Origin of the sequence: Promicromonospora sp. NPDC050249, assembly GCF_040656015.1 — a bacterium.
GTDB lineage: Bacteria > Actinomycetota > Actinomycetes > Actinomycetales > Cellulomonadaceae > Promicromonospora.
Window position 1 is genome coordinate 56597 of the sequence record NZ_JBFAKY010000003.1, and the last position, 55850, is coordinate 112446.

Annotated in this window: 54 protein-coding genes (1 of these 54 cut by a window edge); 21 read left to right on the plus strand and 33 right to left on the minus strand. The window is 71.6% G+C overall.

Annotated elements, in window-relative coordinates:
* Positions 1–12 precede the first annotated feature (12 nt).
* The 11 genes from AB0I32_RS03210 to AB0I32_RS03260 all read right to left on the minus strand — a co-directional run bounded on the left by AB0I32_RS03210 (position 13) and on the right by AB0I32_RS03260 (position 9773).
* Positions 13–696 (minus strand): PAS and ANTAR domain-containing protein, encoded by a 684-nt coding sequence (locus tag AB0I32_RS03210; protein WP_357502804.1) that lies wholly within the window; start codon positions 694–696, stop codon positions 13–15.
* Between the two features lie 184 nt (positions 697–880).
* On the minus strand, positions 881–1786 hold the full coding sequence (locus AB0I32_RS03215; protein WP_357502806.1) for an arginase family protein: 906 nt from the start codon (positions 1784–1786) through the stop codon (positions 881–883).
* A gap of 21 nt (positions 1787–1807) precedes the next feature.
* Positions 1808–2194, minus strand: coding sequence for a VOC family protein (locus tag AB0I32_RS03220; protein WP_357502808.1), 387 nt, complete (start codon positions 2192–2194; stop codon positions 1808–1810).
* A 205-nt stretch (positions 2195–2399) separates the two neighbouring features.
* Positions 2400–3224: an alpha/beta hydrolase gene (locus AB0I32_RS03225; protein ID WP_357502810.1), complete on the minus strand. Its 825-nt coding sequence runs from the start codon at positions 3222–3224 to the stop codon at positions 2400–2402.
* Positions 3225–3365: 141 nt separating this feature from the next.
* Positions 3366–4232: an amidohydrolase family protein gene (locus AB0I32_RS03230; protein ID WP_357503137.1), complete on the minus strand. Its 867-nt coding sequence runs from the start codon at positions 4230–4232 to the stop codon at positions 3366–3368.
* Positions 4232–4684, minus strand: coding sequence for a VOC family protein (locus tag AB0I32_RS03235; RefSeq protein ID WP_357502812.1), 453 nt, complete (start codon positions 4682–4684; stop codon positions 4232–4234). Before AB0I32_RS03235 ends, AB0I32_RS03230 begins: the two co-directional genes overlap by 1 nt.
* Positions 4681–5754 (minus strand): Gfo/Idh/MocA family oxidoreductase, encoded by a 1074-nt coding sequence (locus AB0I32_RS03240; protein ID WP_357502814.1) that lies wholly within the window; start codon positions 5752–5754, stop codon positions 4681–4683. The genes AB0I32_RS03235 and AB0I32_RS03240 overlap by 4 nt, the downstream gene beginning before the upstream one ends.
* 52 nt (positions 5755–5806) lie before the next feature.
* Entirely contained in the window at positions 5807–6571 is a 765-nt protein-coding gene (locus tag AB0I32_RS03245) for an SDR family oxidoreductase (RefSeq protein ID WP_357502816.1), read from the minus strand.
* The gene (locus AB0I32_RS03250) at positions 6568–7356 is read right to left on the minus strand and encodes a carbohydrate ABC transporter permease (RefSeq protein ID WP_357502818.1); all 789 of its coding nucleotides are present in this window, start codon (positions 7354–7356) and stop codon (positions 6568–6570) included. The genes AB0I32_RS03245 and AB0I32_RS03250 overlap by 4 nt, the downstream gene beginning before the upstream one ends.
* Positions 7357–7358: 2 nt before the next feature.
* Positions 7359–8306: a sugar ABC transporter permease gene (locus AB0I32_RS03255; protein ID WP_357502820.1), complete on the minus strand. Its 948-nt coding sequence runs from the start codon at positions 8304–8306 to the stop codon at positions 7359–7361.
* 84 nt (positions 8307–8390) lie between these two features.
* Complete coding sequence (locus AB0I32_RS03260; RefSeq protein ID WP_357502822.1) at positions 8391–9773, minus strand: ABC transporter substrate-binding protein; 1383 nt, start codon at positions 9771–9773, stop codon at positions 8391–8393.
* Positions 9774–9925: 152 nt separating this feature from the next.
* Between AB0I32_RS03260 and AB0I32_RS03265 the strand changes: the two genes are divergently transcribed.
* Positions 9926–10981, plus strand: coding sequence for a LacI family DNA-binding transcriptional regulator (locus tag AB0I32_RS03265; protein ID WP_357502824.1), 1056 nt, complete (start codon positions 9926–9928; stop codon positions 10979–10981).
* Between the two features lie 34 nt (positions 10982–11015).
* The gene (locus AB0I32_RS03270) at positions 11016–12308 is read left to right on the plus strand and encodes an endo-1,4-beta-xylanase (RefSeq protein WP_357502826.1); all 1293 of its coding nucleotides are present in this window, start codon (positions 11016–11018) and stop codon (positions 12306–12308) included.
* Between the two features lie 118 nt (positions 12309–12426).
* Here the strand turns inward: AB0I32_RS03270 and AB0I32_RS03275 are convergent, their stop codons facing one another.
* The 9 genes from AB0I32_RS03275 to AB0I32_RS03315 form a co-directional block, all read right to left on the minus strand.
* Positions 12427–12657: a hypothetical protein gene (locus AB0I32_RS03275; protein WP_357502828.1), complete on the minus strand. Its 231-nt coding sequence runs from the start codon at positions 12655–12657 to the stop codon at positions 12427–12429.
* A 204-nt stretch (positions 12658–12861) separates the two neighbouring features.
* The gene (locus AB0I32_RS03280) at positions 12862–13566 is read right to left on the minus strand and encodes a methyltransferase domain-containing protein (protein WP_357502830.1); all 705 of its coding nucleotides are present in this window, start codon (positions 13564–13566) and stop codon (positions 12862–12864) included.
* 177 nt (positions 13567–13743) lie between these two features.
* Positions 13744–15084, minus strand: a complete 1341-nt coding sequence (locus AB0I32_RS03285) for an FAD-binding oxidoreductase (RefSeq protein ID WP_357502832.1) — start codon at positions 15082–15084, stop codon at positions 13744–13746.
* Between the two features lie 126 nt (positions 15085–15210).
* Positions 15211–16038, minus strand: coding sequence for a helix-turn-helix transcriptional regulator (locus AB0I32_RS03290; RefSeq protein ID WP_357502834.1), 828 nt, complete (start codon positions 16036–16038; stop codon positions 15211–15213).
* Complete coding sequence (locus AB0I32_RS03295) at positions 16016–17023, minus strand: SDR family oxidoreductase (protein ID WP_357502836.1); 1008 nt, start codon at positions 17021–17023, stop codon at positions 16016–16018. The genes AB0I32_RS03290 and AB0I32_RS03295 overlap by 23 nt, the downstream gene beginning before the upstream one ends.
* Before the next feature lie 99 nt (positions 17024–17122).
* The gene (locus AB0I32_RS03300) at positions 17123–17884 is read right to left on the minus strand and encodes a DUF427 domain-containing protein (protein WP_357502838.1); all 762 of its coding nucleotides are present in this window, start codon (positions 17882–17884) and stop codon (positions 17123–17125) included.
* 116 nt (positions 17885–18000) lie between these two features.
* Entirely contained in the window at positions 18001–18786 is a 786-nt protein-coding gene (locus AB0I32_RS03305) for an SDR family oxidoreductase (RefSeq protein WP_357502840.1), read from the minus strand.
* A gap of 47 nt (positions 18787–18833) precedes the next feature.
* Positions 18834–19811 carry an alpha/beta hydrolase gene (locus tag AB0I32_RS03310; protein ID WP_357502842.1) on the minus strand — a complete coding sequence of 326 codons (978 nt, stop codon included), beginning with the start codon at positions 19809–19811 and terminating at the stop codon, positions 18834–18836.
* Between the two features lie 68 nt (positions 19812–19879).
* Complete coding sequence (locus AB0I32_RS03315; RefSeq protein WP_357502844.1) at positions 19880–20185, minus strand: antibiotic biosynthesis monooxygenase; 306 nt, start codon at positions 20183–20185, stop codon at positions 19880–19882.
* A gap of 157 nt (positions 20186–20342) precedes the next feature.
* Between AB0I32_RS03315 and AB0I32_RS03320 the strand changes: the two genes are divergently transcribed.
* Together AB0I32_RS03320 and AB0I32_RS03325 are read left to right on the plus strand one after the other, a co-directional pair.
* Entirely contained in the window at positions 20343–21260 is a 918-nt protein-coding gene (locus AB0I32_RS03320; RefSeq protein WP_357502846.1) for an AraC family transcriptional regulator, read from the plus strand.
* A gap of 141 nt (positions 21261–21401) precedes the next feature.
* The gene (locus tag AB0I32_RS03325) at positions 21402–23201 is read left to right on the plus strand and encodes a discoidin domain-containing protein (protein WP_357502848.1); all 1800 of its coding nucleotides are present in this window, start codon (positions 21402–21404) and stop codon (positions 23199–23201) included.
* Positions 23202–23206: 5 nt separating this feature from the next.
* Here the strand turns inward: AB0I32_RS03325 and AB0I32_RS03330 are convergent, their stop codons facing one another.
* The 4 genes from AB0I32_RS03330 to AB0I32_RS03345 form a co-directional block, all read right to left on the minus strand.
* Positions 23207–23773: a hypothetical protein gene (locus tag AB0I32_RS03330; protein WP_357502850.1), complete on the minus strand. Its 567-nt coding sequence runs from the start codon at positions 23771–23773 to the stop codon at positions 23207–23209.
* 41 nt (positions 23774–23814) lie between these two features.
* Positions 23815–24168 (minus strand): metalloregulator ArsR/SmtB family transcription factor, encoded by a 354-nt coding sequence (locus tag AB0I32_RS03335; protein ID WP_357502852.1) that lies wholly within the window; start codon positions 24166–24168, stop codon positions 23815–23817.
* On the minus strand, positions 24168–24614 hold the full coding sequence (locus tag AB0I32_RS03340) for an SRPBCC domain-containing protein (protein WP_357502854.1): 447 nt from the start codon (positions 24612–24614) through the stop codon (positions 24168–24170). The genes AB0I32_RS03335 and AB0I32_RS03340 overlap by 1 nt, the downstream gene beginning before the upstream one ends.
* Positions 24615–25028: 414 nt before the next feature.
* A complete protein-coding gene (locus AB0I32_RS03345) occupies positions 25029–26084 on the minus strand; it encodes a hypothetical protein (RefSeq protein WP_357502856.1) in 1056 nt (351 codons plus the stop codon).
* A gap of 904 nt (positions 26085–26988) precedes the next feature.
* Between AB0I32_RS03345 and AB0I32_RS03350 the strand changes: the two genes are divergently transcribed.
* Complete coding sequence (locus AB0I32_RS03350; RefSeq protein WP_357502858.1) at positions 26989–27681, plus strand: hypothetical protein; 693 nt, start codon at positions 26989–26991, stop codon at positions 27679–27681.
* Between the two features lie 327 nt (positions 27682–28008).
* Positions 28009–28149, plus strand: a complete 141-nt coding sequence (locus AB0I32_RS03355) for a hypothetical protein (RefSeq protein WP_357502860.1) — start codon at positions 28009–28011, stop codon at positions 28147–28149.
* Positions 28150–28187: 38 nt separating this feature from the next.
* Here the strand turns inward: AB0I32_RS03355 and AB0I32_RS03360 are convergent, their stop codons facing one another.
* Together AB0I32_RS03360 and AB0I32_RS03365 are read right to left on the minus strand one after the other, a co-directional pair.
* Positions 28188–28454, minus strand: a complete 267-nt coding sequence (locus AB0I32_RS03360; RefSeq protein ID WP_357502861.1) for a hypothetical protein — start codon at positions 28452–28454, stop codon at positions 28188–28190.
* Positions 28455–28687: 233 nt separating this feature from the next.
* Entirely contained in the window at positions 28688–29194 is a 507-nt protein-coding gene (locus AB0I32_RS03365; protein WP_357502862.1) for a hypothetical protein, read from the minus strand.
* Between the two features lie 424 nt (positions 29195–29618).
* Between AB0I32_RS03365 and AB0I32_RS03370 the strand changes: the two genes are divergently transcribed.
* Complete coding sequence (locus AB0I32_RS03370) at positions 29619–31931, plus strand: LuxR C-terminal-related transcriptional regulator (protein ID WP_357502864.1); 2313 nt, start codon at positions 29619–29621, stop codon at positions 31929–31931.
* A 34-nt stretch (positions 31932–31965) separates the two neighbouring features.
* On the opposite strand, the gene AB0I32_RS03375 is transcribed toward AB0I32_RS03370, so the two are convergent.
* The 3 genes from AB0I32_RS03375 to AB0I32_RS03385 are packed head-to-tail and all read right to left on the minus strand — an operon-like array spanning position 31966 to position 34693.
* Entirely contained in the window at positions 31966–33072 is a 1107-nt protein-coding gene (locus tag AB0I32_RS03375; protein WP_357502866.1) for an NAD(P)/FAD-dependent oxidoreductase, read from the minus strand.
* Complete coding sequence (locus AB0I32_RS03380; RefSeq protein WP_357502868.1) at positions 33069–33602, minus strand: isoprenylcysteine carboxyl methyltransferase family protein; 534 nt, start codon at positions 33600–33602, stop codon at positions 33069–33071. The genes AB0I32_RS03375 and AB0I32_RS03380 overlap by 4 nt, the downstream gene beginning before the upstream one ends.
* Positions 33602–34693, minus strand: coding sequence for a 3-oxoacyl-[acyl-carrier-protein] synthase III C-terminal domain-containing protein (locus AB0I32_RS03385; protein WP_357502870.1), 1092 nt, complete (start codon positions 34691–34693; stop codon positions 33602–33604). The genes AB0I32_RS03380 and AB0I32_RS03385 overlap by 1 nt, the downstream gene beginning before the upstream one ends.
* A gap of 70 nt (positions 34694–34763) precedes the next feature.
* Here AB0I32_RS03385 and AB0I32_RS03390 point away from each other — a divergent pair, with 70 nt between their 5' ends.
* Together AB0I32_RS03390 and AB0I32_RS03395 are read left to right on the plus strand one after the other, a co-directional pair.
* Positions 34764–35681 carry a UbiA family prenyltransferase gene (locus AB0I32_RS03390; RefSeq protein WP_357502872.1) on the plus strand — a complete coding sequence of 306 codons (918 nt, stop codon included), beginning with the start codon at positions 34764–34766 and terminating at the stop codon, positions 35679–35681.
* A gap of 71 nt (positions 35682–35752) precedes the next feature.
* Positions 35753–37219: a family 43 glycosylhydrolase gene (locus tag AB0I32_RS03395; RefSeq protein ID WP_357502874.1), complete on the plus strand. Its 1467-nt coding sequence runs from the start codon at positions 35753–35755 to the stop codon at positions 37217–37219.
* A gap of 29 nt (positions 37220–37248) precedes the next feature.
* Here the strand turns inward: AB0I32_RS03395 and lnt are convergent, their stop codons facing one another.
* Positions 37249–38895, minus strand: a complete 1647-nt coding sequence (gene lnt / locus AB0I32_RS03400) for an apolipoprotein N-acyltransferase (RefSeq protein WP_357502876.1) — start codon at positions 38893–38895, stop codon at positions 37249–37251.
* Positions 38896–38967: 72 nt separating this feature from the next.
* On the opposite strand from lnt, the gene AB0I32_RS03405 reads away from it, so the two are divergent.
* Positions 38968–39225, plus strand: a complete 258-nt coding sequence (locus AB0I32_RS03405) for a hypothetical protein (protein WP_357502878.1) — start codon at positions 38968–38970, stop codon at positions 39223–39225.
* Positions 39226–39245: 20 nt separating this feature from the next.
* Here the strand turns inward: AB0I32_RS03405 and AB0I32_RS03410 are convergent, their stop codons facing one another.
* The gene (locus tag AB0I32_RS03410) at positions 39246–40184 is read right to left on the minus strand and encodes an NADP-dependent oxidoreductase (protein WP_357502880.1); all 939 of its coding nucleotides are present in this window, start codon (positions 40182–40184) and stop codon (positions 39246–39248) included.
* A gap of 111 nt (positions 40185–40295) precedes the next feature.
* Here AB0I32_RS03410 and AB0I32_RS03415 point away from each other — a divergent pair, with 111 nt between their 5' ends.
* The 10 genes from AB0I32_RS03415 to rbsD all read left to right on the plus strand — a co-directional run bounded on the left by AB0I32_RS03415 (position 40296) and on the right by rbsD (position 51901).
* Positions 40296–40796, plus strand: coding sequence for a MarR family transcriptional regulator (locus AB0I32_RS03415; RefSeq protein ID WP_357502882.1), 501 nt, complete (start codon positions 40296–40298; stop codon positions 40794–40796).
* A gap of 88 nt (positions 40797–40884) precedes the next feature.
* Positions 40885–42348: a family 43 glycosylhydrolase gene (locus AB0I32_RS03420; RefSeq protein ID WP_357502884.1), complete on the plus strand. Its 1464-nt coding sequence runs from the start codon at positions 40885–40887 to the stop codon at positions 42346–42348.
* A 59-nt stretch (positions 42349–42407) separates the two neighbouring features.
* On the plus strand, positions 42408–42842 hold the full coding sequence (locus AB0I32_RS03425) for a hypothetical protein (RefSeq protein WP_357502886.1): 435 nt from the start codon (positions 42408–42410) through the stop codon (positions 42840–42842).
* Between the two features lie 85 nt (positions 42843–42927).
* Positions 42928–45822: a sugar-binding domain-containing protein gene (locus AB0I32_RS03430; RefSeq protein ID WP_357502888.1), complete on the plus strand. Its 2895-nt coding sequence runs from the start codon at positions 42928–42930 to the stop codon at positions 45820–45822.
* 207 nt (positions 45823–46029) lie between these two features.
* Positions 46030–47067 carry a LacI family DNA-binding transcriptional regulator gene (locus AB0I32_RS03435; protein ID WP_357502890.1) on the plus strand — a complete coding sequence of 346 codons (1038 nt, stop codon included), beginning with the start codon at positions 46030–46032 and terminating at the stop codon, positions 47065–47067.
* Positions 47067–48614, plus strand: a complete 1548-nt coding sequence (locus AB0I32_RS03440) for a sugar ABC transporter ATP-binding protein (protein ID WP_357502893.1) — start codon at positions 47067–47069, stop codon at positions 48612–48614. The genes AB0I32_RS03435 and AB0I32_RS03440 overlap by 1 nt, the downstream gene beginning before the upstream one ends.
* Complete coding sequence (locus AB0I32_RS03445; RefSeq protein WP_357502895.1) at positions 48611–49591, plus strand: ABC transporter permease; 981 nt, start codon at positions 48611–48613, stop codon at positions 49589–49591. Before AB0I32_RS03440 ends, AB0I32_RS03445 begins: the two co-directional genes overlap by 4 nt.
* Before the next feature lie 68 nt (positions 49592–49659).
* On the plus strand, positions 49660–50604 hold the full coding sequence (locus AB0I32_RS03450; RefSeq protein WP_357502897.1) for a substrate-binding domain-containing protein: 945 nt from the start codon (positions 49660–49662) through the stop codon (positions 50602–50604).
* Positions 50601–51518: a ribokinase gene (locus tag AB0I32_RS03455; RefSeq protein ID WP_357502899.1), complete on the plus strand. Its 918-nt coding sequence runs from the start codon at positions 50601–50603 to the stop codon at positions 51516–51518. The genes AB0I32_RS03450 and AB0I32_RS03455 overlap by 4 nt, the downstream gene beginning before the upstream one ends.
* Positions 51515–51901, plus strand: a complete 387-nt coding sequence (gene rbsD / locus AB0I32_RS03460; protein WP_357502901.1) for a D-ribose pyranase — start codon at positions 51515–51517, stop codon at positions 51899–51901. The genes AB0I32_RS03455 and rbsD overlap by 4 nt, the downstream gene beginning before the upstream one ends.
* Before the next feature lie 31 nt (positions 51902–51932).
* On the opposite strand, the gene AB0I32_RS03465 is transcribed toward rbsD, so the two are convergent.
* Positions 51933–54143: an alpha-galactosidase gene (locus AB0I32_RS03465; RefSeq protein WP_357502903.1), complete on the minus strand. Its 2211-nt coding sequence runs from the start codon at positions 54141–54143 to the stop codon at positions 51933–51935.
* 192 nt (positions 54144–54335) lie between these two features.
* On the opposite strand from AB0I32_RS03465, the gene AB0I32_RS03470 reads away from it, so the two are divergent.
* Positions 54336–55487 (plus strand): ROK family transcriptional regulator, encoded by a 1152-nt coding sequence (locus tag AB0I32_RS03470; protein WP_357502905.1) that lies wholly within the window; start codon positions 54336–54338, stop codon positions 55485–55487.
* Positions 55488–55504: 17 nt separating this feature from the next.
* Here AB0I32_RS03470 and AB0I32_RS03475 read toward each other — a convergent pair whose 3' ends face one another.
* A protein-coding gene (locus AB0I32_RS03475) for a glyoxalase (RefSeq protein ID WP_357502907.1) crosses the window boundary here: on the minus strand, positions 55505–55850 show its 3' end. It continues 440 nt past the right edge of the window; 346 of the gene's 786 nt are visible here — the last part of the coding sequence; its start codon lies off the right edge, out of view; it ends in the stop codon at positions 55505–55507.

Genomic DNA, 55850 nt, shown 5'->3' on the forward strand with positions numbered 1-55850 from the left:
GTGGGGGTGAGATCAGTCGTCCAGCTGGGGCTGGGGATCGGCCAGGAACTTCTCGATCGCCTCGCGGGTCGGGACGTCCGTGACCTCCGCCCCGAAGAACAGGTTCACGAGCGTGGTCGCGATGTCCCGCACCGCGATGTTGGACCGGTTGGACGCCTCCCGCAGCAGCTCGAACGCCGCCGTCTCCTCGATGGCATAGACCACCATGAGCACACCCTTGGCCTGCTCGATCACGGCCCGCCGCTCGTCCGAGGCCTTGATCGAGGCGGTCGCGTCCCGCGCCGCCGCCGCACGGTGGGAGTCGGTGACGTCGATGAAGTAGCCGAACAGCTCGGTCACCCGGCCCGTCGCGGGGTCCCGCTTGCCCTGGCCGGTGACCGCCAGTGTCCGGGTCTTGCCCTTGGCGTCGAGGATGCGGTGCACCGAGCTGAACGTCTGCCCGGTCTCGGCCGCACGCCGCAGGACGCCGTCCACCCGTCCGCGGTCGTCGGGGTGCTTGTGCGACAGCATCAGCGGCGTCGTCGGCACGATCTCGCCCGGCTCGAAGCCGTGCATCCGGTACACCTCGTCGGACCACGCCCACTCGCCGGTCGCGAGGTCGAGGCGGTAGCGACCCACTGGCGGCCGGTCACCACCGTCCAGCGCCTGCTCGATCTTGCCGAGCGCGACGTCGCCGGGAATCTGTGCAGAGCTCACGGGGCACCTTCCAGGGACGAACCACCGAACCGATGCTTCGAACGATAGCGCTACTCGGACGCGTGGGCTCCCGGCCCGTCCACAGGTCTTCTGCGGTGGCCATGGCGGCTGTCCTTCCGGTCCTCGGGGGTGCGCCGCACCTGCCGATGGGACGGAGCCGCCACGCCGATCCCGACGTCAGAGCTCACCGGTGCGCCCGGATCGTCTCGCGGACCAGCTCGACGGTCGCTGCGGCGTCGGAGCCGTCGGGGTCCTGGTCCGGGTCGTAGATCGCCACGCTCAGGCCCGCGCAGCCGCCCCCACCGATCGCCTCGGTGGTCACGGCGGTGAGCTGGGCGAGGTCCAGGCCGTCGGGCTCGTCCGGATAGTCGGGCAGTCCCTGGGCACCGAACACCTCGGGGTCGAGGACGTCCAGGTCGACGTGCAGCCACCACCGGTCCGTGTTCGCTCGAAGGTAGGCAGTGGCGGCACGCGCGGCCGCGACCGGGTCGTGACGCATCTGGTCCAGGGGGCGGGACCAGACACCGAGCCCGGACACCGAGCCGACGTTGAACCGGCGCCGCCGCTGGTCGTCGCGCTGACCGAGCATGGTGAGCCCGCTGACCTCCAGGGCGGGCAGCCGCTCGGCGAGAGGTCCGGTGAGCAACCGCCCGGTCACACCGAGGAGCAGCCCGATCTCGCAGTTCGCGGCCTCGCCGTCCTCGACGACGTCCAGGGGCGTCGTGTCCTCGTGGCCGTCGAGGAACAGCAGGCCGGGCCGCTCGACCGCATCACGCAGCGCGGTGACCACGCCCAGCAACAGTGCACAGTCCCCGCCGACGACCACGGGGAAGACCCCGTCGGAGACAGCGGCGACGACACGCTCGTTCAGCTGCTCGACCATCGCCAGCAGCGCGGGCTCGTTGAGGAGCCCTGTCTGCGGGCCACGCCCCGTCTCGAACGTCGGCAGGTTCAGCGCGTCGCCGTCCTGGACCGTGTGCGGCGCCAGTGCGTCGACCAGCCCGGCGTCGCGCAGTGCCGAGGCGGCTCGCGCCTGGTGCCCGTCCCGGCCGAAGCCGTCGAAGGGCACGTCGATCAGCTCGATCTTCATCGGACCCCCCGACCCGGTAGCTCAGTCCTCGATGAGCGCTATGACATTGCCCGCCGGGTCCGCGATCCAGCCGATCGTGGGGCCCTGGGACGGGTCGGTGCTCCGGGCGATCCCGCGTTCGTCCTGGCTGAAGTCGGGGTAGCGGATCAGGCTCACCCCTGCCGCCTCCAGCTCCGTCACCGCCTCGTCGATGTTCGGCACCACCAGGTTGAGCACCGTGTACGACGCCGGCGCGTGGGCCTCCCCCTTGGCGTAGACGAACACGGACGACCCCTCGGTGAGGTCGAGTTCGAGCGCGCCCATGGCGTTGTCCCGCACGGGCAGGCCGAGGGTGTCGCGGTAGAAGCGGCGGGCGGCATCGAGATCGTCGACCGAAAAGCCGCTGAAGCTGCGGAGCGTGGTGACCATGGTGGGTTCCTTTCGTCGGACCAGTCCTATGGCGGACGACGGTGCGAGGCGGAAGTCATCGGTCGTCATGGATCGCGCCGGGCCGACAGCGACGCGTCCGTCCGGTCCGGCGGTGTCGGTCACGGGTGCTCTGCCAGGCCGCCCTGACAGTCGAAGAGCGTTGCCCGCTCGTCTCGTTGCCGCCCTGCGGCGGGACCGCGAAGGGTCAGGACCTGATGAAGTCCAGCAGGTCCGCATTGATGACGTCGGCGTGCGTGGTAGGCATGCCGTGCGGGAAGCCCGGGTAGGTCTTCAGCGTGCCGTTCTGCAGCAGCTCGGCGGACAACGGCGCAGAGTCCGCGTACGGCACGATCTGGTCGTCGTCGCCGTGCATGACCAGCACCGGAACCGTGATCTCGCGCAGGTCCTCGGTGAAGTCGGTCTCTGAGAACGCCTTGATCCCGTCGTAGTGCGCCTTGGCACCACCCGTCATGCCCTGCCGCCACCAGTTGCGCACCAGCGGCTCACGCATCTCCACGCCCGGTCGGTTGAACCCGTAGAACGGGCCAGAGGCCAGCGCCGTGTAGAACTCCGAACGGTTCGCCGCGAGCTGCGCCCGCAGGTCGTCGAACACGCTGAGCGGCAGGCCGCCCGGGTTCGCCTCGGTCTGCAGCATGAGCGGGGGCACGGCCGACAGGATCGCGGCCTTGGCCACCCGCTCCTCGCCGTGCCGCGCGATGTAGTGGATCACCTCACCACCACCGGTGGAGTGTCCGATGTGCACGGCGTCACGAAGGTCGAGGTGCGCCGTGACCGCGGCCAGGTCGTCCGCGTAGTGGTCCATGTCGTGACCGTCACCGACCTGGGTCGACCGGCCGTGGCCACGCCGGTCGTGGGCGATCACGCGGTAGCCCTGCTGCACGAAGAACAGCATCTGGGTGTCCCAGTCGTCCCCGGACAGCGGCCAGCCGTGGCTGAACACGATCGGCTGCCCGCTCCCCCAGTCCTTGTAGAAGATCTCGATACCGTCGTCCGTGACTACCGTGGGCATGCTTCCGTCTCCGTCCGCTGTACGAGGAGCCGCTTCGACGAGGGGCTCCGCCGGGCCCGCACGGCCCGCCTGCCTTCCAGCATCCGCCGCCGTGGCGGGGACCGCAGGCCGGGATGGTCAGTTCACCCGGTCGCGTGCTGGCTAGATCCCGAAGACGCGTTCCGCCGTGCCCGCCATGACCGCATGCCGCTCGCCGGCAGTCAGGTCCGCGGTCGCGTACCGGAACGCCTCGACCACATCGGTATAGCTGGAGTACAGCCGCTCCACCGGCCAGTTCGACCCGAAGAAGACCCGGTCGGTGCCGAACGCCTCGATCGGTGCCAGCACCCACGGGCGCCGGGACACCGGCGTCCAGCCCGGCTCGGCCATGCCGAGCGACGAGACCTTGCAGGACGTGTTGGGCTCCGCCGCGAGTGCCCGCAGCATGGTCCGCCACGCCTCGAACGTCTCCGGGCGGCGGTCCGGCGGCATGCCGGCCTGGTCGAGCACGAAGCCCGTCTCGGGGTGGGCGCGCACGAGGTCGAGCGCTGCCGAGGAGTCCTCAAGACCGACGGTGTGGAAGAACATGCCGCCCACCCGGCCGAGCTCGGCGTACCCGCGCCGGAACGCGGGATCCGCGAACCGGGCAGCCGGCCCCATCTCCCGCACGCCCCGGAAGACGCGGTGGGCGCGGTGCCGGTCGAGCTGCGCGGCGGCGTCGGGCGCCGCGAGGTCGCAGGTGACGACGGCGGCGTCGGGCCAGCCGGTCTCGTCGGCGAGCCGCTGGAGCCAGGCCGTCTCGGTGACCGGGTCGCGGGCACCGAAGGCCGCGTTCATGTGCACCACCTTGGTGAGCCCGGCGAGCCGCCCCTCCGCCCGCAGCTCGGGTACGGAGAAGCGAGCGGTGCGGACGGCGACGAGGTCCCCGAAGGGGAAGTCGTCGCCGTCCAGCCACCCGTACCCGAGGTCCTGCTCGCGCCGGTCCCACAGGTGCACGTGGGTGTCGACGAACGGGGTGCCTGCGACCATCACGCGTGCGGCTTGATGTTGAGGTTGACCCCCAGTGCGGCCTCGGTGTCCAGGACCGTCCAGGAGCCGCCCGGGTAGTAGGCCTCGACGCGTGTGGCGAAGCCGGCCGTCTCCAGGCCTGCGACGACGGCGTCGCGGGCGTCACCGACCGCGAACCCGAGGTGGTGGACGCCCTCGCCGTGCGCCGTGAGGAACTCGCGGAAGGTCGACGGGTTGGCGTCGGGCTCGTTGAGCTCGATGACCACCTGGCTGCCGGGGACCGTGATGACGGCGAGCCGCAGCCGGTAGCCGGCGGGCTGCCCGCGGTACGTCTCGTCGGGGTTGGGCTCCAGCGTGACGACCTCGGGCCGCTCGATGTCGAACAGGGCGCACCACCGGTCGAGCGAGGCCTCGATGTCCTCGACCGCAAGCGCCACCTGGATCAGCCCGCCGACGGGCACGGGGGCGCTCATGCCCACGGCTCGTCCGCGACGACGACGTCCCGGTGGGTGCGCGCCGACTCCTCGATGGCGAGGCCGAGGGCGTGGTCCTGGCAGGCCGAAGCGAGCGAGTAGGGCCCCTCGGCCTCCCCGCGGGCCCACGCGCCGACGGCGACCAGGTTGTCGGCGACCGCAAGGTCGTCCTCGGACAGCCGGGTACCCACCCAGGCGTTGCGCCACACGACCTTGCCGTTGAAGGAGGCGTGGACCACGTCGTTGCCCTCGAGGTTCATGTCGACGCCCGTGCGGCGGTACTCGATGCGGGAGGTGACCGGGTCGTGGCCGTCCCAGGAGGTCACGGTGTCGTCGACCAGCTCGCCGAGCGTGCCGCGCACCACGACGCGCCGCGCCAGGAGCGGGTTCCACCACTGCATGTTCATGAAGTCGTAGACGCCGACCCGGCCGTCGCCGAAGTCGAGCGTCGCGTAGGTCGACGTCTGCACCTCGGGCTGCGGGTCGGTGTTCCACCCGTCGAAGCCGAGGGGCAGCGCCATCCGGGTCTCGAAGCTGCGCCCGGACACGACCGCGCGGTCGGTGCCGACGTCGAGGTACGCGCGGATGAGCGACGTCGCGTGGTAGAGGTGCGTCGAGGCGACCTCGACCGCCTGCGGCGTGCCGATGACGCCGTCGGCGATCACCGCCAGGCGGGCGGCGTGGCCCGGCATGAGGACGTACTGCTCGGCCACCTGGACCAGTGCCTCGTCCTTGATGGTGGTCCACAGGTCGCGCAGGCCGGCCAGGTCCGGCGCGGGCGGGGTCTCGGCGAGCACGCGGACGCCGCGGGCGGTCAGCTCCTTGAGGATGCCGGGCATGGCGGGCCACGACACGTCGGCGACCACGAAGTCGGGCTCGTGGGCGAGGAGCTCGTCGAGCGAGGTGACGCCCGGAACGCCGTGCCGGGCCTGGATCGCGTCGGCCTTGGCCTGGTCACGTGCCAGCACGGCGACCGCCTCGAGCCGGGCGGGGTCGGCGGCGGCGACACGCAGGTGGAACTGCGCGCGCCACCCCGTGCCGATGACGGCGAAACGTGCGGGGTTGCTCATGGGTGCTGTCCTCTCGGTCATACGTCAGTACTTACTTTCGGGTCGGACGGAGTCAGACCTGGCTCATGCCGCCGTCGACGGTGAGCTCGATCCCGGCGACGTAGCTGGACTCGTCGCTCGCGAGGAAGCACACGGCGGCGGCGACCTCCTCGGGGAGCCCGACGCGGCCCAGCGGGATCTGCGCGACGACGGCCGCCTCGACGTCGGCCGAGCCGCCGGTGAACGCGTCGAACCCGGCGGTACGGGTGGGGCCGGGGCTCACCGCGTTCGCGCGGATCCCCCGGTGGCCGAGCTCGGCCGTGAGGGTGCGCGCCAGGGAGCGCACCGCGGCCTTGCTCGCGTTGTAGACGGCGTGGCCGGGACCGCCGTTGGTGCCGGCGATCGACGACGTGAGCACGATCGACGCGCCGTCCGCCAGGTGCGTGGCCAGCGCCTGCACCGTCAGGACGGTGCCGCGGAACGTCAGCCCGGCGACGGCGTCGAACTTCTCGGGCGTCAGCGAGCTCACCGGCGTCGCCTCGACGTCGCGGCCCGCGTTGACGTGCAGCACGTCGATCTTGCGGCCCAGCCGGGCGACGGCGTCCGCCAGCCGGGCGAGGTCCGCGACGTCCGACGCGTCGCCGACGACACCGACCGCCCGCGGCCCGAGCCGCGCGACAGCGGCGTCGACCGAGGCGGCCGAACGCGACGTGACGACGACCGTCGCACCCTCGGCGACGAACCGGGTGGCGACCGCCAGGCCGATGCCCGCGGTCCCCGCCGTGACCACGGCGAGCCTTCCTTCGAGCATGCCCACAGGGCTCTCCTGGGTGATCACTTGAGCGCTCCCGCCGCGAGGCCGCGCTCGAAGTACTTCTGCAGCGCGAGGTAGGCGACGAGCATGGGGACGGCGGCGATGACGGCCGCGGCGAGCACCCCGGTCTGGTCGTTCGTGTACTGGCTGACGAAGTACGACGGGAGCAGGGTCAGGACCTGCCGGCCCGGGTCGTTGAGCATGAGCATCGGCAGCAGGTACGCGTTCCACGCCGCGATGAGCGTGAGCACCACGATGGCGGCCGCGATGGGCCGGGTGAGCGGCAGGACCACACGCCAGAAGACCTGCCAGATGTTGGCGCCGTCGACGCGGGCGGCGTCCATGATCTCCGACGGGATGCCGTCGTAGAAGTTGCGGGCCAGCAGCGTCGTGAACGGGATCTGCAGCGCCGCGACGGGCAGGATGACCGCGACGAGCTGGTTGTACATGTCGAAGGTCGAGGCCGTGACGAACAGCGGGGTGAGCAGCACCGCCTCGGGCATGGTCAGCGCGAGCAGCAGCGCCCAGAACCAGAGCTCCTTGCCCGCGATGCGCAGCTTGGAGAACCCGAACGCCGCGAGCATCGTGCAGGCGTACACGATCAGGATCGCGAACACCGAGATCAGCACCGAGTTGAGCAGGTAGGTGGGCAGCACCCCGGTCTGCCACACCTTGACGTAGTTGCCGAGGCCCCGGCCGCCGAGCGAACCCTGGACCATCGCCACCAGCGGCAGCAGGAAGGGCAGCGCCATCAGCGTGACGACGAGCTGGATGACGATCTTCGAGCCGAGCGAGCGTGTCACCAGCATGATCAGGCCTTTCCCTCGTGGCGGTTGCGCAGCGACATGAAGACGCCGCAGGCGAGCGCGAGCACCAGGAGCGCGACGGAGATCGCGGCGGCGTAGCCGAACCGCTTCTCGGACAGCATCGTGTGGTAGATGTACGTGCCCAGGAACTCGGTCGCGTAGTTGGGGCCGCCCTTGGTGATGAGGTACGGCCAGTCGAACGTCTTGAGCGCCCCGATCAGACCGAGGGTCGCGAGGGCCACGGTGGTGCCCTTGCACATGGGCCACACGACCGACCACAGGGTGCGCAGGTTCCCGGAGCCGTCCATGCGGGCCGCCTCGAGGATCTCGGTGTCGATCTGGCTCATGGCGGCGTAGAAGAGGATGAAGGTCAGGCCGGTCCACTGCCAGATCGTGGCGAGCATGACCACGCCCATCGCGGTCGTGCCGCCGGCCAGCCACGTCTGCGCGAGGCCGTCGAGCCCCACCGCCCGCAGGAGGGTGTTGAGCTGGCCGTCCGCGTCGAAGATCTGGCGGAAGACGGGCGCCATGGTGGCGGGGGCCAGGACGGTCGGCACGAAGACGACGACCTTGTACACCCCGCGCAGGTAGACCTGGGAGTGCATGAGCGCCGCGAACGTGAAGCCGAGCGCGGTCTGCACGGTGAAGGTGACGACATAGAAGACGGCGGTGTGCGTCAGCGCCTTCCAGAAGACGGGGTCGCCGAACATCTCGGCGAAGTTCGCCAGGCCTAGGAACGTGGGCTCGGTGAGGATGAAGCCGTTCCAGTCGAGGGTGGAGACGTAACCGGTGTAGCCGATCGAGAAGTAGATCAGGCCGACCACGACGACGATCGCGGGCAGGATCCACGGCAGGCCGTTCGCCGCCGGTCTCAGCCCCCGGCGGCGCGGCGCCACCGCGCGCGCACCTCCGGTGGGTGTCACGGCGTCAGGCAGCGTTGCGCTGATGCTCATTGCTTGTCCTTCGGGTCTTGGGTGGCTCGTGCCTGATGAAGGGGTGGACCGGCCGCAAGGGGTCGGCCGGCCCACCCCGGTCCGTCACTCCGCGGCGGCGACGCCCTGGAGGGTCTTGAGGGCGTCCGGGATCGACATGTCCCCTCCGGCGACGCCGACGAGCGCGTCACGGAAGGCGGTGTTGAGCTCGGCGCTGACGGTGGCGAAGCGCGGCTGCGTCGAGGCAGCCGCCGCTTCGGTGTACGCGGACAGGACGTCGGCCTGCGCCTGCGGGTCCACGAGGTCGATCTGGTCCCAGTCGGGCGTGATGCCCGCCAGGGCGGGGATGTTGTTCAGCGTGTCCGCGACCGACTGCTGGCCGGCCTGCGACGTCGCGAGCCAGGTGACGAACGTGGTCGCCGCCGCCTGGTTGTCCGAGCGGCCGGAGACGGCGAGGCCGTAGTCCGCGTCGCCGAACATGTTGCCCACATTGCCGGTGCCGGCAAGGTCGGGGAAGTCGACGGGGACGAGGGTGATCGGCTCCGGGTCCGACACGCCCGCCGCCTCCATGGCCGTGACCATCGAGTCCTTGACGGCGTACTGCGTGTACCAGGAGCCCATCATGATCATGGCGTACTTGCCCTGCATGAACTCGTTGTTCGCGTCGGGGTACTGCTGCAGGCCGACGGCGCCCTCCTGCATGATCCCCTCGTCGAACAGCGACTTCCAGGTCTCCATCGCCTGCGTGAACTTCTGGCCGGAGTCGCCCTCGGTGAACGACGCCTCCCCCACCGTCGCCTTCTGGTAGAGCCCTGGCTCGATGTTCTCGACGATGGCCTCGAAGGTGTCCATGTCGAAGGCCCACTGGCCGGCGCCCTGGACGAAGCAGCCCTCGCCCGCTGCCTCGAGCGTGTCGCACACCTGCTTCCAGGAGGCGAGGTCCGTCGGGGGCTCGAGGTCGTACTTCTCGAAGATGCCCTGGTTGATCCAGAGGTTCCCGGAGTAGACGGCGCCTGCGGAGAGCCCGACCAGCTTGTCGTCGACGGTGAGGCCGCTGACGCCCAGCTCGGAGACCTTGCTGGACCAGTCCGGCCCGAGCGCCTCCTCGACCGCGGGGGTCAGGTCGATCGCGCCCGGCCCGAAGGTGTCGACGCCGCCGTTCGCGGAGCCCGGAGCGACGTTGAACACGTCCGGCCCGTCGGACGACGTGATGGCCGGCGAGAGCACCGAGTCGTAGCTGTCGATCGGCTTGGAGACGAACTCGACCTCGATGTCGGGGTACTCCTCGTTGAACGCCGCGATGAGCTTCTCGGCGTTGATGGCGTCCGGGGTCCAGCCCCACCAGGTGATGCTGCCCGCGGTCGCGTCCCCGGTCGTCGCGCCGCCCTGGCTGCCCGGCGTGCACGCCGCCAGGAGCAGGCTCGCCGTGGCCACCGCTGCGACGGCCCCGACCCTGCGGGCCGACAACGTCTTCTTCGACGTCTGCATCTCTGCGTCCTTTCCTCGTCCTCGGGACCGTTGCGGCACCTCCGAGGTGCGAAAGTTTCTTTAAGGCTTTCGCTTTCCGGTACGATAGGGTGCGGTCACGACGACGTCAACACCCGTCGTCAGCACGGTTCGGCGACGAGGAGGGGCGCGAGATGACAGGGACGGCCACGAGGCCCGAGGCCGGCGCGGGACGCAGGGAGCGGCGCGGCGGCGTCACCATCGCCGAGGTCGCCGAGGCAGCCGGGGTCTCGACCCCCACCGTCTCCAAGGTGCTCAACGGCCGCCCGGGGGTGTCCGCGGCCACCCGCCGCCAGGTGGAGCAGGTGCTCGCCGAGCGCGGCTACGAGCAGCGCCGCCCGCACCCGGGCGCGGGCAGCGGGCTCGTCGACTTCGTGATCGAGACCCTCGACACCCAGTGGGCGACGACCCTGCTGCGCGGCGCGCAGACCGAGGCCGCGCGGCTGGGCCTCGACCTGGTGCTCACGACCAGCAGCGGCGACTCGTTCGGCACCGCCGCGTGGGTGAACCACCTCGCCGAGCGCGGCTCGGAGGGCGTGGTGCTCGTGGCGGCACACGTGCACGACTCGGTCGAGGCCGAGCTCTCCCGCCTGCGCATGCCCGTCGTCCTGGTCGACCCGGTCGGGGCCGCCGCCCCGGCGCTGCCCACGGTCGCGGCCACCAACTGGGCGGGCGGGCGCGACGCCACGGAGCACCTCATCGCGCTGGGCCACACGCGCATCGCCGTGATCACCGGCCCCATGGACGAGGAGTCGCACCGCGACCGCCTCGACGGCTACCGCAGCGCGCTCCAGCGGCACGGGCTGCCCGTCGACGACTCGCTGATCCGCCACGGCGACTCGCTGGTCACCGGCGGCCGCACCCACGGGCGGGACCTGCTGGACCGCCCGGACCGGCCTACCGCCGTCGTCTCCGGCTCGGACGAGCAGGCCTACGGCGTCTACCTCGCCGCCGAGGAGCTCGGGCTCAGCGTCCCGGAGGACCTCTCCGTCGTCGGGTTCGATGACGTCGAGCTGTGCCAGTGGGTCACGCCCCACCTGACCACCGTGCGGCAGCCGCTGCTCGAGATGGGCCGCGAGGCGGCCCGGATCGTCATCGAGATGTCCCGCAACGAGCTGCGGCCCGCTCCGCGCACCGAGCTCGCCACCTCACTCGTGGAACGCCACTCCACGGCCGCGCCGCGGCGCTGACGCGGCGACACTGAAACACTCAAGGAAAGTTTCCATGGCCACGACCGTCAAGAGCTCCGCCGATCCCCGCCTCGCGCACCGGCACTCCCGCGCCACCGTCACGGTCCTGGACGCCGCGGGGCAGCCGCTGGCCGGCCGTGAGGTGCAGGTCGAGCAGACCCGGCACGCGTTCCTGTTCGGCAACATCGGCTTCGACTTCGTCGGCCTGGCCAACGGGCTGGGCACGACGCCGCTCTACTCCCCGTTCGGCGGCGCCGCTGTCGAGACCGCCCGCACGCTCGCGCCGCTGTGGTTCGACCTGTTCAACCAGGTCACGCTGCCGTTCTACTGGCGCGGGTTCGAGCCGGAGCGCGGCGCGCCAGACACCGACCGGCTGCGGCGCACCGCCGCCTGGTTCGCCGAGCGCGGCGTCGCCGTCAAGGGCCACCCGCTGCTCTGGCACACGATGGCGCCCACGTGGCTCCTGGGGCTCGGTGACGAGGACGTCGAGCGAGAGATCCGGCTCCGGATCTCTCGTGAGGTCTCCGGGCTCGGCGACGTCGTGCCCACGTGGGACGCCATCAACGAGACCGTGATCATGCCGGTGTTCGACCGTGAGGAGAACGCGGTCACCCGCCTGGCGCAGCGTCTCGGCCGGGTCGGCATGGTGCGGCTCGCCGTCGACGCCGCCCGCGAGGCGGACCCGTCCGTCACGCTCCTGCTCAACGACTTCAACCTGTCGGCCGACTACGAGCGGCTCGTCGAGGAGGTGCTCGACGCCGGGGTGCGGATCGACGCGCTCGGGCTCCAGTCGCACATGCACCAGGGCTATCGCGGCGAGGAGTACTTCGCCGACGTGCTCGACCGGTTCGCGCGCTTCGGCCTGCCGCTCCACCTCACCGAGAACACCCTGCTGTCGGGCGACCTCATGCCCGCCGACGTCACCGACCTCAACGACCACGTGGTCGGCTCCTGGCCCTCCACCTCCGAGGGCGAGGCACGGCAGGCCGACGAGATCGTGCGCCACTACACGCAGCTCGTCGCACACCCCGCCGTCCAGGCCGTCAACTACTGGGGGCTCACCGACGAGGGCGCGTGGCTGGGCGCCCCCTGCGGACTGGTGCGCGCCGACGGCACGCCCAAACCCGCGTACGACGCCCTGCGCGGCCTGATCAAGGACGCGTGGTGGCTCTCGCCCACGACGACCCGAACTGACGAGCACGGCCGGATCCAGGTGGACGCCTTCGCCGGCGACTTCCGGCTCACCGCCGGCGGCGACACCGGCGAGCTCACGCTGCCCGCCGGTGAGCAGGCCGGGTCGGTCACCCTCGGCGGGGGTGGACACTGACCCGACCTGGCCCGGGTTCCCGAGCGACCTCACGACCGCCCGTCTACGTGGCGAGGAACTCGACGACGCGAGCGGCGGCGTCCTCCGGCTACGGGCAGGTGGCTGGCCTTGGTCGGGATCATGACGTCGTGGTCTCCCTGGAGGAGATCGTCTCCGCGCTCCGGCGGCCGCTGATGTGGAAGGGCACCACGGCGTCGGAGTCTCCGTGGACGACGAGGGTCGGCACGGTGAATGCGGCGAGGTCCTCGCGGAAGTCGGTGAAGCCCGCCTGGTCCGCCCGGATGCTGGCCTCGAAGTGCGCCGCCCACGCGGTCCTCCGCCATGGTGATCGACGGGGCGTGTGGTTCATCTTTCTCTCCGAACTCGTGGTTTCTCGGCACTGTGTGCGCCACACCCAGAGTCCACCGCCACCCCCGGCCGAGCATCCGTCAGATGATGTAACAGAGCCGCACTCGCTTGCCGGTTCGCGGCGGTCGCCGGTCAGGAGCTTCTGCACGAGACCGCGAGGTCCGTCATGGCGCCCCGTAGGTGGGTGCCACAGAACGAGTGGGTCTCAACGGGCCTCGAGGACGAAGAAGAGGAAGGACACGAAGGCGGTCCGCTCTCCGCTCGCGATACGTGGCGGGAGGAGTTCGGACGGAGTGTCCGGGGAAGGCGCGGGTTCGGCCATGGACGCGATGCTGAACCCCGCGGCGGCGAAGGCGTCGGACATCGCGTGCAGGGGGCGGTGCCAGTACGTCAGCGTCCCTGGCTGGCCCGCGAACTCGTACTCCTCCGAGAACTGCCGGATGGCGAAGTAGTCCTCGTCCGGGAAGAAGAAGGGCCGTATCAGCGGGTGGTTGACGGAGAGGATGAAGCGGCCACCCGGCTTGAGCACCCGGTGCAGCTCGGTCAGCGGCGGGTGCCAGTCCTCGAGATAGTGCAGGACGAGGGAGGCGACGACGTCGTCGAAGGTGTCGTCCGCATACGGCAGTGGCTGCGTGAGGTCCGCGACGGTCAGCGGGACGTCGCCACCGAGCCTGCGGCGGGCCAGCTCGATCATCGCGGGGCTGCCGTCGAACCCGGTCATGTCGGCGCCGCGGTCACGCAGCTCGGCGGACAGCGGTCCGGACCCGCAGCCCGCGTCAAGGATCTTGCGGCCGCGCACGTCGCCCGCAAGGCGGAGCATCGCCGGTCGCTCGTACCAGGCGTTGAGCAGGCTCCCGGCGTTCTCGGCGTCGTAGCCGACTGCGAACTCGTCGTAGTGGTCGGCCTTCATCGCGTCCCCTTCGCCGGACGGCCCATGTCCCGCGTGACGCTATCGGGCTGGATCTACGCAAAGGCCTCGCGGCCAGGCCTCTTTTCCAAGAGCACCAAGGTCCTACCCGCCACGTTCACGCTGCGTCCTGCACGGGCGTCGCCCCGAGAGGGCGACGCCCGCGTCAGCGCCGCTCCCCTACTTCGGCCGGACGTTGTGGTTGTGCGCGAAGAGGTTGTTCGGGTCGTACCGCCGCTTCACCTCCGCCAGGCGCTCGTACGTGGCCGTCGGGTAGACGGCGGCCACGTCGTCGTCGGTGGCCGTCGTGAGGAAGTTGGCGTAGGCCCCGCTGACGTGCGGGCCGAGCTTCTCCCAGATCGCGTCCAGGCCGGCGCGCGCCGCCTCGACCACGTGCACCGGGCCGCCCACCAGGGTGGCGACCATCAGCTCCGCCTGCCGGTGCGCGTAGGCGGTGGCGTCGCCAGGGACCCGCGCGACCGCGCCACCCACGCTGCGGATCGCGATCGACGGCGACCCGGGCGACGTCCCGACCTCGGCCAGGATCTGCAGGACCTCGGCCACCGACTCCCGCTCGACGAAGCCGTCGTGCGCGAGCACCTCGATGCCGGGCGGCGGGGAGCCGCCCTCGACGAGGATGTCCGCGTAGGCGTGCGGTGCCACGTCGTCGTCCAGGACGGTGCCCAGCGCGCGGATCGGGGCGAGCGCGCGGGCGGCCGCCTCCGGGTCGTCGCCGTCGAAGGCGACGTGGATCTCCACCGGCGCCTCCGGGCCGCCGGCCATCGGGTTGGCGAGGTTCGCGATCGACGTGAGCTCCTCCGGCGCGGTGCGCAGGTATTCCGCCCAGCCCTGGAGCACCTCGACCGCCTCGGCCTGCGGGAACGTGACCTTGCCGAAGACGACCTCCGTGGTCGGGTGCGCCTCGAACTCGAAGGACGTCACGACGCCGAAGTTGCCGCCGCCGCCACGGATCGCCCAGAACAGGTCGGGGTTCTCCTCGTCGCTCGCGGTCACGATCTCGCCGTCCGCGGTGACGATCTCGGCGGCGACCACGCTGTCCAGGGCCAGGCCGTACCGCCGGACCTTCCAGCCGATGCCACCGCTCAGCGTCAGCCCGCCGACACCGACGCTCTTGGTGTCGCCGGAGGAGATCGCGAGCCCGTGCGGGGCCAGCGCCTCCGCGACGTCGCCCCAGTGGGCGCCGCCGCCGACTCGCACCAGGTGTCGCTCGCGATCGACGACCTCCACGGTCGCGAGCAGGCTCAGGTCGATGACGACGCCGCCGTCGTTGGTACCGAACCCGGCGAAGCTGTGGCCGCCGCCGCGCACCGACAGCGTGACGCCGGAGCCGGCGGCGAACCGGACCGCGGCCCGCACGTCGTCGACGCTCCCGGGGCGCAGGACGTAGGCGGGGTTCCCCGCGGCCAGCTTCGAACGGCCGACCGCCTCGTACTCGGCGTCGCCCGGTTCGATGATGTCGCCGCCGAAGTCACGGCGGAGGGTCTCGATCGGTGAGGTCATAACGTTCCTTCCACAGGGGTGCGGTGCGCGGTACACCGCCGCAGTAGTGACCCGCCAGGCCCCCGAGATGTGACCGCGGGCGATGTGAGGGGCGCCACACGGGCAGCGCTACCGGAGCGCCGGCGATCAGACCGAGCCCACCACCGCGAGCAGGCGCAGCCGCTCGGCGCTCTCCGTGCCGGGAACCGCCGTGAACACCGTCAGCGCCTGGTACTGGTCGGGGTCCAGCAGCGTCTGCCCGTGCAGCTCGACCAGCCCCACCTCCGGGTGGTTCAGCCGTTTGGGCTCGCAGTAGGGGCCGAGCACGGGGTGCTCGTCCCACAGCCGCGCGAACTCGGCGCTACGGCCGCGGAGGCCGTCCGCGAGCTCGGCCGCCGGCGACGTCGGCCCGGTCTGCGCGTGGACCGCGGCGAGCCGGGCCGTGAGGGTGCGGCCGTGCCGGTCGTGGTCCTCCTCGGGGATCCGGTCCCGGCTGCGCGGGTCGGTGAACCACCGGTAGACCCGGGCCCGCTCCGGGCCCGTGTACGCGGTCTCGTCGCCGAGGAGCGCCGCGGCGAGCCGCGTCTGTCGGAGCGTCACCCCCAGGACGTTCTCGACCTGGGCGGGCGCGTCCGCCAGCCCGTCCAGGATCCGCATCAGGCCGGCGTTGATGTGGTCGCTGCGCCGGACGCGGCGCGGTAGGGCGTGCCCGGCGAGCTCGACCAGCCGGTCCCGCTCCTCGAGCGTGAGGTGCAGACCCTGGGCGATGGCCGCGAGCACCTGCTCCGAGGGCACCGCGCCGCGGCTCTGCTCGATCCTGCTGTAGTAGTCCGCCGAGACGCCGCTCAGCGCGGCGACCTCCTCGCGCCGCAGGCCGCTCGTGCGGCGGCGCGGCCCGCGCGGCAGCCCCACGTCCTCGGGCTGCAGCGCCTCCCGGCGGGTGCGCAGGAACTCACCGAGCTGCTCGCGATCCATCGACCTCACCTCTACCTCGTTCTCCGAGCGGCGCGTCAGGAAAACGCACGCCCGTCATCTCCTCGGACACCGCCCACAGCCGGGCGGCCGCCACCTCGTCGGTGGCGGCCCGGTAGACCCGCTGCCGGGCGGACCCACCGGTGAAGTGACCGATGCCGTCGGGGCCGTAGAACGTCCCGCCGTCGGCGGCCGCGTCGGTGGCCGCCTGCAGCGCGGGCAGCAGCCCCTGCTCGACCGGCTGCACGAAGATCCTCAGGCCGAGCAGCCGCCGCATCACGGCGTCGATCCGCGGCGGCTCCGGGCTGCCGAGGCCCGGCCCCGCGGTGTACAGGCCCGTGTAGGTGGTCCCGGGGTGGGCCGCGTTGCTCACGATCCCCCAGCCGTGCGCCCTGCTGCGCCGGTCCAGCTCGAGGGCGAACATCAGCTGGGCCAGCTTCGAGAGGTTGTAGGCGCGCACCGGCGAGTAGTCGCGCTCGCTGTTCAGGTCGTCCCAGTCGAGGCGCCCGAACCGCGCGGCCGCGCTCGACATCGTGGTGACGCGCGCCCGGGAGCTGCTCAGGAGCGGCAGCAGGTGCCCGACGAGCGCCATGTGCCCCAGGTGGTTGGTGCCGAGCTGGAGCTCGAACCCGTCCGCCGTCGTGGTGCGGGCCGGCGGCGTCATCACTCCCGCGTTCGCGACGAGCAGGTCGATCGGCCGCCCCTCGGCCAGGAGTCCGTCCGCGAGCGCCGCCACCGACTCGAGCGACGCGAGGTCGGCGGGGCGGGTGGTGACGACGACGCCGGGCACGGCGGCACGCAGCCGGTCGGTGGCCGCGCGGCCCTTCGCCGGGTTGCGTACGGGCAGCACGAGCTCGGCTCCGGCGCGGGCGAGGCGTTCGGCGAGCCCCAGCCCGATCCCGTCGCTGGCTCCGGTCACGACGGCGCGCCTGCCGGTCAGGTCCGGCACGACGACGTCGGGCCGCTGGGCGGGGTTCTTCTTGCTCACTTGAGGTTCCTCTCACGCCGGTCTGTGTCCGCACCAGCGTGTGCGCGCCCGGGCTCCGGATCCAGGTCCAGGTTGTCCGTGGCTGGCACCGTCGGCAGGCTACGGCCGGTCGATCCGCTCGCCGTCGACGTAGACCTCGAGGTCCGCGCTCTGCTCTGGCCAGAAGCAGACCATCCCGGCGACCGCCAGCCCCTCCCGTAGCGGGGTGTCGTAGCCCCAGACGACGTCGGGCAGCTCGAGGTCGCCGACCCTGAGCGTCCAGTACGCGGCGGTGCCCTTGTACGCGCAGTGGCTCGCCGTGTCGGTCGGCGTCAGCAGGTCCATCCGTACGTCGACCCGCGGCAGGTAGTACCGCGGCGGCTGCCCGGACTGGACCAGGACGACGGGGCGGCGCGACTCGGCGACCACGGCCCCGCCCACTACCACGCGGACGTGCCGGCTGGACGGCATCGCGTCGACCCGCACATACGGGTCGCGGGCATGGGTATGGATCACCTCTTCCTCGGCGAGCCACGTGTCGAAGGCCGACCAGGCCAGCGTCGTCATGGTGCGCAGGCGCTCGACGGGCGCCTCCGGGTACCGCTGGGCCGCGCCCGCCAGCACCTGGTCGCCCACCACGACGTCGTACACCTCGCTCGGACCGAGGCTCCGGGACCGGCGTCCCGGGCCTGCCGCGCGCAGCTCGGCCTGCACCTCGCCCGGGGCGAAGAAGTACTGCGGGTAGAAGGCGTGCTCCCAGACCAGCAGCGGCGGATCGGCGTCGGCGACCAGCACGCCCGAGCTGTAGGCGCGCACCCTTACCGATCCGGGCTCCACCGTCCCCGGCTGGACCACGACTGCCCGCTGCACGATGCCCGCCATCTTGTTCCTCACCTCTCGCCGCCCGTCCCTCGTCGCGATCCAGCGGCGAGGCGTCCGTGTCCTTCCTGCTGTTCGACCGGCGAGCCCCGTGATGTGTGACCACGGCGGCGCGACCTTCAGAGCGCGAATCCCCCGGAGACCTGGATGTCCTGGCCGGTGATCCACCCGGCGTCCGTCGAGACCAGGAACGCGATCACCCTGCCGACGTCCTGCGGCTCGCCGACGCGGCCGAGCGCGGTCCTCGCCGCGATGCCGTCGATGATCTCCGGGAAGCGGTCGAAGGCGTCGTCTCCGATCCGCGTGCGAGTGGGGCCAGGGGCGACGGAGTTGACGGTGATGCCGCGACCGGCGAGCTCGTTGGCCAGGTACCGGGTGGCCGTGACGAGGCCGCCCTTCATCCCCGCGTAGCCGGAGTACCCGGGCTCGGTGTCCCCCGGACGCACGGAGCTGCTCGAGACGTTCACCACGGACCCGCCGTCCGCCAGCAGGGGCAGCAGTGCCTGGGTCAGGAAGTAGGGGCCCTTCAGGAGCACGCGGTAGTACTGGTCGAACGCGTCCTCGGTCATCTCGGCGAAGGGGAACCCGCCACCGAAGCCGGCGTTGTTGACCAGGGCGCGGACCGTCGTCGCACCCCACGCCGTCGAGATCGCCTCCGTCAGCTCCTGCCGGAAGGCGGGGAACTGGTCGCTGTGCGCGATGTCGAGCCGGAGGGCGACCGCATCACCGCCGGCCTCCCGGACGAGACGCACGGTCTCCTCCGCCTCCTGCGGGCGGGAGTTGTAGGTCGCGACGACGCGCATCCCGCGGCGGGCGATCTCGACCGCCGTGCCGCGACCGATGCCCGCACTGGCGCCGGTCACCACCACCACGGGAACGTCGTTGCTGTTCTGGTCCTGGTTCATCTCTTTCATCTCCCTGTTGTTCGTCTCTGCGTCGTTCATTTCTGCGTTCACGAGCCGGCCCGCGCTTCCAGCACCCGGCGGAGCCAGTCGGCCCGTGTCCGGCGCGCCGCGATCGAGACCTGCGCCTCGGGCACGAGCGCGTCGAAGCCGTGGAACCCGCCGGCCCACACGTGCAGCTCCGTGTGGCCACCGGCCGCCCAGATGCGGCTCGCGTAGCTGACGTCCTCGTCCCGGAACACCTCGGCCGAGCCGACGTCGATGTACGCGGGCGGCAGGCCCGACAGGTCGCCGGCCCGGGCCGGCGACACGTACGGCGACACCTCGGTCGCCGGATCGCCGCCGAGCACGGACCGCCAGCCGAACGCGTTCATGGCCCGGCTCCACGTCGCGGGACCCTCGGCGAACTGATGGCTCGATCCGGTGTCGTTGCGGTGGTCGAGCATGGGGCAGACGAGCACCTGTGCCGCGAGGTCCGGTGTCCCCCGATCCCGCGCCAGCAGCGCCACGCCGGCGGCCAGGCCACCTCCCGCGCTGGTGCCGGCGACGACGAGCCGCGCCGGGTCGACGCCCAGGTCGGCGGCGTGCTCGGCCACCCAGACGAGGCCCAGGTAGCAGTCCTCGACCAGGGTCGTGCCGCTCGCCTCCGGCGCCAGCCGGTAGTCCACGGTCACGACGACGGCGCCGAGCTCGTCGAGCCACTCCAGCGGGATGTCGAGGTTCGAGAACCGGTCCCCCATCACCATCCCGCCGCCGTGCACCCAGTAGACGCAGGGCGCCGGCGTCGAGCGGTCGAGGCCCGGCGGGCTCAGGACGGTGAGCGGGACGGCCGTGCCGTCCGGGGCGGTGACGGTGACGTCGCGCCGGTCGACGGTCCGCCCTGTCGTGAGCAGGCTCTCGATGCCGTCCGCCGTGGTGGCCGCCAGGCCACGCACCTGAGCCAGCGTGTCGGGGCCGAGGTTCGCGGCGGGGACCAGGTCGAGCAGCGGACGCAGCTCGGGATCGATCTCGGGACGAGTGGTCGTCATGACATGTTCCTCTCAGGAAGGGTTCGGGATCGTCAGCGCACGGGACGGCGCTGTCAGCGGAGGGCGGCTCAGAGCTCGGCCTTGCCGCCGACCAGCACCTGGTCCGTGTACGCGGACTCCCCCGCCAGCAGCAGCTGCAGCTCTGCGACGAGCGCCTGCGCCTCGCTGGTCGCGAAGAACGCGGCATGGGCCTCCTCGCTGGTCCAGCCCTCGATGACGTGCACGACGTCGGCATTCGAGGCCGAACGGCTGATCAGGAAGACAGGGCAGTCCGTACGGGACAACGACGGGGCGTTCAGCAGCATCTCGACCAGGGCGTCACCCTTGCCCGGCAGCGCGGTCAGGGTGGCCTGGAATCCGTGGCGAACGGTCATGTGAGTCTCCTCGGTGCGAGGGCCCCTGGAGGCCCGGTTGCTGGTGCCTCCATCACACCGCGCGGGCCCACCGCTGCGACACAACGATCGTCCTGACCATTTGCACGATCCTCCTGCGCCCGCGAGCATCGTGAATGCACCGTGCCATGCTTGTGGCATGACCGGTGCACCCCTCGAAGAGCTGCGTACCCTGATCGCCCGCCATGCCCGGCGGGACTCCCATACGACGGCGCTCGACGACGTCCTGGTCTCGGCGGTCCACCGGTCCGCGCCGCCGGCGCCCTCCATGTCAGGCGTGGTCATGGCGCTGATCGCCCAGGGCTCGAAGCGGATCGCGCTCGGCAGCAGCGTGCACGAGTACGGCCCTGGGCAGTACCTGGTGGCCTCCGTCGACCTGCCGGTGACCGGCCTGTTCACGAGAGCCCAGCCCGACGAGCCGGCGCTCGGCTTCGGGCTGGTCCTGCGACCCGCCCTGATCGCAGAGCTCCTTCTGGAGGCCGCACCCGGCGACCTCCCTCCGACCAGCGCCGCCGCCCCGCCCGGCATGGTGGTCAGCGACGCCCCCGCACCCCTCGTCGACGCGGTCGTGCGACTGCTGCGGCTGCTCGACAGCCCGCGCGACGCCGCGGTCCTGGCGCCGCTCGTCAAGCGCGAGATCCTCTGGCGCCTGATCACCGGGGAGCAGGGGGCCACCGTGCGCCAGCTCGGCCTGGCCGACAGCGGGCTCGCCCACATCGCCCGCGCCGTCCAGTGGATCAGGGAGCACTACGCGCAGCCCTTCCGCGTCCAGGACGTGGCAGCCCTGTCGGGCATGAGCGCCTCGGCGTTCTACCGGAACTTCCAGGCGGTCACCGCGATGAGCCCCATCCAGTTCCAGAAGCAGATCCGGCTCCAGGAGGCGCGCCTCCTGCTCGCCACCCGCCCCGGCGACGTGACGGGCGTGGGGCTACGGGTCGGCTACGACAGCCCGTCGCAGTTCAGCCGCGAGTACCGCAGGCAGTTCGGCCTCCCGCCGAGCCAGGACGCCGTCCTGCTGCGGGACACGTCCGCCGGCCGCACGCCGGCGCTGGTATAGGCCATCGCCGCCGACGCGCGCGAAGGCGAAAACTCCGCTCTTGACACGGTATCGCCCGCCCCACAGACTCCTTTTGCACCTGTGGCGGCAAAAGTTGCATGACTGTCGCCATAAATGACAGAGCCGTCGATCGGAGCACCCATGCAGATCTCACGTTCGCCCGGCGCGCGCCGCCTCAGCGCAGCATTGACGGGCGGCGCCCTCCTCGCGGGCACGCTCGCCGCGGCCCCGGCCGTCGCCGCCCCTCCCGCCGTCGCCTCCCCCGCCACGGCCACCACAGCAGCCGAGGCATGTGGAGCGGACGACGGGCTCCCCGACTCCAAGATCTCCATCCAGCTGTTCACCCACGTCGGTGAGCTCGGGTTCGGCACGCCCTCCCCCGAGACGATCGACCGTGTGCTCGGCGAGGTGGCCAACGCGGGCTTCACCAACATCGAGCCGTTCAGCCAGCCCTACTCGATGCCCGTCGACGACTACCAGGCGATCCTCGACAGGCACGGCCTCGAGGTGTCCTCGAGCCACGGCAGCACGGACTGGGACACGTGGCCCGAGACGGTCGCCTACGCCGTCGCACTGGGCCAGGACTACATCGGGACCGGCGGCATGGCGGGGAACTACGGCACCTACGAGGAAGCCCTGGCGACCGCGGAGTACGTCAACCGGCTCGGCCGGTACGCGCACGAGAACGGCGCGAACAAGATCGCGCTGCACAACCACCAGAGCGAGTTCACCACCCGGTACCCCCACCCGGAGACGGGTGAGATGGTCAGCGCCTGGCAGGTCATCGAGGAGAACACCGATCCGCGCTACGTCACGTTCCAGCTCGACGTCGGCTGGGCCGCGGACGCCGGGATCGACGTCCCGGCGTGGATCGAGGAGTACGGGGACCGCATCGAGCTCCTCCACATCAAGGACGCCGTGAACGTCGACGCCGAGGGCGACCCGAGGCAGGTCGCCCTCGGCAACGGCGACATCGACCTCCCGGCGATCATCGCCGCGGCCGAGCCGTACGTGCAGTACTACACCTACGAGTGGGACTACGCGCCGTCGTTCGAGTCCTCCGCGGAGTCCTACCGGTATCTGCGCTGCTACCTGGCCGACGGCGGGGGCGGTGACCAGTGCGCGGACGAGGACCAGGAGTCGCTGGCGCTGGGCCGACCGGTGACGACGTCCAGCATCGACGACCCCGCTCGCACCGGTGAGATGGCGGTGGACGGCAACGCCGGCACCCGGTGGGGCAGCCAGTGGAGCGAGCCGGAATGGATCGCGGTGGACCTCGGCGCGAGCTACGACCTCAGCCGCGTCGTGATCGACTGGGAGACCGCGTTCGCGTCGGGGTACGAGATCCAGACCTCGCCGGACGGCGAGACCTGGACCACGGTGCACACCGTCACGGACGGTGACGGCTTTTTCGACGACATCGACCTCTCGGGCACGGGCCGGCACGTGCGCCTCTACGCGACCGAGCGCGCCACGCAGTGGGGCTTCTCCCTCTACGAGCTGGAGATCTACGGCACGCCGAGCGGCGAGGAGCCGGCGCCGGAGCCCGTGGCTCGCGGCGCCGGGTACTGGTCGTCGGAGTACCGCCAGGTCAGGAACCCGGACTACACGACGGACGAGCTGCTGTGCTTCCTCATCACCACGCGCGCGCAGAGCGACGTGTTCGACGAGGTCGTCGACCTGACCACGCTGGACGACGCCGTGCAGGTGCTGTGGGCACCCCGCCACGACGGGTGGGTCGACGCCATCGACCGTCAGCTGCTCGCCGTGTGGCTCAACGTCGCGGCGGGCTCGGTCTCCCTGGAGGACCCGATCGTCGGGGGCACCACGGTGGGCGACCTGCTGGCCGCCATCGAGGCCGCGCGCCTCGACGCGGGCACGACGAGGGCCGACCTCAAGGAGTACAAGGACGCGCTGGAGGCGGTGAGCGCTCGGCACTGATCGGGTCAGGGGCTGTCCGGTGGACCTGCACTATCGAACGGTTCACCGGACAGCGCCCCGAGCCCGTCACCGGTGAGGAGGCAGCTGGGACCAGTACCGGCCTCGGCGCTCGGCGCCGGTCGGGACGTGTTCAGCTGGACGACTCCCCGAGCCGTTCGGGCAACCACTCCGGCCGTCTCCAGCGCCTCCAGCTCGATGAGGACGCCGGCGAAGGACATTCCTGTCGAGCGCGCGAGCGCCGCTGCGCTCTGCGGGCCGTTGGACAGGACCCGGAGAATCGCGTCCTCCACTCGATTCGCCTGGGTCGGAGGCATACCCCGGGTGTTTGACACGCTGCGGGACCTGCGCGATCGAGAGCGTCGGCCGCCATCGGTTCGAACCGGGGCTCCGGGGAATGCGGACCGGTAGTCCTCCTCGACCCGAAGGAGGTCGCGCACGATCACTCTGAGGGCAATCGGGTCGACTATCACAACGACCCCTTTCGCATGATCACGCCGCCTCGGTGGCTGAGACGAGACCGGGAGCGGCTGAGGCAGGGCTGACCGCCCGGTCGACCGCTCCGCGAATTCCATTCGCGGGCGCGGTCGATCGGTCCGTGCGTCGTGTGGTGGGGCTAGGGACGCGAATCCCGTTCCGCCGCCTCGGCGACGCGCTTGATCGTGGCCAGACGGCGGTCCCAGTCGGCGGCGAGCCGGTCCATCCAGCGGGCGGTCACGTTCAGCGCCGCCGGCACCACGACGTACAGCACCTCGCGTCCGACCCGCGCGCTCGAGACAAGTCCGGCGTCGTCGAGGACCACGAGGTGCTTGACCACGGCCTGCCGCGAGATCGGCAGCCGTTCGGCGAGCACGGTCGCGGTGGCCTCGCCCTCGGCGGCGAGCAGGTCGAGCACCTGGCGCCGCGTCGGATCGGCCAGTGCGGCGAGGACGCGGTCAACCCCCTCGCCGCCACCTCGCTGAGAATCCATCACTCGGACGATTGCTCGGCGCGAACCTTGAGCGCCTCGAGCTCTTCGGTCCAGCCGCCGCTGTTGTCCTTCACCGCCTTGCCGCGCAGTTCCTCGGTCGCGGCGATCGTCGCGAATCCGCTCTCGACGACGCGCAGGCGGGTCTGGTCGCCCTCTTCGGTGAGAGTGAACTCCACGAGGGTGGAGTTGTCGTCGCGCAGCTCTTCTCCGGGGAAGGCGCTGGCCCAGCGGTAGGCGAGGTAGGTCGGCGGCCGAACCTTCTCGACGCGTACCGGGAAGTCGCCGTACTCGGGGTTCTTGGCGATCATCGACTCCCCCTCCTTGGCGATCGTGCCGGGCAGGCTGGCCTTGTCGGCCACCCAGAACGCCGGCTGGGCCACCAGGGTCCAGACCCGCTCGAGCGGGGCGGAGATCAGGGTCTCGCGTTCGATTCGGTCGTTGCTCATCGGAGCTCCCATGTCTGTAGCGGTCTATTGGCGCAACCCCACGGTTGCACATATCTCAGCCAGGTGCAACCCTACGGTTGCGCGATAGGCGCTACGACTGCGCCTCGACGCCCTCGGCACGGAGATCACCCGCGGCACGCGCGGGCGGTATGAGATCCAGGCACCATGACCGACGCACCGAACCCGGGCCGGCGGCGACTTCCTGCTTGACATGGCGGAGCCGGCGGGGAAGCGACAGTGCAGGCAACGTCGCAGGTCGAGGTCACCGCATCCACGCTCGGGCAGCGGGCGCCCCTGACCCTTCGAGCACCGCGACCTGTCCGAGCCCTCCGCGCGCGGCCATGGGGCGGGCTGGCACACTTCCTCGGTCGCCTGAGCCGCCGCACGCGGCCGACCGCAGGGGAACCAAACGGCTTACAAGGGTCCGGGACTGCGGCCGCGAAGCCTTTGTCGTGCCGCGTTCCTTACCCGCTTCGACCACCCATGCTCAGCGAGTTCTTCGAGGACGAGGTCGGACGTAGCGCGTTCGACCAGCCTTCGCTGGCACCAGTCCGAAGCGTCCGACAGGTCGTCGATGATTGAACGCGGTTCTGCGGCGACTTCGCGAACAAGCGTCCACTCACGAAGTCTGCGTTCGGGTAATCCACGTTCGTCCGCAGGTAGAAGGTCGATCCACTTCCGGCCCTCGTCGCCGTTCACGAACGCGAGTATCTCGACGACGACGTCCCGCGCAGGCACGTCCCCGTCAGCTCCACGCCGACGAAGATGGTCACGAAGGTCAGGGTCCTCGACCTTCAGATAGATCTGCGCCCCCGTTGGCAACCAGTCGATGTGCAGACTCCGGAGCTGGTCGCGCCGGTCGACCGTCTCGACGATGACATCGGCGCCGCCGTCATACGGGGCATAGAGCCAGTCGAGCTGGTCGTTGGTGAGGATCACGCGGTCTTCGTCGTCGGGAATGCGTCGCAGGAGCGGGTCGAGGGCTTCTCGTGTTGGTGCGATCCGGTCGACAAACGTGTACCAGCGGACCGGATCACCTGCGGAAGCGTCGCGGTCGAGGAACGTCTGCCACAGAGATGTCGTCCGCGCAGCGAGGCGAAACTCCTTGGAGGCAGAGAATCTTCCATCCGCATCGCCACGTGTACGGATCAGCAGCAAGTCTCGTGCAGATCCGTCCTGCAGCTCGCTGAGCACTTGATGATGCCGGGCCAGGAGGATCTCGTACTCGTCGTCAGAGTCGGCGTACCGCTTGGATCCAGGCAGGCTGTGAAACCGCAACCAGGTTTCGGAGAGATCCAGCTTCAGCGTCCAAGAGATCGGCAGCGCTCCCGACCATCGCCGTTCCCATGTCTCGGTGAGCCATGCCAGCGACGGCTCCGGCTTGGGAAGCCGGAACCCGAGCAGGCCAGCAGCGATCTCGTCGCACCGCACAGGAAACCGGGCCAGCGTCCAACGGAGTTCCGAGATCACCCGATCACCTTAGTCAGCGTCTGGACTCTGACGGCCCGGATCTTCGTCGATCCGGCCGGTGACACACCAACACAGTCCCCACCGGGACCTAGTCGTCTGAGATCGCCCGACCGACGTCCGGGTCACGCGGCTGATCGATGATGCGAACATGTCGTTTCCTCCTTCATTCCATCTTCCGACGGACTCTCGTCCGTCCCGACGGCCCGGCTCTCGGGCCGCACAACTGTGGGGCTCGCGCGAATCAACCGTTCAAGCGCGAGTAGGACCGAGCCACGGACAGGTCGTCATAGACGCTCGGCGCGGAGAGGTAGAGCCCGACGGCATCCACCGTGACCGGTCCCGGTCGGTGCACCTCGCGGATGGCGCTCGCGTACCAGGTGCCACGGCTCGTCAGGAAGGGCGCGAGGGCCAGATCGTCAAATGTCGGGTGTAGTTCATCCAAGAACAGCTCTCAGATCGGCTTCCGACTGGCGATGGTGACCTCCGTGGTTGGGGGTGACGCACGTCGCATCCTGCCGTGGCTAGCCTGGGAAGCCCAGGAAACCGAGGGTGAAGTTTGCGCAACGCGATACCACTGTCCCGCGCACTTACACGGCCGTCGCTGCTCGCCTCCGATGACCGTCGCTCAACTTCATCGTCAGACATCGCTGCGCAACCGTGGGACGGTTGGCAAAGTTTCAGGCTCGGGCGCGTCAACCCGTGGTGCTGCCGGCGAGGACAGCGTCATCGATGCGGGCGGCGAACCACTGGCCCAGCGCCGAGGACAAGACGTGAGCCGGACCATTCGCGGACTGCATCGCGTCGTGCCGCCAAGGCACCCGGGGACCGTGCGGACCACCCGCGTGCGGGGCTGCCACCCACGGGCCCTGCCCCCGGGTTCCGGTCGCGCCAGTAGCATCCCGGCATGACAGCCGATCAGAGCACTCCTCCACGGACTTCACGCCGCTGGACGAGGATCGTCCTGATACCGGTCGGCGTCGTGCTCATGCTCATCGGCGCTTCCCAGGTCTTCGCCTGGACGGCGTACAAGCTCGGGGCCTTGCCGATGGGACTGTGGCAGGTTCTGGAACACGGTGGGTTCAACGGTGTCCTCGGTGAGAACCTTGGCGCCGCGATCGGGCGAGGTCTCGCATGGGCCGTCGGCTTCGTGATCGTCTCGGTGGTTATGCTCGGCATCGTGAGGCGCCGGGCGGCCCACAGACTCCCGGTGGGCGTCGTCGTACTCGGCACGGTGCTCGTGATGTCATGGGCGTTCCCGGGAAGCGCCGGCCTGACGCATGACGACGCGCGGCATGACTTTCACACGCTGCGCCCCGCGCTCGGCGACGTCGTCGAGCGCGCGGAGCGGGGCGATCTCGACGGGCCATATGCCGAGCTTCCCCGGGCCCTGGATTTCGTCTCCGTGACCGGCTCGGTCGACGTGTACCGCGCGGCCGGAGGCCCTGACGCGGTGACCATCTTCGTTCCGCAGTGGGCACGGCTGGTCGACGACGCGGGCGGCTACATCTACTCGCCCCACCGCAGACCCGACATCAACATGCGTGGCATGGCCTGCACCGCCCCGGACCGGCTGGACGAGGGCTGGTGGTCCTGCTAGGTCGCGCTGGGTAGCATCCGGCCATGGCGAACCCGCGATCGCGAAAGCAGGCCTCGGCCGATCTCGGCGGGTCGCTTATATCTTCTTGTTGAGCTGCACCATCGGTGTGCTCGTCGTGACCGGCATCCTCGTCTACCACCTGGCGACCGGAGACCCGGAGGAGGCAGGCGCCTGGGGGCTCAGCTCCCTGACGTGCTTCTTCGTCGCGTTCATGCTCGGGAGCGCCTTGATCAATCCGTCGCGTGACAACCGCCGGCTGCGTACCTCCGGCGTTCCCGGGACCGTGGCGGTCTTGTCCATCGATTCCCGCGAGGACGGCGTCGCTGCGTGCTCCGGGCCGGCCACTGGATCAGGCGGGCACCGATCGCGTCCGGCGCGGGCACCACGATGCGCGCCGTCGAGACCGCTGCGTCGGAGGCGGGCCTGCCGTACCCGCGCGGGGCCGAGGGGCGCCGTCACGCGCGGTGACGCCGCCCCCAGGCCCTTTCCTGCGGACTGACGACTCGCTACCCGAGCCAGCCGACAGCACGCGTATCGCGTGCCGCGGACCGTGCGAACTGGGCGGAGAGCGCGTGGATCTCGGCCCGGTCATAGACCTGACGGCCGAGGAGGAGAGCTAGCTCGTCGCGCGAGTGTTCCGCGCAGAATGCGCGCACCTCCGCGGCTTCGAACAGATCCCATGACGGCATCAGGTTCGACATGCGCCCGGCACGAGCGAAACCTGCGGCAGAAGCGAGGTCGTCGAAGAATGCCCACCGGTCACCGACATCCACGGCTGCTCCGCGGCACACACGCCTCTCCGCGGCCTCAAGGGCGGGTGGAAGGGGGGCATGGTCCACCACGGCGCGATACTCTCCGCGGCCTGAGTGCGGGGCCGCGTCGGGATACTCGCTGAACGTGGCGCACATCGATACCTGTGCGACGTCCGCAGCAGGTGCGGCAACAGATTCCACCGACATTTGGATCCTTCAGGGTTGATCTTGCGTGGAGCGGGCTGCCGAGCGACTCACGTGGCGGTCGCGGAGGCACCAGAAGTCAGCGCGGGCTCCGGAGCAGGCGGGTCGAACTTGGTCCAGTCGGTCGAGGAGCTCAGCAGCTCGGCAAGCCCGACCTGTTGGACGGGTATCTCCAGATCCCGGACCGCGTCACTCGATTCCTGGTCCCAGGTGTCCGTCGTCGCGATGACGAGACGCCTGGTGAACGGGGCGTGGTTCGATGCCGAGAGGAACGCGTCGACGTCCAGCTTCGCCAGATCGCTGTCCGGGTCATGGAACACGCACAGCACCGCGGTCAGGCTGCCGGACTCGCGCTCACGAGCGACCAGGTCGATCTCGGAGTCCTCTCCCTCGTGCTCCGGCCACGACTCCCACGACCAGACTTCGTCGAACCGCGCCGACCACAGCTCGTCCGTGCGCAGGAACGCCTTCATCAGCTCCTCGAACTTCTGGTCCCGGTCAGAGTCCGACGCGGACCGGAAGAGGTAGTCGTCGAGGAGCGCACCAAGTTTTGTCACCCGCACATCCTGTCAATCGCGCTACGAACCGGTCACTCGTGGAGCGAAGTCTGCACTCGTTGCCTCGTCGCGCGAGCCGACCATCGCATGCAAGGTGCAGATCGGGCGCAAGGCCGTATCTTCCCTGGTGGGAGGGGCGCGCTGCGCGAGGTTCGAGGTCCGCTCCCCGGGACGCGCGGGTCATGGGGCGCCGCCGTACGGGCCGGAGATATCGCGCGTCAGGATCGCCCGGTACGTACTCTTCCCCGGGACGATCGAAATGTCATGCAGTCGGTGGAAGGGACGCACTTTGGCTCGAAACAGTGGGCTCCCCGCCCCCGCGTATCCAGTGGGGTCCTCCGAGTGGACACAGAGCGAGGACACCGGGCGGGCGGTTGGCACTGTCTACGGGCGCGACAGGGAGTCGCGGGTTGTCGGCGGGTTCGTGACCGGTCTGGATCCGACGACGCTCGTCGTGACCGGCCTCAGCGGTACCGGAAAGACTGTGACGGTGCTGGCCGCGTTGGATCGGGCCGGTGTGCGAGATTCGGTGGTCAGGATCGTGCGGGCCTGCTCGCCCAAGCCGTACGCACAACGCCTGGCCGGTGGGCCGCGCGTCGATCTGTCCGACCTGGTGATTTCGGCCGGCCCGGACCACGAGCTCGACGCGGCGAGGCTGCTCGACGTCGTGACTGCTGGCATCGCGGCATCGGGTGCGGCGGACGGAGTCCTGTTCATCGATGACCTCGAGGACCTCTCACCGCGGAGATCCTCCTGGCTTCAGCAGCTGGGCGATCTGGCCTACGAGCGGGGCTGGCGCGTCATCGCCGCGGCCAGGTGCGTCCCTGAGGGCGTGTTGCCGGACGACGTCGAGGTCCTGGCTCTCGGACCGCTCGACGAGCCGGCGCTGTGTCAGGTTCTGGATACGACGCTGGAGCTGCCTGTCGCGGTCGACGTCGCGTCACGTCTGCGGTGGTGGAGCGCGGGCAATCCCCGGCTGGCGACGGAGCTGGCTGAAGGGCTGACAGCCGCGCAGCTGCGTGGCGATCGGGAGTGGACCGCACCTGAGCAGGTCGGACCAGCGGGCCGGCGGGCGTACCAGGTGCTGTTGGACGGCTTGGACGCAACGGAGATGTCCGCGTTGGCCGAGCTGTGGGTAGACCCCTGGGATCCAGCGGTCCCAGGGGTCATGCCGCACGCCGACGGTGGTTCGTCGTCGGTGGCCGACCTGGCGGCGGTTCGGATGCAACAGCTCGCTACGGCTCATCCCCTGCTGCCGCGGCTGTGCAGGGAACAGCTGCGCGGATCCTCCCGTGCGGAAGTCCCAGCCGGTTCGCATGAGGCGGCCGGGCCGGCCGGAATGGTCGAAGCGATCCTTGATGGTCTGCACCTGGAAGACCTCGCGGGCCTTCCACCGGCCGGCGTGACGCCTCGGGCAACGGCTGGTGTGGTCGGTGTGGCGCTCTTGACCGGGACTTCCTGGGTGCACGCCGACACAGGTGCTCGTTTCTTGAACATGATCGACCCCGCGTGGACCGACCACCTCTGGTGGAGAGACCCGACAGACCTCCCCGAGGCTGCCCGTACTGCCGGGGCTCGGGTCGCGGCGGCGCTGATCTACCTGGAGACCACCGGCCGCCTGGACGACCCTGCCCGCTTCCGTGCGGACCTCGAGGCGCTCGCGCTAGGTCCGGACCCCCATTGGGTCGGCCTCTGCATCCGCGTTCGGGGACACCTCCTGCTCGGGGACGCCGTCGCTGGACGCAAGCTCCTGGAGGACCCGTCCGCGAAGTCCTCCGGTCGGACCATCGCGGAGGTCGTCGCGCGGGACCTGGCAGCCGCGATGCTGGCGATGACCGAGGGTCGCCCTGCCGGGGTCCGCGCGCACCTCATGCACGCCACCGAGCTCCGGCCGGGGATAGAGCACTGGCTGCCCGTGCGGGGAATGCACGCGGCCGCGTCCGCCATGCTCGACGGACAAGTCCCTACCAGCGACCTGATACCGACGGGTGCATGGTCCACGCGGGCGCTGGGCGAGTTCGCTCTCGATCTCGGTGCCGCGCGTCTCGCCGTCGGACACATCATGACGGCGGCCGAGCTCCTCACGATCGGGGTCGAACGCTGTGCCTGGCCATACCGCGGCCGGGCACAAGCGCGAGCCGACATGATCGAGGCCGCCGTCGCCGCGGAGGGCGCGACCGGCGCACGGGCACTTCGGCTCATCGACCCGCCCGTCACACCCGACGAACGTGTCGACGGCAATGCCGCCGCAGCACACCTGCGGATGCAGGCGATCCTGCGTGGCAGCGACAGGGATCCGGTCAGCGCCGACGACTGGTTGCCGACGTCCGTCCTGTCCGTCTCGCCGTGGCAGCGCATGCGCTCGCTCGTCGCCTATGGGCGGCACTGCCTCGCGCGAAATGACCGCAGGACGTCGGCACGAGCCCTCCGTGAGGCCCGGTCGCTCGCCAGCCTCGCCGGCGCGCCCGGGTGGTGCGTCGGAATCGACGCCCTCCTGGTTGCGGACGCGCCGGCCAGGGTGGGCTGGAATCGCCTGAACGACGAGGAACGAGTGTTTGTCCGGCTGGCGCTCCAAGGTTGGACCAACGCACAGATCGCTGCCGCGGTCTACGTCTCGGTGCGGACCGTTGCCAACCGCCTGCGCCAGATCTACGCGCTGCTGGGAGTTCGTGACCGCCGGGACCTGGTCGTACACGCGGAGACCGATCCTCCCGGCTGGCTGAAGGACCACGCGTGACACGAGCTCGCCGTACGTGGCGAGAGCGACGCGGTCAGCGAGCCAGCCGCTCGACCACCGCACCGTAGAGCCACGGAGCCCGTTCCGCCGCGGGCACGATCGCTCGCCGGGCAGGGCCCGAGGCCCAGGCGAGCAGGCCGGCGGTGAGCGCGCGGTAGTCGCGGGTCGCCGTCCGCCAGGCGCGCTCGTACGCCCCGGCGTCGTCAAGGTGCCGGACGGCGGCCTCCGCCTGCGCGAGCCCCACCCGGACGCCCTCGCCGGTCAGGGCGTCGACGTAGCCCGAGGCGTCGCCCACGAGCCGCACGCGTCCCGCCGAACGGCGTCGCGACCGCTGGCGCAGCGGGCCCGCACCGAGCAGGGAACCTGCGGCCGCAGCCGTGGCGAGGCGGGCACTGAGCTCCGGGAACTGCGTCTGGAGCACCACATCGAACCCCGCACCGCTCTCCGAACGCGGCCCGAGCAGCGCGACACCGACGGTATCCGGGCCGACCGGCGTCACGTAGGCCTCGGCGTGCGGCGACCAGTGCACCTCGACGAGGTCGGTCCACGGCGGGACCTGGAAGTGCCGGCGGAGACCGTAACGGCTGGCCGCCGGACGGTCCGCGCGCTGCCCGGGGCCGACCTCGAGCCCGGCCAGCCGGCGAACGGTGGAGTGCAAGCCGTCGCACCCGAGCACCCAGCCGGCGCGCAGCGTCACCGGATCTCTCCCCCGGCTGGCGCCGCCCGGCGCCAGCTCGATCTCGACACCGCCGGCGTCCTGCCTCAGGGCCGTGACCCTGCCGTGCAGGAGCTGTGCGCCGACGTCGGCGGCGCGTTTCGACAGCGCCTCGTGCAGCGCGGTGCGCCGGACGCCGCGGCCCGTGCCCGCCGCGAACCGGTGGTCGGCGTGCCGTCCGGGCGCCCGGTAGCTGATCCCGGCGAGCGGCTGCCCCGGCGGGTCGACGCCGAGCGCCTGCACGGCGCGCAGGGCGCCGGGGAGCAGCCCCTCGCCGCAGGCCTTGTCGAGGGTGCCAGTCCGCCGGTCCACGACCAGCACGTCGAGTCCGGCGGTTCGCGCGTGGACCGCCGCCGCCAGCCCGACCGGACCGGCGCCCACCACGACGACGTCGGCGTCCAGGTCACCCGCCATCTCGCCGGTCACGTCACCGCGTTCCCGCCCACGGCCGACCGGAGCGCCCGCTCCTCGGCCGGGATCCGGAAGCGCGCCAGCAGCACCGCGTTCAGGACGGTGAACACGAGGGCCGTGACCCAGGAGGTGTGCACCAGCGGCAGCGCGATGCCCTCGACCACGACCGCCACGTAGTTGGGGTGGCGGATCCACCGGTACGGACCCCCGGACACGAGCGGCAGCCCCGGGACCACGATGATGCGGGTGTTCCACCGGTGCCCCAGCGTGGTGACGCACCACCAGCGCAGCGCCTGGCTCGCCAGCACCAGGACGAGCATGGGCCAGCCGAGCCAGGGCAGGAACGGCCGGTCAGCGAGCACCGCCTCGGCGACGCACGCCACCAGCAGCCCGCTGTGCAGCACCACCATCGCCGGGAAGTGCCCCCGCCCCGACTCGACGCCGCCACGCTCGAACGACCAGCGCGCGTTGCGGGCCGACACGACCAGCTCGACGAGGCGTTCGACCGCCGTCGCACCCACAAGGAACACGTAGAGACCCAGCATCAACGCTCCTCCAGCTTCAGCAGCACGAGCTCGCACGACACACCAGGGCCAAAAGCCATGAGCACGGCCGGTGAGCCCCGTGGGGCGTCGGTATGCGCGAGGGTCCTGGCCAGGACGTCGAGCACCGACGCGGACGAGAGGTTACCCGCGCAGGCGAGGCTCTCCCGGCTCTCCCGGACGGCGTCCTCGGCGAGCCCCAGGGCGTCGCGCACCGCGTCGATCACGCGCGGACCGCCCGCGTGCACCACCCAGGTGGGTATCTCCCCCGGGCTCAGGCCGTGCTCGGCGAGCAGCCCTTTGACGTCGGCGAGGAGGTGGGCGCGCAGCAGGTCCGGCAGCCCGGCGGAGAGCACTATCGCGAACCCGGTGTCACGCACCTCCCAGCCGAGCGCCTCGGTGGTGCCGGGGTACAGCCGCGAGCGCGTGTCGACGACCGTCGCCCTGCGCCGTGCCCGCCCACCCGCCGTCGGCCCCGCGAGCGGGTGCGTCGCACCGACGACGACGGCGGCCGCGGCGCCGTCGCCGAACAGGCCGGAGGCGACCATGTTGGCCGTCGAGTCGTCGCCGTGCTGGAGGGTCAGGGAGCACAGCTCCACGGAGACCAGCAGGGACACGTCGCCCGGCCTGCCCAGCAGGTGGTCGTGCACGCGCGCCAGCCCGGCGGCGCCGCCCGCGCACCCGAGGCCGAACGAGGGCGTACGCCGCACGTCGCTCCGCAGGCCGAGGCGCTCGGAGAGCAGCACGTCCAGCGACGGCGCGGCGACCCCGGTCACCGAGGTGGCGAAGACGTGGTCGACATCCTCCGGCCGGAGCCCGGCGGCGACCAGCACCTGGCGGCACGCACGCTCGGCCAGCAGGGTGGCCTCGCGGATGAAGACGGCGTTGGTGGCGCCCAGGGAGTGCAGGCCCGCGTACTCCTCCAGCGGCAGCGCGAGGTGCCGATGGTCCACGCCGGCGCTCGCGTGCAGGCGGCGCAGCACGGCGGTGCGCGCCGGGTCGGGCGCCACCAGCGGCCCGACGACGTCGGTGATCTCCTCCTGGGTGTACACGTGCTCGGGCAGTACCGGCTCGACCGCGACGACACAGGACATCTCAGCATCGTCACGCAGGACCAGGTCACCCGCGCGGCGAGCGGGCGGCCCGGCGGATAACGTGCCGCACATGACGTCCGGCAAGCCGTCCGGCAATCTGCCCAGCAATCTGTCCGGCAATCTGTCCAGCGATCTGCCCGGGACGAGCGCCCGTCACCTGGTCCGCGGCCTCGTGCTCGCGAGCCACGCCGCACCGGCCGCCGTCGTGACCGGCCTTGCCGCCGCCCTCGCCGCGGCCCTCGGCTCCGGCTGGATCGTCGTCACCCTGGTCACGGTCGCGGTGGGCACCGGCCAGCTCTCCGTCGGCTGGTCCAACGACTGGATCGACGCCGAGCGCGACACCACCGTCGGACGCACCGACAAGCCCGTGGTCGCCGGGCTCATCACGGCGCGCACCCTCCGCGGCGCCGCGTTCACGGCGCTCGCCGTCTGCGTCGTCGCGTCGCTCGCGCTGGGTGCCGTTCCCGGGGTAGCCCACCTGGTGGCGGTGGGTGGCGCGTGGGCGTACAACGCCCGCCTCAAGGCGACCGTGTGGTCGTGGCTGCCGTACGCGCTGTCCTTCGGGCTGCTCGCGGTCTTCGTGGTGCTCGCCGCGCCCGGCCCGCGCGTCCCGGCGGTCTGGGTGGTCGCCGCCGCCGCGCTGCTCGGGACCGGGGCGCACGTCGCGAACACCCTGCCCGACCTGGAGGACGACGCCGCGACGGGCGTGCGGGGCCTGCCGCACCGGCTCGGCCGCCGGGCGTCCGAGGTGCTGGCCCCGGCCCTGCTGGTCGCCGCTGTCGCCGTGGTGGTCATCGGTCCGGCCGGGGCGCCGGGTCCGGCCGCCTGGGTCGGCGGCGCGGTAGCCGTCAGCCTCGCGCTGGCCGCTGGCGTCATGGCTCTCGCCCGGCCGCGCAGCCGTGCGCCGTTCAGCCTCAGCATGTGCGTCGCGGTGGTGTGCGTGGTGCTGCTGGCCCTCGCCGCGTCCGAGACCGCGGTGCTCCCCTGACCTCACCGGTGATCACCGGCCCGGCGCGGCCACGTTCGACACGCCGGACCTGATGCTGTAGACCCTGCTCCATGAACGTCGTACCGATCATCCCCGGCTACCACCCCGACCCCTCGGTCTGCCGGGTGGGCGACGACTACTACCTGGCGAACTCGTCGTTCGAGTACGCGCCAGGGGTCCCGCTGTGGCACAGCCGCGACCTGCTGACCTGGACCCTCGTCGGGAACATCCTCGACCGCCCGGAGCAGTTCCTCGCCGGGCGCGCCGGCTCCAGCCAGGGGGTGTTCGCGCCGACCCTGCGCCATCACGACGGCCGGTTCTGGCTGATCACCACCGACGTCACCGGCCCCTCAGGGCAGCTCGTCGTCTCCGCCGAGGACCCCGCGGGCCCCTGGAGCGCCCCGATGTACCTCGAGGGCCTGCACGGCATCGACCCCGACCTCGCCTGGGACGACGACGGCACGTGCTTCGTGACGTACTGCTCCTCCGGCCCGGACGGCGTGGGGATCGCCCAGGTGCGCGTCGACCTCGAGAAGGGGACCGCCCTGGAGGAGCCCCGGTGGCTGTGGAGCGGGACCGGCCTCGCGCACCCCGAGGCACCGCACCTGTACCGGCGCGGCGCCTACTGGTACCTGCTCATCGCCGAGGGCGGGACGGAGCGCGGCCACAGCGTCTCGGTGGCGCGCGCGACCCGGCCCGAGGGTCCCTACACCGGCGCGCCGGCGAACCCGATCCTCAGCCACCGCAGCACCACCCACCCCGTCCAGAACACGGGTCACGCCGACCTCGTCGAGAACCCGGACGGCAGCTGGGCGATGGTCTACCTGGCCGTGCGCCCGCGCGGCTACACGCCGATGTTCCACGTCAACGGCCGCGAGACCTTCCTCGCGGGCATCGACTGGGTGGACGACTGGCCGGTGGTCGACGAGGACCGCTACGACGTGGCGGTGCAGGACACGTCGTACACCGACACGTTCGACGGCGCCCCGCTGCACCCGCGCTGGGTCTCCCCCGGCACCGGCCTGGCCGAGATCGTCGCATCAGGGCCCGACAGCGGGCTCCGGCTCCGCCCCGGCACCGGGGCCCGCGCCGACGTCAGCGCCCTGACCGCGCGCGCCCTCGATCCCGCGTGGCGTTTCGAGGCGGACCTCAACCTGGGGCACGGGTCGGGCGCGCTGCTGCTGCGCCTGGACGACACCCACTGGTGCGAGATCCGTGCCGACGCCGGCGAGGTGTACGCCGTCGTCCGCATCGGTCCGCTCGAGACGCGGCACGGCGCAGCCGTCCCGCTGACCGGGCCCTCGCTCACGCTCCGGGCCGAGTCGGTCGCCGCGACCACGAACGGGCCGGACGACGTGCGCCTGACCGCCGTCGTCGACGGGACGGAGCACGAGCTGACCCGCTTCGACGGCCGGTACCTCTCGACCGAGGTGGCCGGCGGGTTCACGGGGCGCGTCGTCGGGCTGCGGGCGATCGACGGCGTCGTCGACGTCACCGAGGTGCGCTACGCACCGCTCACCGCGGACGAGGCGGGCTGACCCGTTCGACCGGCTGACCGCTCAGGCGCTCAGCCGGTCACCCGCCGCCGGCTCACGAATCCCACGACGGCGAGGCTCAGGAGCGTTCCCCACCACAGCAGCCCCTGGATCCACGGGCCGAGCACGACCCCAGCGGTGCGGCCGTCGCGCAGCTCGATGTCGGTGACCAGGAGGCCCGCCTCGTCGAACGGGAGCGTCCGGAGCAGGGTCCCGTCCGGGGCGAACACCTGGCTCGTACCGGTGGTGGAGAGGTTGACGACGCTGCGGCCGGTCTCGATCGCGCGCATGCGGGCGATCTCGCGCTGCTGCAGGTTCTCGTCGGTGCCGCGGAAGTCGGCGTTGTTCGTCTGGAACATGAACACCTGCGCGCCGTCGTGCACGCCTTCCTGGATGACGTCGTCGAAGGCGACGTCGAAGCAGATCGCCAGGCCCGCCTTCGCCCGCCCGAGGTCGAAGACGGGTGAGTCGTCGCCGGGCGTGTACCCGCGCACCAGGAGCCCGACGAGGTCGGGGACGATCGCGCTGTACAGCCACCGGTCGGGGATGTACTCGCCGAACGGCACCGGGTGCCGCTTCGCATGCGTCGCCGCGGAGCCGTCCGCCGTCCAGAGGAACGAGGTGTTGTAGACCAGGTCCCCGGCCTCGGACGCCGCGTTCAGGACGATCGGCGCACCGTAGGCGTCCGCGGCCGCGGAGAGCGTCCGGGCGGTGGCCGCGTTCGACGCCGGGTCGCTGTCGACGCCGCCCTCCGGCCACACCACGACGTCCACCCGCTCGCTCTCCAGCGGCGTCGAGGCGCCGAGCTGCGAGCGCAGCACCTCCAGCGGCGCACGCTGGTCCGCGTACGCGGCGGGTCCGTTGCCCTGGACGGCGCCGACCCGGAGGGTTCCGGCGTCGGCGGTCGGGAACTGGGGAACCACCACCATGACGACGGCGAGCAGGCCGACGGGCAGCGCGCCCCACCACCGGGCGGCCGCGACCTCGCGGTCGTCGTGCTCGGCGCGTTGCCGCTGGACGCGGACCGCCCACCGGACGGCCTCGACCGCTCCGGCGCACAGCGCGACCATGAGGAACCCGAGGCCGGACACGCCCAGCCACGATGCGACGGGAGCGATCGGGCTCTCCGACTGGCTCATCCCGAGCCGCCCCCACGGAAAGCCGCCGTAGGGCCAGGAGCCCAGGACGAGCTCTCGGGCCGTCCACGCGCCGGCGACGAGCGCCGGGAGCGCCACGAGACGAACGGTCGCGGTGTCGCGCCAGCGCGGCAGCCACCGGTAGGCGAGCGTGACGAGCGGCGAGAAGACCGCGAGGAGGAGCGTCTCCGCGGCGGCGAGGGCCACCCACGGCACCCAGCCGAGCGGGTCGTCGCCGAGGAACTGCGACGCCCACGACACGTGCGGAAAGTAGAACGCGGCGCCGAACGCCGCCCCGACGAGCACGCTGCCCCACAGGCTTCGCCCGACGAGGGAGACCAGCGCGAGCAGCACGGCCACGAACGCGAGCGGCCACCACGCGAGCGACGGGAAGGCGGCATCGAGCGCGAACCCGCCGGCGATCGCGAGAGCGAGCGCCGCCCAGAGCGGCACGAGGGGGCGCGCGATGTACGGTGCGGCCGTGCCGGCCGAAGCCCGCACGCGGGCCCGGGCGGTGCGGCCCGGGATGACGTTGTGAACCAAGGCTCTCGTTCTCGCAGAGTGAGTGGGAAGGCGCGGGCTAGGACAGCGTGAGCGTCACGCGCATGGTAGTCCGTGCCGCTGGGTCGCCCGCGTGCGCAACCGCTCATCCTGGACGAGAACGTCTGGCACACACTCAACGGCACGCTCGGGCTGACGGTCGCCGACCTGGCCGGAAGCAAGGAGCCCGCCGCCAAGTACCAGACGTACGTCGAGCTGGTCCACGAGTGGGCAGGCTCGCCCGCCCGGGCGCAGTGGATCGAGTGGGTCCTGTTCCGCCAGGACGGCGAGCTCCTCGAGGACGGCGAGCGGGCCGGCGCACTCACCGAGTGACCTGCCGGTGTGGCGAGGGATCAGTCGGCGTCGGGGACGGCCACAACCTTGCCGCGCAGCTCACCGGCGGCTGACTGTGCGTGGATCGCGGGGAGCTCGCTCAGCGGGACGCGCCGCGCGACGTCGACGGTGAGCTCGCCGCTGTCGACCAGGGCGACCAGCTGGGCCAGCTCGTCGACGTCGGCCCGGACGAAGATCCCAGCGGCCCGCACCCCGCGCTCGTCGTCGCTGGGCGTGGGCATCCACGCGGTCGTCGATGCCACGACGCCGCCGTCACGGACGAGGGTGACGAGAGACGTGAACTCGTCCGGGCTGATGGGTGCCAGGTTGAGCAGGACGTCGACGGGCTCCCTCACCGAGCCGAGGACGGTGGAGGCCGTGTGGTCGATGACCTCGTCAGCACCCGCGGCCGTGACGGCGTCATGGCTGCGGGGGCTCACCGTGGCGATGACGTGGGCACCGGCCCGCTTGGCGAGCTGGACCGCGTACCCGCCCACCGATCCGCCGGCACCGGTGATCAGCACCCGCTGACCGTCCTTGAGCCCGGCCTCGTCGAAGAGCGACTGCCAGGCGGTCAGCGCCACGGACGGCAGCGCGGCCGCGTCGACGAGGTCGATGGTGGTCGGGGCCTTGACGAGGACGTCGGCGGGGGCGACCACGTACTCCGCCGCGGAGCCGTCCTCCGTCATCGGGAGGAAGCCGACGACCGCGTCGCCGACCTGGAGAGCGGTCACGCCGTCGCCGATCGCGTCGACCGTGCCGGAGACGTCGTAGCCGGGTACGTGCGGCAGCGTCACCGGGATCGGCAGGAGGCCGCCTCGGATGCCGTTGTCGGCCGGGTTGAACGCGGAGCCGGCCACGCGGACGAGCACCTGGCCCGCACCGGCGACGGGCCGGTCGGTGTCCTCGTAGCGCAGGACCTCGGGGGAACCGGTCTGGTGGAAACGTACTGCCTTCATGATGACCTTCTCTCAGCTTGTTGCTTCGGATTCGAAGCAACTGGGAAGACCGTAGCACTGCTTCAAGTTCGTAGCAAGTGCTTTGAGTTCGCAGCAAGGTAGACTGCCGGCATGGCCGACACCCCTCGTTCCTTCGACCCCACCGAGCTGGGTGCGTACTTCGCGCTCATCGAGGTCAGCAGCCTTCTGCGACACACGGTCGAGCAGCAGCTGCGGGAGGCCGGCGACCTCAGCTACGTGCAGTTCCAGCTCCTGGCCCGCCTGGGCAACTCGCCCGACGGGAGCTACCGCATGACCGACCTCGCCGATGGTGTCGTCTACAGCCGCAGCGGCCTCACATACCAGGCCCAGTCGCTCGAGCAGCGCGGGCTGGTCACTCGCGCACCGTCACCCGACGACGAGCGCAGCACCACGGTCACGATCACCCAGCAGGGCCGGGACACCCTCGCGAAGGTCTTCCCCGGCCACATCGCCGTGCTCGACGGGCTGCTGTTCGAGCCGCTGGCGCGTCAGGACGTCGAGGTCCTCGCCGACGTGCTGGGCCGGGTCCGTGACCACATGCGCGCGGCACCCCCGCGTTCCGCGGCACCGCGCCGACGCAAGACGAGCTGACCTCCGCACGCGCCTTGACCGGACGGCCCGGCTCGGGCAGAGTTCGCGATGTTAGCGCTCACAATCTCGATGACAAAGGAGTCATCCCGTGCCGTCACCCTTTGCTGTCCCGCTGGTCAGGCTGCGCCGCCGGATCCTCGCGGCCGGGACCGCCGCCCTCATGGCGCTCGTCCTCGTACCCGCCGCTCCGGCGTCCGCCCAGTTCATCGACGTGCCCAACCCGATAGTGCAGCAGCGCGCCGACACGGCGATCTACAAGCACACCGACGGCTACTACTACATGACCGCGTCCGTACCGGACTACAAGCGCGTCGAGCTGCGCCGGTCGCAGACCCTCGCGGGCCTCGGCTCGGCCACACCGGTCACCGCCTTCACCGCGCCGTCCACCGGCAACCTGAGCGGCTGGATCTGGGCGCCCGACATCCAGTACGTCGACGGCGCCTGGTACATGTACTTCTCGGCGTCGCCCGACTCGTCGCGGTTCGCGCAGCGCCTGTACTCGATCCGCAACACGTCCGCGAACCCGACGACGGGTACGTGGTCGGCGCCGCAGCGCATGACGACGGGCTGGGACTCCTTCCAGCTCGACCCGGCGTCGTTCACCCTGAACGGCACCCGGTACTTCGCCTGGGCGCAGGACAGCCCCAGCACGAGCTACAACAGCCACATGTACCTGGCGCGGATGACCTCGCCGACCACCATCGACACCGCCTCCGCGATCGAGATCGCGCGGCCCACCCACTCCTGGGAGATGGAGGGCGTCGCGGGCGTCGTCGAGGGGCCGTCACCCCTGGTGAAGAACGGCCGGGTCTTCATCGCCTACTCCGCGTCCGCCACCGACTCCCGGTACAAGCTCGGCCTGGTCTCCGCCTCGGCGTCGGCCAACCTGCTGTCCGCGTCGTCGTGGTCCAAGCGGTCGACGCCGGTCTTCCAGACGGCGAACGGCGTCCACGGGCCCGGCCACGGAAGCTTCACCGTCGCGGAGGACGGCGTGACCGACATCCTCGTCTACCACGCCCGCGACTACGCGACGCCGAACCCGGACGCCCTGACCGACCCCAACCGGCACACCCGCGTCCAGCAGCTGTACTGGGCGGCGGACGGCTACCCGTTCTTCGGCCAGCCGCAGGCGGCCGGCTCAGGGCAGCCCGGCATCCGGGGGCGGCACAGCGACAGGTGCGTCGACGACTACGACTGGAACACCGCCGACGGCGCCCTCGTCAGGCTCTCCACGTGCGGCACCGCCACGGCGCAGAAGTGGGAGTTCAGCTACACGGGCGGCTACTACCGCATCAAGAACCTCCACGCCGCCAAGTGCCTGGACAACCTGAACGGTTCGACGGCGCTCAACGCCGACGTCGGCCTGTGGACCTGCAACGGCAACCCCAACCAGGACTGGTCGATCGTCGACCAGGGCAACGGCTGGTTCTCCCTGCGCAACCGGACCAGCGGGACCTGCCTCGACAACTACCAGTGGGACACCGGCAACGGCGCGCGCCTGTCGATGTACACCTGCAACGGCCTCGACGCCCAGCTCTTCCGCCGGGGCTGACGCAAGCCCCTGCGGGCACCCTGGCCCAGGCGGACGATCCGCCCGGCTAGGGTGCCCGCATGGCGATCTTCAGGAACAGGGACAGGGACAGGTCTCCGGCCGAGGAGCCGCTGTACGCCGGGCTCCCGGGCCTGTACGCGGCCGATCCGGGCGAGCTGGCGGCGGAGGTCTTCATCCGGCTGTTCGCCCCGGACCAGAAGCCGCACCACCGGCCGGAGGCGGCCCTCGGCGTCCTGCAACGGCTGGGTGGGGTCGACGAGGTCCCCGCGATCATCGTGCGCGGCACCATGGCCACACCCCGGGCGAAGTACTCCCTCGACCCGCTGTACGTGCAGTGCGTGCTGCTGTGGGAACGCGGCCTCGTCGCCGGCCGGCTCTCGCGCGGCTCGGAGGCCTACCACCACCTCGTGCTGCTCCCGAGGGGCCTGCAAGCTCTCGGCAGCGCGGACCCTGCCGCGGCTCTGCGTCGCGCGGTCCAGCCGCCTCTCGTCTGAGCGAGCGTCCGAATCCGCGAATCGTCCAGGTAAGTGCAGAGCATCGTCCCTTCAGCGGCCGCCTGGGCCGACCTAGGGTCGTGCCATGCTCACCGTCGAGTCCATGCCCGATCCGGACGCCACTGACCCGCAGACTGTGCCCGAGGCCCGCTCGGCCCTCGACCTGTCGGGCCGGTGGCGCTGCGCCCTGGACCCGGATGCCGTGGGCGAGCTCGAGCAGTGGTTCCGCACGGGCCTGCCCGAGGGCTCCCCGGCGGTCGCCCTCCCGGGCTCGATCCAGCACCAGGGCCTCGGCGACCCCGTCGGCCTGGAGACCCCGTGGACCGGCAGCATCGTCGACCGGTCGTACTTCACCGACGAGCGCTACGCCCCGTACCGCGAACCGGACAACATCGCTGTGCCGTTCTGGCTCCAGCCGCGCGTCTACTTCCGCGGCGCCGCCTGGTTCCAGCGCGAGGTGGACGTCCCGGCGGACTGGGTGGGACGCGACGTCGTGCTGTCCCTGGAGCGGGTCCACTGGGAGTCGACCGTCTGGGTGGACGAGCGACAGGTCGGCTCCGAGCGCAGCCTCACGACCGCGCACCGGTTCGACGTCGGCCACCTCTCCCCCGGCCGGCACCTGCTCACCATCCGCGTCGACAACCGCACGGTCGTCGACGTCGGACCCAACGCGCACAGCATCTCCGACCACACGCAGGGCAACTGGAACGGGATCGTCGGCGCGCTCACCCTTGCCGCGCTGCCGGAGGTGACGATCCGGCGCGTGCGGGTCGTGCCCGACGTCGCGGCCAGGTCCGCCCTGGTCAAGATCGACATCGCCGCGGGCAGCGGCGGAGCGGGGACCGGCAGCGTCCGCGTCGCTGCACGGCGCTTCAACGTCCCCGGCGAGCACGAGGAGGGGCCGGTCAGCGCCACCTTCGAGGCCGGACACAGCCGCGACCTGGCCGAACGCGGCCTCACCGCCGGCGGCACGCACGTCGACGTGCTGCTCCCGCTGGGCGACGACGCGCTCACCTGGGACGAGTTCCACCCGGCGCTGTACGAGCTGACCGTCGAGCTCGTCACCGACGTCCGCGGCAGCGAGCACCGGCACGTCGCCCGCACGGTGTTCGGCCTGCGCGAGGTGGGCGTCGACGAGACGCAGGTGACGATCAACGGCCGCAGGACCTTCATCCGCGGCACGCTCGAGTCGTGCGTCTTCCCGCTGACGGGCTACCCGCCCACCGACGTCGGCTCGTGGCGCCGCATCATCGCCGTCTGCCAGGCCCACGGGCTGAACCTGCTGCGCTTCCACTCCTGGTGCCCGCCGGAGGCGGCGTTCGTGGCCGCCGACGAGGCGGGCTTCTACGTGCAGGTGGAGGGCCCGGTCTGGGCCAACCAGGGCGCCGCGCTGGGCGAGGCCCGCCCGGTCGACGCCTATCTGTACGAGGAGACCCGCCGCATCCTCGACGCCTACGGGAACCACCCCTCCTTCATCATGATGGCGCACGGCAACGAGCCCGGCGGACGGGACGCGGAGTTCCTCGCGTCGTGGGTCAGCACGTGGCGGACGTACGACCCCCGGCGCCTGTACACGAGCGGCGCCGGCTGGCCGGCCATCACCGAGAACGACTTCGACAACATCCCGGACCCGCGCGCGCACCGGTGGGGCGAGGGGCTGGAGTCGCGGCTCAACGGCCGCCCCCCGGAGACGAAGTCGGACTACCGCGAGTGGGTGCGGTCGCGCCCCCGCCCGATCATCAGCCACGAGATCGGCCAGTGGTGCGCGTACCCCGACTTCGCGGAGACGGCGAAGTACACGGGGCTCATGGAGCCGCGGAACTTCGGCATCTTCGCCGACTTCCTCCGGGAGGCGGGCATGGCCGACCAGGCCGAGGCGTTCCTCCACGCCTCCGGCCGGCTCCAGCTGCTCTGCTACAAGGAGGACATCGAGGCGGCGCTGCGCACCGAGGGGTTCGGCGGCTTCCACCTGCTCGGCCTGAGCGACTTCCCCGGTCAGGGCACCGCCCTGGTCGGCGTCCTCAACCCGTTCTGGGAGTCGAAGGGCTACAGCACGGCGGAGGAGTTCGCGCGCTTCTGCGGCCCCACCGTCCCGCTGGCACGGCTCCCGCGCCGGGTCTGGACCGCGGACCAGGAGATCGAGTTCGAGGTCCAGGTCGCGCACTTCGGCCCGACGCCGCTCGACGCCGACGTGACCTGGAGCCTCGTCGACGCGAACGACACGGAGCTCGCCACCGGCGTCGTCGCGCAAGGTGCGCACATCCCGATCGGCAACGGCACCCGGTTCGGCTCGGTGGCCGTCCCCACGGGTCTCGTCCCGGCGCCCGCGCAGGTGCGGCTCGTCGTCTCCGTCGCCCCCGTCGCATCCGGGGAGGACGCCGCCGGCGCCGCCTTCCAGAACGACTGGGACCTGTGGGTGTATCCGGACGCCGAGCACAAGACACCCGGCACCGTGCTGGTCACCACCGAGATCGGCGAGGCCGTCGAGCGCGCGGGCGCCGGCGCGACGGTGCTGCTGGAGCTCGCACCGGAGAGCATCGGGAACGACGTCGCCCTCGGTTTCACACCGGCCTTCTGGAACACCGCGTGGACCGAGGGTCAGGCGCCCCACACCCTCGGCCTGCTGCACGACCCGGCGCACCCGGTGTTCCGCCACTTCCCCACCGAGGGTTCCACCGACTGGCAGTGGTGGGAGCTGCTGCACGGCGCCAAGGCGATGCTGCTCGACCGGCTCCCGCAGCGGCTGCGGCCGCTCGTCCAGCCCATCGACACGTGGTTCGAGGCGCGCCGGCTCGGCGTGCTGTTCGAGGCGAACCTCGGGACGGGAAAGATCGTGGTGAGCTCGCTCGACCTCGATCCCTCGGGCGACCGTGCCGCCGCCCGCCAGCTCCGGCACAGCCTGCTGGAGTACATGGCCGGCGCCGACTTCGCTCCCGCCGTGACGGTCGAGGCGAGCGACCTGATGAGCGTCCTGCGCTGACGCCTCGGCGACCCGGAGTGCGAGGGAGACGCCGAACTCGCACTCCGGATTGACGGTCTCGAGGTCGACAGCCCGCGCCGCACCGCCCGATTGACATCCGGCCGATCCGCTCGTACCTTCGTGGAATCGGTTCCATGGAATCGGTTCCATGAGTTCGTGCCTCCCGACAAGCGACGTCGGGCCACGAGTGCGGCAAGGAGGCTGTGAATGCGTGCGGTGACCATCCATGACGTGGCGGCCGAGGCAGGTGTGTCGGCGGCGACCGCGTCGCGTGTGCTGTCGGGGCACCCGGCCACGTCCGAGGAGTCGCGCACCCGTGTGACCGAGGCGGCCCGCAGGCTCGGCTTCCGGCCGAACGCGCAAGCGCGTTCGCTACGCAAGAACCACACGAACACGCTCGGCCTGCTCCTGTCGGACGTGCGCAACCCCTTCTTCGCGGACATCGCGCACAACGCCGAGCAGCACGCGCTCGAGTCCGGGATCGCGACCCTCCTGTGCAACGCGAACGAGAGCACGGAGCAGCAGGACCTGTACCTCGACCTTCTCCTGTCGCAGCGTGTGGCAGGCATCATCGTCGCCCCCCAGGGCGACGGGGCGGGTTCACTGCGCGAGGTGCTCACGCTCGGGGTGCCGGTGGTGTTCGTGGACCGCACGGTCGACGGGGTCGACGTACCGAGCGTCACCTCGGACAACCGCTCCGGCATCACCGGCGCGGTCGCTCACCTGGCCGGTCTCGGGCACCGCCGCATCGGGCTCGTCGCCGGACCCCAGGAGACGTCGACGGGCCGCGAGCGCCTCGAGGCGTTCCGGCAGGCGATCGCGGAGCACGGCCTGGACGACGATCCCGACCTGGTGCACCTGGGCGACTTCCAGGTGACCAGTGGTGCACGGGCCGCGAACCAGCTCCTTGACCTGCCCCACCCGCCCACGGCGGTCCTCGCCGCGGACTCGCTCATGACGTTCGGCGTGCTGGAGGTGCTGCGCGAACGGGGCATCCGGGTGGGCAGCGACCTGTCGGTCGTCGGGTACGACGACGTCGCGGCGTTCCGCTGGTTCAGCCCACAGCTCACGGTCGTCGCGCACGATCCCGCGCGCATGGGCGCCCTCGCGGTCGACCTGATCCGCGACGTCCTGGACGGCCGTCCGGCTCGGTCGGTCGTCCTGGAGTCGTCGCTGGTCGTGCGCGAGTCCACCGGACCGGCTCCCGGAACGGGTCCTGTCCCCCACCCCGCAGGAAGGCAGTGATGACCGCGGATCCGGTGCTCTCGTTGGAGCACGTCACGAAGAAGTTCGGCCCGGTCACCGTGATCGACGGCGTCACGGTGCACGTCCGGCCCGGCCACGTCCAGGTCCTTCTCGGAGAGAACGGCGCCGGCAAGTCGACCCTCATCAAGATGATGGCGGGCATCTACCAGCCCGACGGCGGTCGTGTCGTCGTGGACGGCCGCCCCGTCGTGCTGTCGGACGTACGCACCGCGGAGTCCCTCGGGATAGCGACGATCCACCAGGAGCTGAACCTCGTGCCGACCATGTCGGTGGCGGAGAACATCGTGCTCGGCCGGATGCCTTCCCGGGCGGGTCTCCTCGACCGCCGCGCGGTGCGCCGCACCGCACGCGAAGCGCTCGCCCGGATCGGGCTCGACCTCGACGTCGACACGCCGGTCGGCGAGCTCGGCATCGCACGCCAGCAGCTCGTCGAGATCGCCAAGGCCCTCAGCACGAAGGCCCGCATCCTGATCCTCGACGAGCCGACGGCCGCGCTCACCGGCGACGAGACCGACGCGCTCTTCGGGGTCGTCGAGGAGCTGCGCGCGGCCGGCGTCGGGATGGTCTTCATCAGCCACCATCTCGAGGAGATCGGCCGGATCGGCGACTCCGTGAGCGTGCTGCGCGACGGCGCGCTGGTCGCGGAGGTACCGGCGACGACGGACGAGGACGAGCTCGTTCGCCTCATGGTCGGCCGGGACATCACCGACCACTACCCGCGGCGGCGGGACTACGACGGACCGGACGAGGTGCTGCTCCAGGTCGACCGGCTGAGCAGCGGCGACCGGCTGCGCGACATCAGCCTGACCGCGCGGGCCGGCGAGGTCGTCGGGATCGCCGGCCTGGTCGGCGCCGGACGCACGGAGCTGCTGCGCGCGATCGCCGGAGCCGACCCGTATGACTCCGGAGAGGTGCGGGTAGCGGGCAGACCGGTACCGCGTCGTGGCGTCCCAGCGGCGATCGACGCAGGCATCGGCCTGGTCCCCGAGGACCGCAAGGCGCAGGGCCTCGTGCTCGACGCGTCGGTGAACGAGAACATCGGGTACGCCACGCTCGGCAGCACCGCCCGCGCCGGCCTGGCGGACCGGCGCGGTCAGCGGGACCGGGCACGCCAGATGGCGGAGCGGCTGCGCATCCGCATGAGCGGCATCGACCAGCCGGTCCGCGACCTGTCCGGCGGCAACCAGCAGAAGGCCGTGTTCGCCCGCTGGACGCTCGCCGGATCCAAGGTCCTGCTGCTCGACGAGCCGACGCGCGGCGTCGACGTCGGCGCGCGGGTCGAGATCTACGAGGCCGTCAACGCCATCACCGCGGCGGGCGGGACCGTCGTGATGGTCTCGAGCGACCTGCCCGAGGTGCTCGGGATGAGCGACCGGGTCCTCGTGATGAGCGGCGGCCGCCTCGCCGGTGAGCTCTCCCGCGAGGACGCCACCCAGGACCGTGTCATGGCACTCGCCGTGCGCGACGTCGACCGCGAGGCCGAAGACCACACGAACGCAGCGACCACAGAAGGAACGGACCGATGACCACCACGACCGCCGCACCGGCGAAGCAGCGCTCGGTGCGCTCCGCCCTCGGCTCCCTCCTGTCCGGCAACGGGGCCCTGGTCGGCCTCCTCGTGCTGTGCCTGGCCCTGTACATCGCCACGCCCGCGTTCCTGACCGGACCCAACCTCGTCAACATCGGGATCCAGGCGTCCACCATCGCGGTCCTGGCGTTCGGCATGACGTTCGTCATCGTGGCCGGCGGGATCGACCTGTCCGTCGGCTCGGTGGCCGCGCTGTCGGCCATGGCGTCGGCCTGGATCTTCACGTCGGCCGGTCTGCCCGGGTGGATGTCGATCGTCGCGGGCCTCGCGACCGGCGCGCTCGCCGGTGCCGTCAGCGGGCTCGGAGTGGCGTTCGGCCGGCTCCCCTCGTTCATCGCCACCCTGGCGATGCTGTCGGTGGCCCGCGGCCTGACCCTCGTGCTGTCCGACGGGCGGCCCATCGCCACGTCCCCCGAGGTGTCCTTCCTCGGCTCGCGCCTCGGCGGTGTACCCGTCCCGATCCTCGTGCTGGTCGTCACCGGCGTGATCGCGTCGTTCGTGCTGGGCCGCACCGTCGTCGGACGAGAGATGTACGCCGTCGGCGGCAACGTGGAGGCCGCGCGGCTGTCCGGCATCCGGGTGCGCAAGGTCCTCGTGACGGTCTTCGCGCTGGCCGGCGTCTACGCCGCGCTCGCGGGCATGCTGCTCGCCGGCCGGCTCAACTCGGCCCAGCCGCAGGCCGCGGCCGGGTACGAGCTCGACGCGATCGCCGCCGTCGTCATCGGCGGTGCCTCCCTCGCCGGCGGTGTCGGCAAGGTCTCGGGCACGCTCGTCGGCGCACTGGTCCTTGCGGTCATCCGCAACGGCCTCAACCTCCTGAACGTGTCGTCGTTCTGGCAGCAGGTGGTCATCGGGCTCGTCATCGCCGTCGCGGTCGGGATCGACGTGCTCCGCCGCAAGAACACGCGGCACTGACCACCCCTCGACAGCCTCACCCGCACCACCAACGGCCCAAGGACGGGCCACAGACGAAGGAGCCGAAGTTGAAGTTCTCGATCACCACGAAGGTCGTCACGTCCGTCGTGACGGGCCTTGCCCTCGCCACGACGCTGACCGCGTGCAACCGCGGCGGTGACGCCGCCTCCGGGCAGCAGCAGGTCACCCTCTCGCTGTCCACGCTCAGCAACCCGTTCTTCGTCGACGTGCGGGACGGCGCACAGGACGCGGCCGACGAGCTCGGCCTGACCCTCGACGTCGTCGACGCGCAGGACGACTCCGCCACCCAGGCCGACCAGGTGGCCAACGCCATCACCGGCGGATCGGCAGGCGTCATCATCAACGCCGTCGACTCCGACGCCGCCGGTGCGGCCGTCGCCCCGGCCCTGTCCGACGACCTGCCCGTCATCGGCGTCGACCGCGCCGTCAACGGCGCCGACATCACCTCCCTCGTCTCCAGCGACAACGTCGCCGGTGGCAAGCAGGCCGCCGACGCGCTCGCCGCGGCGATCGGCGAGAAGGGCAAGGTCATCGTCCTGCAGGGCGTGGCAGGTACGTCCGCCAGCCGCGACCGTGGCCAGGGCTTCGCCGAGGGCATCGCGGCCTACCCGGACATCGAGGTCGTCGCCACGCAGACGGCGAACTTCGACCGTGCCGAGGGTCTCGACGTCGCGACCAACCTGCTGCAGTCGAACCCCGACGTCGTCGGCATCTTCGCCGAGAACGACGAGATGGCGCTCGGTGCGGTCCAGGCCCTGGGCGACCGGGCGGGCAGCGACGTCTTCGTCGTCGGCTTCGACGGCACGGACGACGGCCTCGCCGCGGTCGAGGCGGGCACGCTCGCCGCGACGATCGCGCAGCAGCCGACAGAGCTCGGCAAGCAGGCGGTCCAGCTCATGAAGCAGGTGCTCGACGGCGAGCAGGTCGCCAAGGACACCCCGGTGCCCGTCCAGACCGTCACCGAGGACAACGTGACGGACTTCCTCCAGTGAGCCGGGTCGTCGTCGTCGGCTCCGTGAACGCCGACCTGCTCACCCAGGTGGCGGTGCACCCCGCCCCCGGTGAGACCGTCCTCGGGCGGTCGATGTCCGTCCTCGCCGGCGGCAAGGGCGCGAACCAGGCGGTCGCTGCCGCCCGGCTCGGGGCCGAGGTCGCGTTCGTCGGAGCCGTCGGCGACGACTCGTTCGCCGGCCAGGCGACGGCCGGGCTGCGGGCCGCGGGTGTCGACCTGTCGGCACTCACCACGGTGCCCGGCCCCACCGGCATCGCGCTCGTCACCGTGTCCGCCGACGGCGAGAACTCGATAGTCGTCATCTCAGGGGCCAACGCCACCGTCGAGGCCGACACCGTGTCCGCGCACGCCGCGACCGTCGCAGGGGCGGACGTCGTGGTGCTGCAGGGCGAGATCCCCCGCGCGGCCACCGAGACGGCCGCGCGGCTCGCGCGGGGCCGCGTGGTGCTCAACCTCGCGCCCGTGATCGAGCTCTCCGCTGACGTGGTCCGGCGCGCGGACCCGCTGGTGGTCAACGAGCACGAGGCCCGGCTCGCGCTGTCGCTGCTCGGCGGTCAGGCCGTGCCCGACGACGACCATGCGGCAGCGGCGCGCGCGTTGACCGAGGCGGGGGTGTCGTCGGTCGTCATCACCCTCGGTAGCGCGGGAGCCGTCGTCGCGACCCGCTCCGGCGACGGGGAGGTCGCCGCGGTGCCGTCCCCGAAGGTCAGCGCCGTCGACACGACCGGCGCCGGCGACGCGTTCGTCGGTGCTCTCGCCTCCCGGCTCGCCGCCGGGGACGAGCTGCTCGACGCCGCCCGCCTCGCCGCCCGGGTCGGCGCGTACGCCGTCACGGGCATCGGAGCGCAGTCCTCCTACCCTTCCTCGACCGACGCGCTGCCGGAGGTGCGATGACCCGCGCACACGGCATCCTCAACCCGGACCTGGCCGCGGGGCTGGCCCGGCTCGGGCACGGGCACCTGGTGGTCGTGGCCGACTACGGCCTCCCCCTCCCTCGCGAGGCGGACGTGGTCGACCTGACCCTCGTGCACGGCGTGCCACGCTTCACCCAGGTGCTCGACGCGCTGCTCGCCGAGATCGCCGTCGAGGGTTCCGTCGCCGCGGCGGAGACCAGCGGGACCGACGTCGAGACCTGGCTGCGCGAGCGTGGCCTCACCCCTGACCTCCTGCCGCACGACGACCTCAAGGCTCTGCTGCCGCAGGCTCGCCTCGTCGTCCGGACCGGCGAGGCGACACCGTACGCGAACGTCGTGCTGCGTTGCGGCGTGCCGTTCTGACCTACCGTCCCGTCCGCCGCGGCCCCGTCCGTCAGACCTCGGGGAGTGCCCGGACGTCGAGCAGTACCGACCGCTCCGGGAACTGGTTGGGCACCTGCAGGCCGACGACGCCGAGGGTGCGGCCGGACAGGCGTGCGCCGTCCTTCCACCAGGCGGGCGCCCAGGTGCCCGCCCAGGGTGAGATGTCGTCGCCGGGGGCGAGCGGCCGTACCTCGTAGGTCCGTGCCGGGTCGAGGCCGGGCAGGCGCACCCGTCCGGGCGGCGCGAAGACGCCGGTCGTGAGCTGCACGACCGCGAAGATCCCGGCGGACCGGTCGTCGGCGACCACGCCGTGCACGCGCAGGGCGGGGTCGGGGTGGTCGGCGCGCACCACCTTGCCGGTGTGCAGCAGCCCGCGGTGCTCCCGATAGGCGCTGACCCAGGCGGCGAGGCCGGTCAGGTCGTCGTCGGAGGCGCGCGTCAGGTCCCACTCGACGCCCAGGTGGCCGAAGAACGCCGTCGCGCCGCGGAAGCTCAGCTCGTGGGTACGGCCGGTGGTGTGGGCGTGCGTCGAGCCGATGTGGGAACCCATCATCTCGGGCGGGACGACCATGCCCGTGCCCGCCTCGATGACCTGCCGCTCCAGGGCGTCGATGCAGTCGGAGGCCCAGATCCGGTCCGTACGCTCGAGGATGCCCAGGTCCGCGCGCCCGCCGCCGCCCGAGCAGCTCTCGAACTCCACGCCCGGGTGGGCCGCGCGCAGCGCGTCGATGAGCTGGTAGGCGGCGAGCGTCTGGCCGTGCACGCCCGGCCGGCCGGTGGCCTGGTGCCCCGCCTCGATGAGGTCACGGTTGTGGTCCCACTTGACGAACGCGATCGGGTACTCGGTGAGGATCGCGTCCATGCGCCCGAACACGTGGTCCCAGGCGCCCCGGTTCGCGAGGTCCAGCACCTGCTGGTTGCGGGCCGACGGCGGCAGGCGTCGGCCGGTCCGCAGGATCCACTCGGGATGCTCCCGCGCGAGGTCGGAGTCCGGGTTGACCATCTCCGGCTCGAACCACAGCCCGAACTCCATGCCGAGCCCGGTGACATGGTCGGCCAGCGGGTGCAGGCCGCCCGGCCAGACGTCCTCGTCGACGTACCAGTCGCCGAGGCCCGCCGTGTCGTCGCGTCGCCCCTTGAACCACCCGTCGTCGAGCACGTAGCGCTCGATCCCGACGGCGGCGGCGGCGTCCGCGAGCGCCGTCAGGCGGGCCAGGTCGTGGTCGAAGTAGACGGCCTCCCAGACGTTGATCAGCGTCTTGCGGGGGCTGGTGGGGTGCTGGGGCCGGGAGCGCAGGTAGGCGTGGAAGCGGTGGGAGAGCTCGTCGAGCCCGTCGCCGTAGGACGCGTACAACCAGGGCGAGGAGTACGACTCGCCTGCGGTGAGCCGCACCTCGCCCGACAGGAGCAGCTCGCCGCCGCCCAGCACGCGGGCACCGCTGGGCATCTCCTGCTCGGCGTAGGTGCGGGTGTTGCCGGACCAGCCCACGTGGACGCCCCAGACCTCGCCGCTGCCGTGCCCGAAGCCGGACCGGCCCGCGGTCAGCAGCAGGGTGCCGTCGTGGCTCCGGGCGCGGCGCGACTCGCGCAGGTGGGTGCCCGCGGTGAAAGCGTGCCGCTGGGCGGAGCGTTCGCGCAGGTGGCGGCCGGTCCAGTCGAGGACCTCATCGGCCTCGGCGGGTACGGGCAGCGCGGTGTCGAGGCCGGCAACGGTGAAGACGTCGTCGGCCGTGTTGGTCAGGGTGGAGCGGGTACGCACGAGGCCGGACGGGTACTGCTCGACGACGAGGGTCAGCAGGAGGCCGGCGTCGGCGTCGGTGGCGGTCACGACGAGGCGGTGGGCGACGGGGGTCCCGTCGTCGCGCGTCAGCGGGCCCGTGAGCGTTGTCCCGGTGACACGGAACGCCGTCGACCACGCGGCGCCGTCCCGGGAGCCGGTGACGCCGGGCGTGGCGAGCCAGCCTGCCGACTGCTCGGGCAGCAGCGTGAGCGCGTACGGGGCGTCGGGGGTGCCCGACACCACAGGGACCACCGAGGCGAGGACGAGCTCCGCGACCTCGTCCGGTCCGACGTCGCCGAGGTCAGCACCCCAGTGGAGCACGCGCGGCAGGCGCTCACCGGACGTGTCGAGCAGCAGGCTCACGCCCCCGGCACGCAGGTGGGCGAACGACTGCGCGGCTCCGGGCGCGGCGTCGTGCTGGGTCTGGAGAGAGACGGACATCGGGTGGATTCCTCGGGTTCGGGACGTCGGTGGCGGAGTAAGTTTTACTACGAAAGATATTTGAGGGTCAAGGACGGCAGAAGGCCGGATTGGAGCGCCGATTTGTTTTGCGGTGGAAGGTAACGGCGAATAGGCTGATCGCGCGACACAATGGCCGCGGACGGGCCATACCCGAGCGAGAGGTGGCGGTCGATGACGACGAGCAGCGACGTGCAGCCCTGGGTGCCGCTCGCGGGCCAGTCCCATCGCCTCGCGCTCGAGGTGCTGCTGCACGGCCCGCTGTCCCGGGCGGAGCTCGCGCGGCGCACCGACCTCAGCGCGGGCAGCCTGACGCGGCTCACGAAACCGCTGGTGGAGGCAGGTCTCCTCGTCGAGGTCGGGCCCGATGCCGGTGACCTGCGACCCGGCCGCCCGTCCCAGCCGCTCGACATAGTCCCGGACGCGCACCACTTCGTGGGCGTGAAGATCACCGGGGACACCGCGCACGGCGTCGTCACCACGCTGCGGGCCGACGTCGTCGCGTCCGGCAGCCGGCCACTCGAAGGCCGCACCCCGGACGAGGTGGCCGACGTCATCGCCGGGCTCGTGGACCACCTTGCCGCCCAGGTCGCCGGCGTCACCGCCGTCGGCGTCTCCATCGGCGGGCACGTCCTGCCCGACGGGACCGCGCACCGCGCACCCTTCCTCGGCTGGGCCGACGTCGCGCTGTCCACGCTCCTGCAGGAGCGGACCGGCCGCCCGGTCGTCGCGGCCAACGACGTCCTGGCGCTGACCGAGGCCACGCACTGGTTCGGCGAGGGCCGCGGGCACGACCAGTTCGCACTCATCACGATCGGGGCCGGCATCGGGATCGGCATCGTCGCGCACGACCGCCTGCTCACCGGGCCCAACGCCGGCCTCGGCATGCTCGGGCACCACTCGCTGGACCCGCTGGGCCCGCCCTGCCCGCTCGGGCACCGCGGGTGCGCCACCGCGATGCTCACCACCGGCTCCATCGAGCGCCAGGTCGCCGCCGCACGCGGCGACCTGGTGCGCTACGACGAGGTCCTCGACCTCGCCGAGTCCGGCGACGAGCTCGCCCGCCGCGTGGTGGACGACGCCGGTCGCGCGCTCGGCCGGCTGGTCGCCGTCGTCACCGAGGTCGCCCTTCCCGAGGTGGTCGTGCTCGGTGGGGAGGGCGCGCGCCTCGCGGTCGTCGCGCGGGCGGCGCTCGACGCCGGGCTCGCGGGCGACCTGGACCCGCTCGCCGAGCCGCCGGAGCTCGTGGTGCAGGCCTCCGGGTTCGACGTCTGGGCCCGCGGCGCCGCGGTCATCGCGATCCAGACGTACGTGCTGGGCCGCTGAAACCGGACCCGTTCAGGTCATCCGGACTGACCGATCCAGGTCTCCAGGTCGTCGGCGAGCTGCAGGTCGTCGGCCACGCGCCGCCGCTCGTCGTCGTCCAGTTCCGTCACGACCACCTCGAGGTCGGCCCTCAGCCCCGGGATGCGCTCGCGTTCGTCGAGGGCGGTCGCCAGCTCGATGAGCGTCGCGTACGCGGTCGCCCGGTCCACGGGCGTCGCGTCGCCGCCGTGCCTGCGCAACGCCGAGGTCACCACCCGGAAGGCTGCCTTGTCGTCGTTCTTGAACTCCCGGTAGATGCGGGCGTTGTCCAGAGCCCGCCGCAGGGGCGGCAGACTCTTGTCCCCTCCGTACTCCAGGTCCTCG

What these genes read in the sequence shown, in the direction of transcription:
- AB0I32_RS03215 (WP_357502806.1), bottom strand. Translation starts at nt 1,786, where the DNA reads ATGAAGATCGAGCTGATCGACGTGCCCTTCGACGGCTTCGGCCGGGAC.
- AB0I32_RS03220 (WP_357502808.1), bottom strand. Translation starts at nt 2,194, where the DNA reads ATGGTCACCACGCTCCGCAGCTTCAGCGGCTTTTCGGTCGACGATCTC.
- AB0I32_RS03225 (WP_357502810.1), bottom strand. Translation starts at nt 3,224, where the DNA reads ATGCCCACGGTAGTCACGGACGACGGTATCGAGATCTTCTACAAGGAC.
- AB0I32_RS03230 (WP_357503137.1), bottom strand. Translation starts at nt 4,232, where the DNA reads ATGGTCGCAGGCACCCCGTTCGTCGACACCCACGTGCACCTGTGGGAC.
- AB0I32_RS03235 (WP_357502812.1), bottom strand. Translation starts at nt 4,684, where the DNA reads ATGAGCGCCCCCGTGCCCGTCGGCGGGCTGATCCAGGTGGCGCTTGCG.
- AB0I32_RS03240 (WP_357502814.1), bottom strand. Translation starts at nt 5,754, where the DNA reads ATGAGCAACCCCGCACGTTTCGCCGTCATCGGCACGGGGTGGCGCGCG.
- AB0I32_RS03250 (WP_357502818.1), bottom strand. Translation starts at nt 7,356, where the DNA reads ATGCTGGTGACACGCTCGCTCGGCTCGAAGATCGTCATCCAGCTCGTC.
- AB0I32_RS03255 (WP_357502820.1), bottom strand. Translation starts at nt 8,306, where the DNA reads ATGAGCATCAGCGCAACGCTGCCTGACGCCGTGACACCCACCGGAGGT.
- AB0I32_RS03260 (WP_357502822.1), bottom strand. Translation starts at nt 9,773, where the DNA reads ATGCAGACGTCGAAGAAGACGTTGTCGGCCCGCAGGGTCGGGGCCGTC.
- AB0I32_RS03265 (WP_357502824.1), top strand. Translation starts at nt 9,926, where the DNA reads ATGACAGGGACGGCCACGAGGCCCGAGGCCGGCGCGGGACGCAGGGAG.
- AB0I32_RS03270 (WP_357502826.1), top strand. Translation starts at nt 11,016, where the DNA reads ATGGCCACGACCGTCAAGAGCTCCGCCGATCCCCGCCTCGCGCACCGG.
- AB0I32_RS03275 (WP_357502828.1), bottom strand. Translation starts at nt 12,657, where the DNA reads ATGAACCACACGCCCCGTCGATCACCATGGCGGAGGACCGCGTGGGCG.
- AB0I32_RS03280 (WP_357502830.1), bottom strand. Translation starts at nt 13,566, where the DNA reads ATGAAGGCCGACCACTACGACGAGTTCGCAGTCGGCTACGACGCCGAG.
- AB0I32_RS03285 (WP_357502832.1), bottom strand. Translation starts at nt 15,084, where the DNA reads ATGACCTCACCGATCGAGACCCTCCGCCGTGACTTCGGCGGCGACATC.
- AB0I32_RS03290 (WP_357502834.1), bottom strand. Translation starts at nt 16,038, where the DNA reads ATGGATCGCGAGCAGCTCGGTGAGTTCCTGCGCACCCGCCGGGAGGCG.
- AB0I32_RS03300 (WP_357502838.1), bottom strand. Translation starts at nt 17,884, where the DNA reads ATGGCGGGCATCGTGCAGCGGGCAGTCGTGGTCCAGCCGGGGACGGTG.
- AB0I32_RS03305 (WP_357502840.1), bottom strand. Translation starts at nt 18,786, where the DNA reads ATGAACCAGGACCAGAACAGCAACGACGTTCCCGTGGTGGTGGTGACC.
- AB0I32_RS03310 (WP_357502842.1), bottom strand. Translation starts at nt 19,811, where the DNA reads ATGACGACCACTCGTCCCGAGATCGATCCCGAGCTGCGTCCGCTGCTC.
- AB0I32_RS03315 (WP_357502844.1), bottom strand. Translation starts at nt 20,185, where the DNA reads ATGACCGTTCGCCACGGATTCCAGGCCACCCTGACCGCGCTGCCGGGC.
- AB0I32_RS03320 (WP_357502846.1), top strand. Translation starts at nt 20,343, where the DNA reads ATGACCGGTGCACCCCTCGAAGAGCTGCGTACCCTGATCGCCCGCCAT.
- AB0I32_RS03325 (WP_357502848.1), top strand. Translation starts at nt 21,402, where the DNA reads ATGCAGATCTCACGTTCGCCCGGCGCGCGCCGCCTCAGCGCAGCATTG.
- AB0I32_RS03330 (WP_357502850.1), bottom strand. Translation starts at nt 23,773, where the DNA reads ATGGAATTCGCGGAGCGGTCGACCGGGCGGTCAGCCCTGCCTCAGCCG.
- AB0I32_RS03335 (WP_357502852.1), bottom strand. Translation starts at nt 24,168, where the DNA reads ATGGATTCTCAGCGAGGTGGCGGCGAGGGGGTTGACCGCGTCCTCGCC.
- AB0I32_RS03340 (WP_357502854.1), bottom strand. Translation starts at nt 24,614, where the DNA reads ATGAGCAACGACCGAATCGAACGCGAGACCCTGATCTCCGCCCCGCTC.
- AB0I32_RS03350 (WP_357502858.1), top strand. Translation starts at nt 26,989, where the DNA reads ATGACAGCCGATCAGAGCACTCCTCCACGGACTTCACGCCGCTGGACG.
- AB0I32_RS03380 (WP_357502868.1), bottom strand. Translation starts at nt 33,602, where the DNA reads ATGCTGGGTCTCTACGTGTTCCTTGTGGGTGCGACGGCGGTCGAACGC.
- AB0I32_RS03385 (WP_357502870.1), bottom strand. Translation starts at nt 34,693, where the DNA reads ATGTCCTGTGTCGTCGCGGTCGAGCCGGTACTGCCCGAGCACGTGTAC.
- AB0I32_RS03390 (WP_357502872.1), top strand. Translation starts at nt 34,764, where the DNA reads ATGACGTCCGGCAAGCCGTCCGGCAATCTGCCCAGCAATCTGTCCGGC.
- AB0I32_RS03395 (WP_357502874.1), top strand. Translation starts at nt 35,753, where the DNA reads ATGAACGTCGTACCGATCATCCCCGGCTACCACCCCGACCCCTCGGTC.
- AB0I32_RS03410 (WP_357502880.1), bottom strand. Translation starts at nt 40,184, where the DNA reads ATGAAGGCAGTACGTTTCCACCAGACCGGTTCCCCCGAGGTCCTGCGC.
- AB0I32_RS03415 (WP_357502882.1), top strand. Translation starts at nt 40,296, where the DNA reads ATGGCCGACACCCCTCGTTCCTTCGACCCCACCGAGCTGGGTGCGTAC.
- AB0I32_RS03425 (WP_357502886.1), top strand. Translation starts at nt 42,408, where the DNA reads ATGGCGATCTTCAGGAACAGGGACAGGGACAGGTCTCCGGCCGAGGAG.
- AB0I32_RS03430 (WP_357502888.1), top strand. Translation starts at nt 42,928, where the DNA reads ATGCTCACCGTCGAGTCCATGCCCGATCCGGACGCCACTGACCCGCAG.
- AB0I32_RS03435 (WP_357502890.1), top strand. Translation starts at nt 46,030, where the DNA reads ATGCGTGCGGTGACCATCCATGACGTGGCGGCCGAGGCAGGTGTGTCG.
- AB0I32_RS03440 (WP_357502893.1), top strand. Translation starts at nt 47,067, where the DNA reads ATGACCGCGGATCCGGTGCTCTCGTTGGAGCACGTCACGAAGAAGTTC.
- AB0I32_RS03445 (WP_357502895.1), top strand. Translation starts at nt 48,611, where the DNA reads ATGACCACCACGACCGCCGCACCGGCGAAGCAGCGCTCGGTGCGCTCC.
- rbsD (WP_357502901.1), top strand. Translation starts at nt 51,515, where the DNA reads ATGACCCGCGCACACGGCATCCTCAACCCGGACCTGGCCGCGGGGCTG.
- AB0I32_RS03465 (WP_357502903.1), bottom strand. Translation starts at nt 54,143, where the DNA reads ATGTCCGTCTCTCTCCAGACCCAGCACGACGCCGCGCCCGGAGCCGCG.
- AB0I32_RS03470 (WP_357502905.1), top strand. Translation starts at nt 54,336, where the DNA reads ATGACGACGAGCAGCGACGTGCAGCCCTGGGTGCCGCTCGCGGGCCAG.